This window comes from Klebsiella sp. HMSC09D12, from assembly GCF_001808475.1.
Classification (GTDB): Bacteria; Pseudomonadota; Gammaproteobacteria; order Enterobacterales; family Enterobacteriaceae; genus Klebsiella; species Klebsiella oxytoca.
On record NZ_KV793483.1, the window covers coordinates 230,928 to 288,598 of the forward strand.

At 55.2% G+C, this 57,671-nt stretch carries 54 protein-coding genes and 1 tRNA gene (1 of these 55 only partly in view); 43 read left to right on the forward strand and 12 right to left on the reverse strand.

Going from position 1 to position 57,671, the window contains the following annotated elements; all coding sequences use genetic code 11:
• Nucleotides 1-77: 77 nt before the first annotated feature.
• Nucleotides 78-152, forward strand: a tRNA-Gln gene (locus HMPREF3178_RS16140).
• Nucleotides 153-261: 109 nt separating this feature from the next.
• Here the strand turns inward: HMPREF3178_RS16140 and ubiF are convergent.
• A complete protein-coding gene (gene ubiF / locus HMPREF3178_RS16145; RefSeq protein WP_017146348.1) occupies nt 262-1,437 on the reverse strand; it encodes a 3-demethoxyubiquinol 3-hydroxylase in 1,176 nt (391 codons plus the stop codon).
• Between the two features lie 208 nt (nt 1,438-1,645).
• Here ubiF and miaB point away from each other — a divergent pair, with 208 nt between their 5' ends.
• The 11 genes from miaB to HMPREF3178_RS16200 all read left to right on the forward strand — a co-directional run bounded on the left by miaB (nt 1,646) and on the right by HMPREF3178_RS16200 (nt 14,653).
• Nucleotides 1,646-3,070, forward strand: coding sequence for a tRNA (N6-isopentenyl adenosine(37)-C2)-methylthiotransferase MiaB (gene miaB, locus HMPREF3178_RS16150; RefSeq protein ID WP_004111391.1), 1,425 nt, complete (start codon nt 1,646-1,648; stop codon nt 3,068-3,070).
• 143 nt (nt 3,071-3,213) lie between these two features.
• Nucleotides 3,214-4,260, forward strand: a complete 1,047-nt coding sequence (locus tag HMPREF3178_RS16155) for a PhoH family protein (RefSeq protein ID WP_004100205.1) — start codon at nt 3,214-3,216, stop codon at nt 4,258-4,260.
• Nucleotides 4,257-4,724 carry an rRNA maturation RNase YbeY gene (ybeY, locus tag HMPREF3178_RS16160; protein ID WP_004100202.1) on the forward strand — a complete coding sequence of 156 codons (468 nt, stop codon included), beginning with the start codon at nt 4,257-4,259 and terminating at the stop codon, nt 4,722-4,724. Before HMPREF3178_RS16155 ends, ybeY begins: the two co-directional genes overlap by 4 nt.
• A 98-nt stretch (nt 4,725-4,822) precedes the next feature.
• Nucleotides 4,823-5,701 (forward strand): CNNM family magnesium/cobalt transport protein CorC, encoded by an 879-nt coding sequence (gene corC / locus HMPREF3178_RS16165; RefSeq protein WP_017146349.1) that lies wholly within the window; start codon nt 4,823-4,825, stop codon nt 5,699-5,701.
• A 22-nt stretch (nt 5,702-5,723) separates the two neighbouring features.
• On the forward strand, nt 5,724-7,262 hold the full coding sequence (gene lnt / locus HMPREF3178_RS16170) for an apolipoprotein N-acyltransferase (protein WP_017146350.1): 1,539 nt from the start codon (nt 5,724-5,726) through the stop codon (nt 7,260-7,262).
• A 366-nt stretch (nt 7,263-7,628) separates the two neighbouring features.
• Entirely contained in the window at nt 7,629-8,540 is a 912-nt protein-coding gene (locus tag HMPREF3178_RS16175; RefSeq protein WP_004100196.1) for an amino acid ABC transporter substrate-binding protein, read from the forward strand.
• A 163-nt stretch (nt 8,541-8,703) separates the two neighbouring features.
• Nucleotides 8,704-9,444: an amino acid ABC transporter permease gene (locus HMPREF3178_RS16180; protein WP_004111387.1), complete on the forward strand. Its 741-nt coding sequence runs from the start codon at nt 8,704-8,706 to the stop codon at nt 9,442-9,444.
• A complete protein-coding gene (gene gltK / locus HMPREF3178_RS16185) occupies nt 9,444-10,118 on the forward strand; it encodes a glutamate/aspartate ABC transporter permease GltK (protein ID WP_004100190.1) in 675 nt (224 codons plus the stop codon). The genes HMPREF3178_RS16180 and gltK overlap by 1 nt, the downstream gene beginning before the upstream one ends.
• Complete coding sequence (locus HMPREF3178_RS16190; RefSeq protein WP_017146351.1) at nt 10,118-10,843, forward strand: amino acid ABC transporter ATP-binding protein; 726 nt, start codon at nt 10,118-10,120, stop codon at nt 10,841-10,843. Before gltK ends, HMPREF3178_RS16190 begins: the two co-directional genes overlap by 1 nt.
• 297 nt (nt 10,844-11,140) lie before the next feature.
• Nucleotides 11,141-12,811: a ShlB/FhaC/HecB family hemolysin secretion/activation protein gene (locus tag HMPREF3178_RS16195; protein WP_017146352.1), complete on the forward strand. Its 1,671-nt coding sequence runs from the start codon at nt 11,141-11,143 to the stop codon at nt 12,809-12,811.
• Nucleotides 12,812-12,874: 63 nt separating this feature from the next.
• The gene (locus HMPREF3178_RS16200; RefSeq protein WP_017146353.1) at nt 12,875-14,653 is read left to right on the forward strand and encodes a filamentous hemagglutinin N-terminal domain-containing protein; all 1,779 of its coding nucleotides are present in this window, start codon (nt 12,875-12,877) and stop codon (nt 14,651-14,653) included.
• Nucleotides 14,654-15,007: 354 nt separating this feature from the next.
• Here the strand turns inward: HMPREF3178_RS16200 and HMPREF3178_RS16205 are convergent, their stop codons facing one another.
• Nucleotides 15,008-15,490 (reverse strand): zinc ribbon-containing protein, encoded by a 483-nt coding sequence (locus HMPREF3178_RS16205; protein WP_017146354.1) that lies wholly within the window; start codon nt 15,488-15,490, stop codon nt 15,008-15,010.
• A 226-nt stretch (nt 15,491-15,716) separates the two neighbouring features.
• On the opposite strand from HMPREF3178_RS16205, the gene leuS reads away from it, so the two are divergent.
• The 15 genes from leuS to lipA all read left to right on the forward strand — a co-directional run bounded on the left by leuS (nt 15,717) and on the right by lipA (nt 31,107).
• The gene (gene leuS / locus HMPREF3178_RS16210; protein WP_017146355.1) at nt 15,717-18,299 is read left to right on the forward strand and encodes a leucine--tRNA ligase; all 2,583 of its coding nucleotides are present in this window, start codon (nt 15,717-15,719) and stop codon (nt 18,297-18,299) included.
• Between the two features lie 14 nt (nt 18,300-18,313).
• Nucleotides 18,314-18,895 carry an LPS assembly lipoprotein LptE gene (gene lptE, locus HMPREF3178_RS16215; RefSeq protein WP_004100169.1) on the forward strand — a complete coding sequence of 194 codons (582 nt, stop codon included), beginning with the start codon at nt 18,314-18,316 and terminating at the stop codon, nt 18,893-18,895.
• Entirely contained in the window at nt 18,895-19,926 is a 1,032-nt protein-coding gene (holA, locus tag HMPREF3178_RS16220; RefSeq protein ID WP_017146356.1) for a DNA polymerase III subunit delta, read from the forward strand. The genes lptE and holA overlap by 1 nt, the downstream gene beginning before the upstream one ends.
• Nucleotides 19,919-20,569 carry a nicotinate-nucleotide adenylyltransferase gene (gene nadD, locus HMPREF3178_RS16225; RefSeq protein WP_004111375.1) on the forward strand — a complete coding sequence of 217 codons (651 nt, stop codon included), beginning with the start codon at nt 19,919-19,921 and terminating at the stop codon, nt 20,567-20,569. The genes holA and nadD overlap by 8 nt, the downstream gene beginning before the upstream one ends.
• Before the next feature lie 46 nt (nt 20,570-20,615).
• Entirely contained in the window at nt 20,616-21,245 is a 630-nt protein-coding gene (locus HMPREF3178_RS16230; protein ID WP_017146357.1) for an adenosylcobalamin/alpha-ribazole phosphatase, read from the forward strand.
• A 222-nt stretch (nt 21,246-21,467) separates the two neighbouring features.
• Nucleotides 21,468-21,785, forward strand: a complete 318-nt coding sequence (gene rsfS, locus HMPREF3178_RS16235) for a ribosome silencing factor (RefSeq protein ID WP_004100162.1) — start codon at nt 21,468-21,470, stop codon at nt 21,783-21,785.
• Between the two features lie 3 nt (nt 21,786-21,788).
• Complete coding sequence (rlmH, locus tag HMPREF3178_RS16240) at nt 21,789-22,256, forward strand: 23S rRNA (pseudouridine(1915)-N(3))-methyltransferase RlmH (RefSeq protein ID WP_004100160.1); 468 nt, start codon at nt 21,789-21,791, stop codon at nt 22,254-22,256.
• A gap of 27 nt (nt 22,257-22,283) precedes the next feature.
• Entirely contained in the window at nt 22,284-24,185 is a 1,902-nt protein-coding gene (mrdA, locus tag HMPREF3178_RS16245; RefSeq protein ID WP_004100158.1) for a peptidoglycan DD-transpeptidase MrdA, read from the forward strand.
• Nucleotides 24,185-25,297: a peptidoglycan glycosyltransferase MrdB gene (gene mrdB, locus HMPREF3178_RS16250; RefSeq protein ID WP_004100156.1), complete on the forward strand. Its 1,113-nt coding sequence runs from the start codon at nt 24,185-24,187 to the stop codon at nt 25,295-25,297. Before mrdA ends, mrdB begins: the two co-directional genes overlap by 1 nt.
• 10 nt (nt 25,298-25,307) lie before the next feature.
• Entirely contained in the window at nt 25,308-26,408 is a 1,101-nt protein-coding gene (rlpA, locus tag HMPREF3178_RS16255) for an endolytic peptidoglycan transglycosylase RlpA (protein ID WP_004100155.1), read from the forward strand.
• A 142-nt stretch (nt 26,409-26,550) separates the two neighbouring features.
• Nucleotides 26,551-27,750, forward strand: coding sequence for a D-alanyl-D-alanine carboxypeptidase DacA (gene dacA / locus HMPREF3178_RS16260; protein ID WP_004100154.1), 1,200 nt, complete (start codon nt 26,551-26,553; stop codon nt 27,748-27,750).
• A 106-nt stretch (nt 27,751-27,856) separates the two neighbouring features.
• Nucleotides 27,857-28,120 (forward strand): DUF493 family protein YbeD, encoded by a 264-nt coding sequence (ybeD, locus tag HMPREF3178_RS16265; RefSeq protein WP_004100153.1) that lies wholly within the window; start codon nt 27,857-27,859, stop codon nt 28,118-28,120.
• Between the two features lie 100 nt (nt 28,121-28,220).
• Nucleotides 28,221-28,865, forward strand: a complete 645-nt coding sequence (gene lipB / locus HMPREF3178_RS16270) for a lipoyl(octanoyl) transferase LipB (RefSeq protein WP_016809088.1) — start codon at nt 28,221-28,223, stop codon at nt 28,863-28,865.
• Between the two features lie 135 nt (nt 28,866-29,000).
• A complete protein-coding gene (locus HMPREF3178_RS16275) occupies nt 29,001-29,954 on the forward strand; it encodes a YbeF family transcriptional regulator (protein WP_017146358.1) in 954 nt (317 codons plus the stop codon).
• A 187-nt stretch (nt 29,955-30,141) separates the two neighbouring features.
• Complete coding sequence (lipA, locus tag HMPREF3178_RS16280; RefSeq protein WP_004100150.1) at nt 30,142-31,107, forward strand: lipoyl synthase; 966 nt, start codon at nt 30,142-30,144, stop codon at nt 31,105-31,107.
• 224 nt (nt 31,108-31,331) lie between these two features.
• Here lipA and tatE read toward each other — a convergent pair whose 3' ends face one another.
• Together tatE and HMPREF3178_RS16290 are read right to left on the reverse strand one after the other, a co-directional pair.
• Nucleotides 31,332-31,535, reverse strand: coding sequence for a twin-arginine translocase subunit TatE (tatE, locus tag HMPREF3178_RS16285; protein WP_004100149.1), 204 nt, complete (start codon nt 31,533-31,535; stop codon nt 31,332-31,334).
• A 127-nt stretch (nt 31,536-31,662) separates the two neighbouring features.
• Nucleotides 31,663-32,451 (reverse strand): deaminated glutathione amidase, encoded by a 789-nt coding sequence (locus tag HMPREF3178_RS16290; protein ID WP_004100148.1) that lies wholly within the window; start codon nt 32,449-32,451, stop codon nt 31,663-31,665.
• A 91-nt stretch (nt 32,452-32,542) separates the two neighbouring features.
• Here HMPREF3178_RS16290 and crcB point away from each other — a divergent pair, with 91 nt between their 5' ends.
• Nucleotides 32,543-32,926, forward strand: coding sequence for a fluoride efflux transporter CrcB (crcB, locus tag HMPREF3178_RS16295; RefSeq protein ID WP_004100147.1), 384 nt, complete (start codon nt 32,543-32,545; stop codon nt 32,924-32,926).
• A 57-nt stretch (nt 32,927-32,983) separates the two neighbouring features.
• Here the strand turns inward: crcB and cspE are convergent, their stop codons facing one another.
• Both cspE and pagP read right to left on the reverse strand, forming a co-directional pair.
• A complete protein-coding gene (gene cspE, locus HMPREF3178_RS16300; RefSeq protein WP_004100146.1) occupies nt 32,984-33,193 on the reverse strand; it encodes a transcription antiterminator/RNA stability regulator CspE in 210 nt (69 codons plus the stop codon).
• Between the two features lie 195 nt (nt 33,194-33,388).
• Nucleotides 33,389-33,964, reverse strand: coding sequence for a lipid IV(A) palmitoyltransferase PagP (pagP, locus tag HMPREF3178_RS16305; protein WP_160887563.1), 576 nt, complete (start codon nt 33,962-33,964; stop codon nt 33,389-33,391).
• A gap of 292 nt (nt 33,965-34,256) precedes the next feature.
• Between pagP and dcuC the strand changes: the two genes are divergently transcribed.
• From dcuC to uspG, 4 genes are all read left to right on the forward strand, one after another.
• Complete coding sequence (gene dcuC / locus HMPREF3178_RS16315; RefSeq protein ID WP_004100144.1) at nt 34,257-35,630, forward strand: anaerobic C4-dicarboxylate transporter DcuC; 1,374 nt, start codon at nt 34,257-34,259, stop codon at nt 35,628-35,630.
• A gap of 92 nt (nt 35,631-35,722) precedes the next feature.
• Nucleotides 35,723-36,517, forward strand: a complete 795-nt coding sequence (gene rna, locus HMPREF3178_RS16320) for a ribonuclease I (RefSeq protein WP_017146359.1) — start codon at nt 35,723-35,725, stop codon at nt 36,515-36,517.
• 155 nt (nt 36,518-36,672) lie between these two features.
• Nucleotides 36,673-37,083 (forward strand): nucleoside diphosphate kinase regulator, encoded by a 411-nt coding sequence (rnk, locus tag HMPREF3178_RS16325; RefSeq protein WP_004100142.1) that lies wholly within the window; start codon nt 36,673-36,675, stop codon nt 37,081-37,083.
• A gap of 199 nt (nt 37,084-37,282) precedes the next feature.
• Entirely contained in the window at nt 37,283-37,711 is a 429-nt protein-coding gene (uspG, locus tag HMPREF3178_RS16330; RefSeq protein ID WP_004100140.1) for a universal stress protein UspG, read from the forward strand.
• A 77-nt stretch (nt 37,712-37,788) separates the two neighbouring features.
• Here the strand turns inward: uspG and ahpF are convergent, their stop codons facing one another.
• Complete coding sequence (gene ahpF / locus HMPREF3178_RS16335; protein ID WP_004100138.1) at nt 37,789-39,354, reverse strand: alkyl hydroperoxide reductase subunit F; 1,566 nt, start codon at nt 39,352-39,354, stop codon at nt 37,789-37,791.
• A gap of 244 nt (nt 39,355-39,598) precedes the next feature.
• On the reverse strand, nt 39,599-40,162 hold the full coding sequence (ahpC, locus tag HMPREF3178_RS16340) for an alkyl hydroperoxide reductase subunit C (RefSeq protein ID WP_002894394.1): 564 nt from the start codon (nt 40,160-40,162) through the stop codon (nt 39,599-39,601).
• 403 nt (nt 40,163-40,565) lie between these two features.
• On the opposite strand from ahpC, the gene dsbG reads away from it, so the two are divergent.
• From dsbG to HMPREF3178_RS16360, 4 genes are all read left to right on the forward strand, one after another.
• On the forward strand, nt 40,566-41,312 hold the full coding sequence (gene dsbG, locus HMPREF3178_RS16345; protein ID WP_017146361.1) for a thiol:disulfide interchange protein DsbG: 747 nt from the start codon (nt 40,566-40,568) through the stop codon (nt 41,310-41,312).
• Nucleotides 41,313-41,510: 198 nt separating this feature from the next.
• Nucleotides 41,511-42,422 carry a DNA-binding transcriptional repressor CitR gene (citR, locus tag HMPREF3178_RS16350; RefSeq protein ID WP_004100136.1) on the forward strand — a complete coding sequence of 304 codons (912 nt, stop codon included), beginning with the start codon at nt 41,511-41,513 and terminating at the stop codon, nt 42,420-42,422.
• A gap of 103 nt (nt 42,423-42,525) precedes the next feature.
• Entirely contained in the window at nt 42,526-43,749 is a 1,224-nt protein-coding gene (locus HMPREF3178_RS16355; protein ID WP_024273911.1) for a phosphoadenosine phosphosulfate reductase, read from the forward strand.
• Entirely contained in the window at nt 43,734-44,363 is a 630-nt protein-coding gene (locus HMPREF3178_RS16360; protein WP_004100133.1) for an IbrB-like domain-containing protein, read from the forward strand. The genes HMPREF3178_RS16355 and HMPREF3178_RS16360 overlap by 16 nt, the downstream gene beginning before the upstream one ends.
• Here the strand turns inward: HMPREF3178_RS16360 and HMPREF3178_RS16365 are convergent, their stop codons facing one another.
• A complete protein-coding gene (locus tag HMPREF3178_RS16365; protein WP_162098350.1) occupies nt 44,364-45,509 on the reverse strand; it encodes a pyridoxal phosphate-dependent aminotransferase in 1,146 nt (381 codons plus the stop codon).
• Nucleotides 45,510-45,697: 188 nt separating this feature from the next.
• Here HMPREF3178_RS16365 and mtnC point away from each other — a divergent pair, with 188 nt between their 5' ends.
• Both mtnC and HMPREF3178_RS16375 read left to right on the forward strand, forming a co-directional pair.
• The gene (gene mtnC / locus HMPREF3178_RS16370; protein ID WP_004100131.1) at nt 45,698-46,387 is read left to right on the forward strand and encodes an acireductone synthase; all 690 of its coding nucleotides are present in this window, start codon (nt 45,698-45,700) and stop codon (nt 46,385-46,387) included.
• Complete coding sequence (locus HMPREF3178_RS16375; protein WP_004111302.1) at nt 46,384-46,926, forward strand: 1,2-dihydroxy-3-keto-5-methylthiopentene dioxygenase; 543 nt, start codon at nt 46,384-46,386, stop codon at nt 46,924-46,926. Before mtnC ends, HMPREF3178_RS16375 begins: the two co-directional genes overlap by 4 nt.
• Before the next feature lie 183 nt (nt 46,927-47,109).
• On the opposite strand, the gene HMPREF3178_RS16385 is transcribed toward HMPREF3178_RS16375, so the two are convergent.
• Nucleotides 47,110-49,419: a molybdopterin-dependent oxidoreductase gene (locus tag HMPREF3178_RS16385; protein WP_017146364.1), complete on the reverse strand. Its 2,310-nt coding sequence runs from the start codon at nt 49,417-49,419 to the stop codon at nt 47,110-47,112.
• A gap of 404 nt (nt 49,420-49,823) precedes the next feature.
• Between HMPREF3178_RS16385 and HMPREF3178_RS16390 the strand changes: the two genes are divergently transcribed.
• The 5 genes from HMPREF3178_RS16390 to HMPREF3178_RS16410 are packed head-to-tail and all read left to right on the forward strand — an operon-like array spanning nt 49,824 to nt 55,300.
• The gene (locus HMPREF3178_RS16390; RefSeq protein ID WP_032757255.1) at nt 49,824-50,810 is read left to right on the forward strand and encodes a sugar ABC transporter substrate-binding protein; all 987 of its coding nucleotides are present in this window, start codon (nt 49,824-49,826) and stop codon (nt 50,808-50,810) included.
• Nucleotides 50,811-50,854: 44 nt separating this feature from the next.
• Nucleotides 50,855-52,360, forward strand: coding sequence for a sugar ABC transporter ATP-binding protein (locus HMPREF3178_RS16395; protein WP_029496855.1), 1,506 nt, complete (start codon nt 50,855-50,857; stop codon nt 52,358-52,360).
• Nucleotides 52,357-53,343: an ABC transporter permease gene (locus HMPREF3178_RS16400; protein ID WP_004100123.1), complete on the forward strand. Its 987-nt coding sequence runs from the start codon at nt 52,357-52,359 to the stop codon at nt 53,341-53,343. Before HMPREF3178_RS16395 ends, HMPREF3178_RS16400 begins: the two co-directional genes overlap by 4 nt.
• Nucleotides 53,343-54,344: an ABC transporter permease gene (locus HMPREF3178_RS16405; protein ID WP_017146367.1), complete on the forward strand. Its 1,002-nt coding sequence runs from the start codon at nt 53,343-53,345 to the stop codon at nt 54,342-54,344. The genes HMPREF3178_RS16400 and HMPREF3178_RS16405 overlap by 1 nt, the downstream gene beginning before the upstream one ends.
• Nucleotides 54,345-54,355: 11 nt before the next feature.
• The gene (locus tag HMPREF3178_RS16410; RefSeq protein WP_017146368.1) at nt 54,356-55,300 is read left to right on the forward strand and encodes a carbohydrate kinase family protein; all 945 of its coding nucleotides are present in this window, start codon (nt 54,356-54,358) and stop codon (nt 55,298-55,300) included.
• A 38-nt stretch (nt 55,301-55,338) separates the two neighbouring features.
• Here the strand turns inward: HMPREF3178_RS16410 and HMPREF3178_RS16415 are convergent, their stop codons facing one another.
• Together HMPREF3178_RS16415 and HMPREF3178_RS16420 are read right to left on the reverse strand one after the other, a co-directional pair.
• Nucleotides 55,339-56,367 carry a 2-hydroxyacid dehydrogenase gene (locus tag HMPREF3178_RS16415; RefSeq protein ID WP_004100117.1) on the reverse strand — a complete coding sequence of 343 codons (1,029 nt, stop codon included), beginning with the start codon at nt 56,365-56,367 and terminating at the stop codon, nt 55,339-55,341.
• On the reverse strand, nt 56,364-57,671 hold the 3' portion of the coding sequence (locus HMPREF3178_RS16420) for an FGGY-family carbohydrate kinase (protein ID WP_017146369.1). Its footprint extends 189 nt past the window's final position; only the last 1,308 of its 1,497 coding nucleotides appear in the window; its start codon lies beyond the right edge, outside the window; it ends in the stop codon at nt 56,364-56,366. The genes HMPREF3178_RS16415 and HMPREF3178_RS16420 overlap by 4 nt, the downstream gene beginning before the upstream one ends.

Here is a 57,671-nt window from a genome sequence, read left to right on the forward strand (position 1 = left end):
GGGTCACAGGTTCGAATCCCGTCGTAGCCACCATATCAAGGAATTATTGATTCAGTTCGATAAATCCAGAAAGAAATTGGGGTATCGCCAAGCGGTAAGGCACCGGATTCTGATTCCGGCATTCCGAGGTTCGAATCCTCGTACCCCAGCCAATAAATAGCAAAAAGCTCGCTTCGGCGAGCTTTTTGCGTTCTGGTATTTCGGCGATACCGGCGGAACTTCCCGACCCGGCCGCATCTACGGCAGCCGGGCCGCTTAACGTTACAACCCCAACGCGTATTTCAACGCCTGACGCTTCAGTCCGCCAGCGCGCTCGGCCGCCATCAGCCCAATATTTCTCAGTATCCGCACCGGTGGCAAATCGTTGCTAAATCCGGCGTAAAACAGATCCATCCCCGACTGCATAATAAAGTTGTCCGCCTGACGGCGCGTCTGGTAGCGCTTGAGCACCGGTAGGCTGGCCCACTCTTCGCCGTGGGCTTTTGCCCTGGCCAGGACATCCAGCAGCGCATCGACATCGCGATAGCCCAGATTGACCCCCTGCCCCGCCAGCGGATGAATGGTGTGCGCAGCATCGCCCACCAGCGCCAGCCCAGGTTTGACATACTGCAATGCATGGCGACGGGTCAACGGAAACGCGCCCGCGCTTAGCGGCGTCATCTCTCCCAGCCGCGCCGGGAAGTGGTGATTAATTTCCTGCTGTAGCTGAGCCATGCTCATGCCCTGCAGCTGGCGAATCCTCGCCGGCGTGTCGTACCACACCAGCGAAGCCCAATGATCGAACAGCGGTAAAAACGCCCGTGGCCCCGCAGGGGTAAACTGCTGCCAGGTACTATCGCCGGGATCCTCCGCGCACTGCACGCTGATCAACATACAGGATTGTTGGTACTGCCAGGCATGGATACCGATTCCTGCTAGCTGCCGCACCTGTGAACTGGCGCCGTCCGCGCCCACCAACAGCCGCGCATCAAGCTGGCTGCCATCGGTCAGCGTGACCGAAGCGTGCGTCTCTGCGCGACGCATCTCCTGAAGCGATGTGCCCACCCGCAGGGTGATGTTCTCGTGGGTCTCCAGCGCCTGCCATAGGGCACGCTGCAGGACGTTATTCTCTACCATATAGCCCAGTTCCGGCAGCTTCAGCTCCGCGGCGTTAAACACCACATGCGCGCTTTCCCACTCCCAGGTCTCGAGCTGGCGATAGGCATGGGCGCGCATGGACCGCACGCTATCCCAGACCCCCAGGCCTCTCAGCAGCCCTACCGATGAGGCGCCGATCGCCGAAATACGCACGTCAGGCGTGGAAGAAGCGTCAAAAGCCGGCGGCGCGTTTTTTTCAATGACCGTCACCGTAAAGCCCTGCTGCGCCAGGCCTAGCGCCAGGGCGCCGCCGACCATCCCGCCGCCAACGATAACGACATCTGTTGCATGAATTGTCATGGCTATTATCCTTAAACCCGAATCTCCTCAGTTTACCGGATTTTTATTCGGCTTGCGGTGATTACGGTCGTACTGGTCAGGGCGCGGTCAAAGCATTACAATACGCGCCCTGCAATCCTGGCTTTATATCCGTCACCCTTCACATTGCAGAGCAACATCCGGTGAAGACGCTGACTTTGGGTATACCTAATTAAGCATGAGCAAGTCGATGACAAAAAAACTCCATATTAAAACCTGGGGCTGTCAGATGAACGAATACGATTCATCAAAGATGGCCGATCTGCTGGATGCCACCCACGGGTATCAACTCACCGAAGTGGCGGAAGAAGCGGATGTGCTGCTGCTCAATACCTGCTCAATCCGTGAGAAGGCTCAGGAAAAAGTTTTCCATCAGCTAGGACGCTGGAAGCTGTTAAAAGAGAAGAACCCCAACCTGATCATTGGCGTTGGCGGCTGCGTGGCTTCTCAGGAAGGCGATCATATTCGCCAGCGCGCCCACTATGTCGATATTATTTTTGGGCCGCAGACCCTGCACCGTCTGCCGGAAATGATCAACTCGGTACGAGGCAACCGCAGCCCGGTCGTCGATATCAGCTTCCCGGAAATCGAAAAGTTCGACCGCCTGCCGGAACCGCGCGCCGAAGGCCCAAGCGCCTTTGTTTCCATCATGGAAGGCTGCAATAAGTACTGCACCTACTGCGTGGTGCCTTACACCCGCGGTGAGGAAGTGAGCCGCCCAAGCGACGATATCCTGTTTGAAATCGCCCAGCTTGCGGCTCAGGGCGTACGTGAAGTCAACCTGCTCGGGCAGAACGTGAACGCCTGGCGCGGGGAAAACTACGACGGCACCACCGGTAGCTTTGCCGATCTCCTGCGTCTGGTTGCGGCGATCGACGGTATCGACCGGATCCGCTTTACCACCAGCCACCCCATCGAGTTCACCGACGATATCATCGAGGTTTACCGCGATACGCCGGAGCTGGTCAGCTTCCTGCACCTGCCGGTACAGAGCGGTTCCGACCGCGTGCTGAACCTGATGGGCAGAACCCACACGGCGCTGGAATATAAAGCGATTATCCGTAAACTGCGCGCGGCGCGTCCGGATATTCAGATCAGCTCCGACTTCATCGTCGGCTTCCCTGGCGAAACCACCCAGGATTTCGAGCAGACCATGAAGCTGATTGCCGATGTGAATTTCGACATGAGCTACAGCTTCATCTTCTCCGCGCGTCCGGGAACGCCGGCGGCCGATATGGTCGACGATGTACCGGAAGAGGATAAGAAGCAGCGTCTGTATATTCTGCAGGAGCGCATCAACCAGCAGGCGATGGCCTGGAGCCGCCGTATGCTCGGCACCGTGCAGCGCATTCTGGTGGAAGGCACCTCACGCAAGAGCATCATGGAGCTGTCTGGCCGCACCGAGAATAACCGCGTGGTGAACTTCGAAGGCTCGCCTGAGATGATCGGTAAGTTTGTTGATGTCGAGATCACCGACGTCTGGACAAACTCCCTGCGCGGTAAAGTGGTGCGCACCGAGGACGAAATGGGTCTGCGTATCGCGGAAACCCCGGAGTCGGTGATTGCCCGTACCCGTAAAGAAAACGATTTGGGCGTCGGCATCTACCAGCCATAATCCGTTCAGGCCTGCCGCTCCGGCAGGCCTTGTATTTCCTCTCCTGAACCCAATATCTACAGCGATGCTTGCGCCATATTCCGATGACGTGAATAATTTCCTGACCGGCTACCCTCCGGCTATCAATGTATAAGAGGAACAGTTTGAATACAGACACTCGCGAAATCACCCTTGAGCCCGCGGACAACGCCCGTCTGCTGAGCCTGTGCGGCCCGTTTGATGACAACATTAAACAGCTGGAACGCCGTCTCGGCATCGAGATTAACCGTCGTGACAACCACTTTAAACTGACCGGCCGGCCGATTTGCGTCACCGCAGCGGCGGATATCCTGCGCAGTCTGTACGTTGATACCGCACCGATGCGCGGCGAAATTCAGGATATTGAACCGGAACAAATTCATCTGGCGATCAAAGAAGCCCGCGTGCTGGAGCAGAGCGCCGAAAGCGTGCCGGATTACGGCAAGGCCGTGAATATCAAAACCAAGCGTGGCGTGATTAAGCCGCGTACGCCGAATCAGGCGCAGTACATCGCCAATATTCTTGACCATGATATTACCTTCGGCGTCGGCCCTGCCGGGACCGGGAAAACCTACCTGGCGGTCGCCGCAGCGGTAGACGCGCTGGAGCGCCAGGAGATCCGCCGTATTCTTCTGACCCGTCCGGCGGTTGAGGCCGGCGAAAAACTGGGCTTCCTGCCCGGCGATCTGAGCCAGAAAGTGGACCCGTACCTGCGGCCGCTGTACGACGCGCTGTTTGAGATGCTCGGCTTCGAGAAAGTTGAAAAGCTGATTGAGCGCAACGTGATTGAAGTCGCGCCGCTGGCCTATATGCGCGGCCGTACGCTGAACGATGCGTTCATCATTCTTGATGAAAGCCAGAACACCACCATCGAACAGATGAAAATGTTCCTGACTCGTATCGGCTTTAACTCTAAGGCGGTCATTACCGGCGACGTCACACAGATTGACCTGCCGCGCAGCACCAAATCGGGCCTGCGCCACGCAATTGAAGTGCTGGCAGAAGTCGATGAGATTAGCTTCAACTTCTTCCATAGCGAAGACGTGGTGCGCCATCCGGTGGTTGCCCGTATCGTTAACGCCTATGAAGCCTGGGAAGAAGCAGACCAGAAACGTAAAGCAGAGCTGGCCGCCGAGCGCAAACGCGAAGCCCAGGAACAGGAGCATAAATGAGTCAGGTCATTCTCGATTTACAGCTGGCTTGCGAAGATAACAGCGGAATGCCGGATGAAGCCTTGTTTCAGCGCTGGGTCGATAGCGTTATTCCGCAGTTCCAGGAGGAGTCGGAACTCACGATTCGGCTGGTTGATGAAGCGGAAAGCCACGAGCTGAACCTGACCTATCGTGGGAAAGATAAACCGACTAACGTGCTCTCTTTCCCCTTCGAAGCGCCGCCCGGCATCGAAATGCCGCTGCTTGGCGATCTGGTCATCTGTCGTCAGGTGGTCGAGCAGGAAGCGCAAGAGCAAGGTAAACCGCTGGAGGCGCACTGGGCGCATATGGTCGTCCACGGTAGCCTGCATCTTTTGGGCTATGACCATATTATTGATGAAGAAGCGGAAGAGATGGAATCCCTCGAAACGGAGATAATGCTTGCTCTGGGCTATGAGGATCCGTACATTGCCGAGAAGGAATAACCTGTTGCCGGCTTTGCCGGCGACTGGCCGCTATGCCGGGCGCTGAGTATACGCGTGACGAGCGACTATTTAACCAACATGAGAACCCATACGACGCCATGAGCGACGACAATTCACACAGTAGCGACACAGTAAACAGCAAAAAGGGATTCTTCTCCCTGTTACTCAGCCAGCTTTTTCACGGGGAACCGAAAAACCGTGATGAACTGCTGGCGCTGATCCGTGATTCCGGGCAAAACGACCTTATCGACGAAGATACGCGCGATATGCTCGAAGGGGTAATGGATATCGCCGACCAGCGCGTCCGCGACATCATGATCCCCCGCTCGCAGATGATTACCCTGAAACGCAACCAGACGCTGGACGAGTGCCTCGATGTGATCATCGAATCCGCCCACTCGCGTTTCCCGGTGATCAGCGAAGACAAAGATCACATCGAAGGGATTCTGATGGCCAAAGATCTGCTGCCGTTTATGCGCAGCGATGCTGAAGCCTTCAGCATGGAAAAAGTGTTGCGCCCGGCGGTTGTCGTGCCCGAAAGCAAGCGGGTTGACCGCATGCTGAAGGAGTTCCGCTCCCAGCGTTATCATATGGCTATCGTTATCGATGAGTTTGGCGGCGTCTCGGGTCTGGTGACCATTGAAGATATCCTTGAGCTGATCGTCGGTGAGATAGAAGACGAATATGACGAAGAAGAAGATATCGATTTCCGTCAGTTGAGCCGCCATACGTGGACGGTACGCGCGCTGGCCTCAATCGAAGACTTCAACGAAGCCTTCAGCACCCACTTCAGCGATGAAGAGGTTGATACCATCGGTGGTCTGGTGATGCAGGCCTTTGGTCATCTGCCTGCCCGCGGCGAGTCTATCGACATTGATGGTTACCAATTCAAGGTCGCAATGGCCGACAGTCGACGTATTATTCAGGTACACGTAAAGCTTCCTGATGATGCCCCGCAGCCGAAGCTGGAAGACTAATCCAACGGGACGATTAACCTAAATGGTATTTGCCTCTCTCATTGAACGCCAGCGCGTACGCCTGCTGCTGGCGCTTTTATTCGGAGCCAGCGGAACGCTGGCTTTTTCACCTTATGACATCTGGCCGGCGGCGATTATTTCATTAATCGGCCTGCAGGGCTTAACCCTCAACCGCCGTCCTGTGCAAAGCGCCGCGATCGGCTATTTCTGGGGCTTAGGGCTGTTCGGCTCCGGTATTAACTGGGTCTACGTGAGTATCGCGCAGTTCGGCGGTATGCCCGGGCCGGTCAACGTTTTCCTGGTCGTTCTGCTTGCCGCCTATCTCTCTCTGTACACCGGATTATTTGCCGGTATTCTTTCGCGCCTGTGGCCAAAAACCAGCTGGGTACGCGTTGCCATCGCCGCCCCGGTGATATGGCAGGTTACCGAGTTTCTGCGCGGCTGGGTGCTGACCGGCTTTCCGTGGTTACAGTTTGGCTACAGCCAGATCGACGGTCCGTTCAAAGGGCTGGCGCCCGTTATGGGCGTCGAGGCGATTAACTTCCTGCTGATGATCGTCAGCGGTTTGCTGATACTGGCTATCGTGCAGCGCAGCTGGAAGCCGCTGGTCGCTGCCGTCGTGCTGTTCGCCCTGCCCTTCCCGCTGCGCTATATTCAGTGGTATCAGCTGCTGCCGGAGCGCGCGACCACGGTTTCGCTGGTACAGGGAGATATCCCCCAGGCGATGAAATGGGACCAGGATCAGCTACTCAATACCCTGAAAACCTATCTGGATCTCACCCAGCCGCATATGGGCAAATCGCAGCTGATCGTCTGGCCGGAGTCGGCGATACCGGATCTGGAAATTAATCAGCAGCGCTTCCTCAGTATGATGGATGACCTGATGCGGTCGAAAAACAGCTCGCTGATTACCGGCATCGTCGACGCGCGCCTGAACGCGCGTAATCGCTACGATACTTACAACACCATTATTACGCTGGGCAAAGATAACCCGTACAGCTACGACTCAAAGAATCGCTACAACAAGAACCATCTGGTGCCGTTTGGCGAGTTTGTGCCGCTGGAATCGATTCTGCGTCCGCTGGCGCCATTCTTTGATCTGCCAATGTCCTCTTTCAGCCGCGGTCCGTACGTACAGCCGCAGCTGGTGGCGCATAACATGCGACTGACGGCGGCTATCTGCTACGAGATCATCCTTGGCGAGCAGGTGCGGGATAACTTCCGCCCGGACACGGATTTTCTGCTAACCATCTCTAACGACGCGTGGTTCGGCAAATCTATCGGCCCGTGGCAGCATTTCCAGATGGCGCGTATGCGCGCGCTGGAGCTGGCCCGTCCGCTACTGCGTAGCACCAATAACGGCATAACCGCGGTCATCGGCCCGCGCGGTGAAATTCAGGCAATGATCCCGCAGTTCACCCGCGCCGTGTTAACCAGCAAAGTGACCCCAACGACAGGACTGACGCCGTACGCTCGTACGGGAAACTGGCCGCTGTGGGCGTTAACCATCCTGTTCGGTTTTGGCGCCCTGCTGATGAGTCTGCGCCAGCGCCGTCAATAATTCCTCCTTTCTCTTCTACCGCGGCGGCTTTCGTCGCCGCGATCATCTCTTCCTTTCGTTGCATATTGGCACGGCCATTGCTTAATAAATTCCTGTAGCAACGCGATCCTGAGGGGTACAACCCGGTTGCACCACCACAGATCATCAGGCAGCGCTATTTTGGTGCAATGGGGGATTTTTGCCTTTAAATGGTGCGGTGCGCCTCGCAAAAACCAACAATATAGCAGCAAAATCTTTACATTAAGCCAAACTAAATGCTAACAAACACATACAAATGCTGCACGCAAAGACGGCAGCCATAAAAAGCACACACATTCACAATGGGTATCAATAGCGTTTAACGACGCTGAGGATAAGGAGTCGGATATGCAATTACGTAAACTGGCCGCAGCGATGCTGGTCATGGGACTGACCGCCGGCGCGGCGCAGGCAGAAGACGCAGCAGCAACCACCGGCCAGAGCACTCTGGATAAAATTGCCAAAAACGGCGTCATCGTCGTTGGTCACCGTGAATCATCCGTTCCATTTTCTTACTATGACAACAAGCAGCAGGTCGTAGGCTACTCCCAGGACTACTCAAATGCGATCGTTGATGCCATCAAGAAAAAGCTGAACAAACCGGATCTGCAGGTGAAGCTGATCCCGGTTACGTCTCAAAACCGTATCCCGCTGCTGCAAAACGGTACCTATGATTTCGAATGCGGTTCCACCACCAACAACCTTGAACGTCAGAAACAGGCGGCCTTCTCCGACACCATTTTCGTTGTCGGTACCCGTCTGCTGGTGAAAAAAGGCGGCGCGATTAAGGACTTTCCGGACCTGAAGGATAAAGCCGTCGTCGTCACCTCCGGAACTACCTCCGAAATTCTGCTGCATAAGCTGAATGACGAGAAAAAAATGAACATGCGCATTATCAGTGCTAAAGATCACGGCGACTCTTTCCGTACCCTGGAAAGCGGACGCGCGGTGGCCTTTATGATGGATGACGCGCTGCTGGCGGGCGAACGGGCGAAGGCGAAGAAGCCGGATAATTGGGAGATCGTCGGCACGGCGCAATCTCAGGAAGCTTACGGCTGTATGCTGCGTAAAGACGATCCGCAGTTCAAAACGCTGGTTGATGAGACGGTAGCCCAGGCGCAGACCTCCGGTGAAGCCGAAAAATGGTTCGACAAGTGGTTTAAAAATCCTATTCCGCCAAAAAACCTGAATATGAATTTTGAACTTTCTGACGAAATGAAAGCGCTGTTCAAATCACCTAACGACAAAGCTCTTAACTAATTAAAAAAACAAGGGGCAGGAACTCCTGCCCTCCCGATTGTTGCTACGGCGCGGACAGACTATACGGCGGCTGGTCGTTCCCCAGCGGCCGCGAATACCGAAACAGGCTGAGCAACAATCTTCGAGGGTAGCGCTGCTACCCTTTTTTTTCCAGGAGTCATGTATGTCAATAGACTGGAACTGGGGGATATTCCTGCAACAGGCCCCGTTCGGCAATACTACCTATTTAGGCTGGCTATGGAGTGGTTTTCAGGTCACCGTTACGCTGTCGGTCACGGCCTGGATTATCGCCTTCTTCGTAGGCTCGCTATTCGGTATTCTCCGTACCGTCCCTAATCGTCTACTCTCGACTATCGGTACCTGTTACGTTGAGCTGTTCCGTAACGTTCCGCTTATCGTGCAGTTTTTCACCTGGTATCTGGTGGTGCCTGAACTGCTGCCGGAAAATATCGGCATGTGGTTTAAGTCCGAGCTGGACCCTAATATTCAGTTTTTCGTTTCTTCGATGCTGTGTCTGGGATTATTTACCGCCGCTCGCGTCTGCGAACAGGTTCGTTCCGGCATCCAGTCCCTGCCGCGCGGCCAGAAAAATGCCGGGCTGGCGATGGGGCTGACGCTCCCGCAAACCTATCGTTACGTGCTGCTGCCCAACGCCTATCGCGTTATCGTGCCGCCAATGACCTCTGAAATGATGAACCTGGTGAAAAACTCGGCCATCGCTTCCACCATTGGACTTGCCGATATGGCCGCGCAGGCGGGTAAGCTGCTGGACTACTCGGCCCATGCCTGGGAATCGTTTACCGCCATCACCCTCGCCTACGTCTTTATCAACGCCGTCATCATGCTGATCATGTACGTGGTCGAACGTAAGGTCCGCCTGCCGGGCAATATGGGGGGTAAATAATGTACGATTTTGACTGGAGTTCTATTATCCCTTCCATGCCATACCTGCTGGCTGGACTGGTCATCACGTTAAAAATCACCGTGACCGCGATTGTTATCGGGATTGTCTGGGGGACGATTCTGGCCGTGATGCGCCTGTCGAGTTTCCTGCCGCTGGCGTGGTTTGCCAAAACTTACGTTAACGTCTTCCGTTCTATTCCGCTGGTAATGGTACTGCTGTGGTTTTATCTGATTGTCCCGGGCTTCCTGCAGAACGTGCTTGGCCTGTCGCCGAAAACCGATATCCGGCTGATTTCGGCGATGATCGCCTTTTCCATGTTTGAAGCGGCTTACTACTCGGAAATCATTCGTGCCGGTATTCAGAGTATCTCCCGCGGCCAGTCCAGCGCTGCGCTGGCGCTGGGCATGACCCACTGGCAATCTATGAAGCTGGTGATCCTGCCGCAGGCGTTTCGCGCCATGGTACCGCTGCTGCTGACTCAGGGCATCGTCCTGTTCCAGGATACCTCGCTGGTTTATGTCCTGAGCCTGGCCGACTTTTTCCGCACCGCCTCGACGATTGGCGAACGTGACGGAACCCAGGTGGAGATGGTGCTGTTCGCAGGCGCCGTATATTTTGTTATTAGCCTCAGCGCATCGCTGTTGGTCAGCTGGTTGAAGAAAAGGACTGTGTAATGATTACCCTGAAAAATGTTTCAAAATGGTATGGTCACTTTCAGGTGCTGACCGATTGCTCCACGGAAGTGAAAAAAGGCGAAGTGGTGGTGGTCTGCGGGCCTTCGGGTTCGGGTAAATCAACGCTGATTAAAACCGTCAACGGCCTGGAGCCCATCCAGCAAGGTCAAATCATCGTCGACGGCACCACCGTCAACGATAAAAAGACCAATCTCGCCAAACTGCGCTCGCGGGTCGGGATGGTATTCCAGCATTTCGAGCTGTTCCCGCACTTATCGATTATTGATAACCTCACCCTGGCGCAGGTTAAGGTGCTCAATCGCGATAAAGCAGCTTCTCGAGCAAAAGGGCTAAAGCTGCTGGAACGCGTGGGGCTTTCCGCCCATGCTGAAAAATTCCCCGCTCAGCTCTCGGGCGGCCAACAGCAGCGCGTGGCCATCGCTCGCGCGCTGTGCATGGACCCCATCGCCATGCTGTTTGATGAACCCACTTCCGCGCTTGACCCTGAGATGATTAACGAAGTGCTGGACGTTATGGTTGAACTGGCGAATGAAGGGATGACCATGATGGTGGTTACCCATGAAATGGGCTTTGCTCGTAAGGTCGCCAACCGGGTCATCTTTATGGATGAAGGTAAAATAGTCGAAGACGCCGATAAAGACGCGTTTTTTGCTAACCCGCAATCAGAACGCGCCAAGGACTTCCTCGCCAAAATTCTGCACTAACTTCTGCGGCGCGCACGATATCACCGTGCGCGCCCGCAGCTCTTCCCCTTTCAATCACTTCATCTCAAGGCGTCAGCTTCACAACGTGAAGTAAATATTTCACAAAGAATTCAGGGGCCGGTGAATGGATAAACCGCCACGGCATCGTTAGCATACAGCCTCTCGTAATAATCCCCCCGGAGTATGAATTATTTAAAAATAATATTTCAATCGACTTGCTATACGTCGCTGGCTATTTCCGACCGCGCATAGCTATTAATAATAATCTCACTCAATGAAACAAACGGATATTGCTTCATGTGGACTAATACCAACAGCCTGGCCATTATTTTGTGTTTAAATCTGCTCACCTGTTTTACTGCCCGCGCGGGTATTGAGGCCGCAACGGTAAACCAGGTTGAACAGGATAAAGCCCGTGAAAGCGCATTAATGCCCCATCAGCAGCAATACCAATCCTCTCGTAGCCATGTAAAAACGCAAACTTTAATATTTCCCGAAGAAGCGACCTGCAGATATATCACGCAAGTTGATATTGCCTCCGAGGACAAAGCTAAAACCACCACCCTCCTCGGAAAGATCGCCTCCCAGGCGATTGGCCATTGTTTAGGTGTGGAAGGAATTCGTCTGCTGACGACCGCTTTGCAAAATGAGCTGATAACGCAAGGGTATATCACTTCCCTGATCGATGTTCCTTCCCAGTCATTAGAAGGCGGCATTCTGAAGATAACGCTTGTTTATGGCAAAACGGGGCATATTGCTTTTGCGCCGAATAGCGCCACAACGAACCTGTGGACCTCGATGCCCACGCATACCGGTAAGATCCTGCGCCTTAGCGATCTTGAACAAGGGATGGCTAACCTGCAACGCCAGCCTGGCGCCAGCGCCCATATGAAACTGCGGCCGGGGGAACATATCGGCGAGAGCGATATCGAAATCGCCCGCGTAACGGATAAACAGTGGCAGGTTGGCGCCTGGCTTGATGATGCCGGTAGCCGCGCCAGCGGGCGCTATCAGGGCGGCGGCGCGCTGTACCTGTACGATTTATCCTCATTGAACGATATTCTGTCCATCTCGGCAGGCGGCGACGTTGAATTCAACCAGCACAACGACGGCAACCATAACGGCAACCTTTACTACTCCGTACCTTTTGGTTACTGGTCATTGAGCATGTACGGCTCCTACAGCCAGTACCGCCAGCTGTTTAAAGGAAGATGGTCAAGCATCGACTATAAAAGTAAAAACCGTTATTACAGCGCGACCCTTAGCCGCCTGCTTTCACACACCCGACAGCAAAAAACGACCGCCGATCTGCGCATAGCGAAAAGCAGTTCACACTACTTTTTTGGCGGCGATGAGCTTTACGTCATGCGCAAACAGAATCCGGTCTGGGAATTTACCCTGCGCCACCAGCGCTATTTTAACAATAAAATTGTCGACGCCAGCGTGGGTATTCAGCGCAGCCTGCCGTGGCTCAGCTCCGTGCCTACGCCAGAGGAAAAAGCCGGTTTATACAGCCGCCATTCGCGCGTCGTGCATGCCGATATTCAGGCATTAATGCAGTTTGCCGCAACCGGCGATAAATTTAGCTGGATGCCGCGTTTCCATGCCCAGTTCAGCCCGGATATATTATCTTCGGACAACCAGTTTAATATCGGCAATCGCTGGACGATTCGCGGTTTTGACGGCGAAAATACGCTATCGGCCAATCAGGGCTGGTACTGGCGTAACGATTTTAGCTGGAATATGCCTACTGCCGACCGGCAGTTATATCTTGGACTCGATTTCGGCAGAATCATCGGCAACGAGCGCGCGCAGCAAGGGAAAAGCCTTTCTGGCGCAGTCGGCGGGATCCGTGGAGAAATAGTATCAACGCAATATGACTTTTTTATCGGCACGCCTATCAGTAAACCTGATGACTTTCATAGCGATGCCATGAATATGGGCTTTTCATTACAGTGGAGGTATTAGTTTTCATCCGCGCATTACTGCTATTTACTGATTCATCTTTTTATATTTAAAGGAATAAATTACATGTTTAAATTCAAGGTTTCCTATGTTGCGCTGGCGGCAGCGCTAAGCTCATCCGTTGTTTATGCCGACCCGTCAAGCTATACGCATAGGTCAGGGGCAAATGTTATTGATATTGAAGCGCCTAATGCCGCAGGCGTCTCGCATAACTTATATCGCGAATTCAACGTCGGCCCTAACGGCACTATTTTAAACAACAGCGCCAGCGACGTGAACCACAGCACTCACGGTAGTATCGCTAAGAATAATAATCTGACCAACGGCAGCGCTTCCGTTATTTTGAATGAAGTCACCTCCAATAAAATGAGTAACCTGCAGGGCTTTATCGAAGTTAACGGGCAAAAAGCCGATGTCGTGATCGCCAACCCCAACGGCATCACCTGCTCCGGGTGCAGTTTTATCAACACCAACAACGCAATACTTACCACAGGCCAGGTCAACCTGAGCGATACCGGCGCAATTGAGAGCTATACGGTCACGCAAGGGAAAATCACCATCGGTGATAAAGGTATGAACGCATCCACTAACTATGCCGCCCTGCTTGCGGATGCTATTGCGATTAACGGCACTGTGACCGCCGCCAATGCAGCCGTCGGCGCGGGCAATTTTACGTATAATAACCAGACCGGGGAAATGAACTCCCTGGGTAAAACAGCAACTGTTATGCAGATGATCTTTCCAGAATACAGCATTGATATCAGCAACCTGGGCGGTATCAAGGCCAATAGTATTAGCATGGTGGGTAATACCTTAGGTCTTGGCGTGCGTAATAAAGGCACTATTACCGCAAATGCCGCGCTCGCCATGACCAGCTATGGTTCTCTGGTTAATGAAGGTTCCATCAACACGAACGGCCTTATGGCTAAAATGGCATCTTTAGGCGATATGAAAAATACAGGTACAATTAATAGTACTGCTTACGTTACGCAGCTCAGTAGTGTGGGCACCCTGACCAATGAAGGCACAATTGCCAGTAGTAAACAGATTGCCATCAGCGCGACCGGCGATCTTGTTAACGCCGGCACGATGAAGGGAACGCAATTGTTATCCGTAGCCAGCGGGGGCAATCTCACCACCCGTAAGGGCTCAAATACCGTTTCCGATGGTCAGTTAGCGGTTTCCGCCAACAATATTGACAACGCGGGTTCAATGCGCGGCAATATAACCAACGTCGCATTCAGCGGCGATAAACTCAAAGTCACCGGTGAGCTCCGGGGTCATTCCACTCTGACCGTGCAATCTAAAAAGGATGACAAAGTCAATTCGGGGTTAATTTATAACACAGGAAGTATTTCCGGTAATGATGTAACGATTATCACTAACGGAAATTTGGATCAGGAGGGTAATATTATTGGTCAAAACTCGTTATCGATTAAAAGTAATGTTTTAGACAATGTTTATTATATTTATGGGAAGTCACTAAATATTGAAAGTAATTATGTTCGCAACAGAGCAACAATCGATGGCTATAGTAACACTATTAGCGCGGCCAACGGCATTCTTAATGAAGGGCAAATCTCTGCGAGCGGAGATTTGACTCTGAGGACGCTAAATCACGCTAATATCACCAACTACAACACCATCAAAGCCAATGGTTCTCTCACCATGACCACAGGGACTGTTAAAAATGGCGGCTACCGCTGCGGCTTTTTAAATCTGGCAACCTGCGGTAAAGGCTCTATTTCCGCTAACAAGCTGGTCCTTAACTCTTATCATAACTATGCCTCTGAAATGGGCGGGCAACAGCAGTATAAATATGCTGAAATAAATACTATTCGTTAAAAAATAAGCGATGCGCTGGTAACGGCGCATCGCCAATAATTAACCACAACAGGCCACGCCTTGCATCAGGCAAAGCCCATCCATCTTTAGCACGCGATCGCCATCATCACCTCGTGCATCGAGCATCTTATTGCAAACTAATTGGGTCAATAGAATATGCGGTGATACCTGCGATGGGCTGCACGATAATCCGTAGCTGAGTGAAAAAATGTGTAGCAAACCAGTTGAGATAAAAAAGATGCACGACGTATTCTTAAAACGGAAGCCAATATATAACTTATATTGGCTAAAAAACTTACAATTAATCATTTTTAATCGGGCCCGATGCAATAATTATCCACCAGACCCGATCGATCAGGGCTCGAACGGGCGACGCTGGAACTGATCGTGCCCGCATTTTGGACAACGCGGCAGCACGTCCGGCGTATAAACCGGCAGATGATAATGACACTTCTCACAAACCAGATTGCCGAGTCCAACCACTTCGCCGCTGTGATAAACGCCGTGGTGGCTGAGATCCTGGAAGACTTCGCGCCACTCAAGCTGGGTTTTGTCAGTGATATCCGCCAGCTCCTGCCACAGACTCTCCTTAATCACGCGCATAAAGACGCTATCGGTGAGCTCCTCCTGGCTCTCTTCATAGCTGAGCGCAAACTCTTCCAGATCGCGTCTGACGGCGCGAATGACGTTGTCGATTTCACTCTGCGTTAACTCGCCGGACTGGCTAATCCTTCCCCTGGCCTGCTCCACCAGCGCATCGATATCGCGTTCTCCATTGCGTAACCGCTCGCTGAGCGTCGACACCAGCTCTCGGTAAAACTGAGCTACCTTGTTCATCTTTTCGCCTCCGGTGTGGTTAACTTCTTCTAATGATAGACGTTATCTGCGCATAGCTCTGCCCGTCATGCCACAGAGTCGTGAAATATTCTCTGGCGCTTTCCTCGCGGTAAGTGTGTGAAAGGCTGTTTTGACGTTGGCGTTTGGGCTATGCTATGCCGATCTGAAATAACACATCCATTGGCTACATTTTGTAGCTGTATTGAAAACAGGACCACTGGCTGCCATGCAAGAGCAATACCGCCCGGAAGAGATAGAATCAAAAGTCCAGCAACACTGGGACGAGAAGCGTACCTTTGAAGTTACCGAAGACGAGAGTAAAGAGAAGTATTACTGCCTGTCGATGCTTCCCTATCCTTCTGGTCGACTACACATGGGCCACGTGCGCAACTACACCATTGGCGACGTGATTTCCCGTTACCAGCGCATGTTAGGCAAGAACGTGCTGCAGCCTATCGGCTGGGATGCGTTTGGCCTGCCTGCGGAAGGCGCGGCGGTGAAAAACAACACAGCTCCGGCACCGTGGACCTACGACAATATCGCCTACATGAAGAATCAGCTGAAAAAGCTGGGCTTTGGCTATGACTGGAGCCGCGAAGTGGCGACCTGCACCCCGGAATATTACCGCTGGGAGCAGAAGTTCTTCACCGAGCTGTATAAAAAAGGCCTGGTCTACAAAAAAACCTCCGCGGTGAACTGGTGCCCGAACGACCAGACCGTTCTGGCGAACGAGCAGGTTATCGACGGCTGCTGCTGGCGCTGCGATACCAAAGTTGAGCGTAAAGAGATCCCGCAGTGGTTTATTAAAATTACCGCCTACGCTGACGAGCTGCTGAACGATCTGGACAACCTGGATCACTGGCCGGATACCGTGAAGACCATGCAGCGTAACTGGATTGGCCGCTCCGAAGGCGTCGAAATCTCCTTCGATGTTAACGACTACGCCGACAAGCTGACCGTCTACACCACCCGCCCGGACACCTTTATGGGCTGTACCTATCTGGCCGTGGCGGCGGGTCACCCGCTGGCGCAGCAGGCAGCAGCCAATAACCCCGCGCTGGCGACGTTTATCGACGAATGCCGCAATACCAAAGTTGCCGAAGCCGAAATGGCAACTATGGAGAAAAAAGGCGTCGATACCGGTTATAAAGCGATTCATCCACTGACCGGTGAAGCGATCCCGGTCTGGGCGGCAAACTTTGTCCTGATGGAGTATGGCACCGGCGCGGTAATGGCCGTTCCGGGTCACGATCAGCGCGACTACGAGTTTGCCAGTAAATACGGTCTGGAGATCAAGCCGGTCATTCTGGCCGCCGACGGTTCCGAACCGGATCTCTCCGAACAGGCGCTGACCGAAAAAGGCGTGCTGTTCAACTCTGGCGAATTCGATGGTCTGGATCACGAAGCTGGCTTTAACGCCATCGCCGATAAGCTGGCTTCACTTGGCGTCGGCGAACGTAAAGTGAACTACCGCCTGCGCGACTGGGGCGTTTCCCGTCAGCGCTACTGGGGTGCGCCGATTCCAATGGTGACGCTGGAAGACGGTACCGTAATGCCGACTCCGGAAGATCAGCTGCCGGTAATTCTGCCGGAAGATGTGGTCATGGACGGCATCACCAGCCCCATTAAAGCCGATCCTGAGTGGGCGAAAACCACCGTAAACGGCCAGCCGGCGCTGCGTGAAACCGATACCTTTGATACCTTCATGGAATCCTCCTGGTACTACGCGCGCTATACCTGCCCGCAGTACGACCAGGGCATGCTGGACCCGGAAGCGGCGAACTACTGGCTGCCGGTGGATATTTATATCGGCGGTATCGAACACGCCATCATGCACCTGCTGTACTTCCGCTTCTTCCACAAGCTGATGCGCGACGCGGGCATGGTTAACTCTGACGAACCGGCAAAACAGCTGCTTTGCCAGGGCATGGTGCTGGCGGATGCCTTCTACTACGTTGGCGCGAACGGCGAGCGTAACTGGGTCTCTCCGGTTGATGCGATCGTTGAGCGCGATGAGAAAGGCCGCATTGCGAAGGCGAGAGATGCTGAAGGCCATGAGCTGGTCTATACCGGCATGAGCAAGATGTCCAAGTCGAAAAACAACGGCATCGACCCGCAGGTCATGGTTCAACGTTACGGCGCCGACACCGTGCGTCTGTTTATGATGTTCGCCTCGCCGGCTGACATGACGCTGGAGTGGCAGGAGTCCGGCGTGGAAGGGGCCAACCGCTTCCTGAAACGCGTCTGGAAACTGGTTTACGAGCATACCACACAGGGTGAAGTTGCCGCGCTGGACGTTGACAGCCTCAGCGAAGATCAAAAAGCGCTGCGCCGCGACGTACACAAAACGATCGCTAAAGTGACCGATGATATCGGCCGCCGTCAGACCTTCAATACCGCGATCGCGGCGATTATGGAGCTGATGAACAAGCTGGCGAAAGCGCCGCAGGAAAGCGAACAGGATCGCGCGCTGATGCGTGAGGCTCTGCTGGCGGTCGTTCGCATGCTCAACCCGTTCACCCCGCACGCGAGCTTTACCCTGTGGCAGGAGCTGGGCGGCGAAGGCGATATTGACAACACGCCGTGGCCGGTTGCGGACGAAAGCGCTATGGTTGAAGACACCACGCTGGTTGTCGTCCAGGTAAATGGTAAAGTTCGTGGTAAAATTACCGTTGCGGTAGATGCAACCGAAGAGCAGGTGCGCGAGCGTGCGGCTCAGGAGCATCTGGTCGCGAAATATCTCGACGGTGTGACCGTGCGTAAAGTGATCTACGTTCCGGGTAAACTGCTCAATCTGGTCGTTGGCTAAGCGCGGGAGGAAGCGTGCGATATCTGGCAACATTGTTGTTAACTCTGGCGGTGTTAATCACCGCCGGTTGTGGCTGGCACCTGCGTAGCACTACGCAGGTTCCGACCGCAATGAAAACCATGATCTTCCAGTCGGGCGATCCAAATGGTCCATTAAGTCGCGCTGTCCGTAATCAGCTGCGCCTGAACGGCGTCGAGCTGGTTGATGCCAGTACGCTGCGCAAGGATATCCCTTCCCTGCGTCTGGAGTCATCGTCCATTCAGAAAGACACGGCATCTATTTTCCAGGATGGCCGTACTGCTGAATATCAGATGGTGATGACGGTGAATGCCAGCGTCCTGATCCCTGGTCATGATATCTATCCCATCACGACCAAAGTCTACCGTTCGTTCTTCGATAACCCGCAGGCGGCGTTAGCGAAAGATGCCGAGCAGGACATGATCATTCAGGAAATGTACGACAAAGCAGCCGAACAGCTGATCCGTAAGCTGCCGAGCGTACACGTTGCGGATGTCGAAGCCACCAAAGAGGATGAGAAGCCGGTGAACGCCGCTTCCACCTCCGGCAATCGCGTCTCCACCACGCTGGGTAACTGATGATTCGGTTGTACCCGGAACAGCTCCGCGCGCAGCTCACTGAAGGGCTGCGCGCGGCCTATCTGCTGCTTGGCAACGACCCGCTGCTGTTGCAGGAAAGCCAGGACGCCATCCGCGAAGCCGCTGCCGCCCAGGGCTTTATCGAACACCATACCGCCAGCATTGATGCCAGCACCGACTGGTCTGCCCTTTTCTCCCTCAGTCAGGCGATGAGCCTGTTTGCCAGCCGCCAGACGCTGCTGCTGATCCTGCCGGAGAACGGCCCCAATGTGGCAATCAACGAACAGCTCGCCACGCTTGTCAGCATGCTGCATGACGATCTTCTGCTGATCGTGCGCGGCAATAAGCTGACGAAAGCCCAGGATAACGCCGCGTGGATCGCCGCTCTTGCCAGCCGTGCCGTTCAGGTTAGCTGTCAGACGCCGGAATATGCCCAGCTGCCGCGCTGGCTTGCCGCGCGCGCAAAGCAGCATCATCTGCAGCTTGATGACGCAGCCAGCCAGCTACTGTGCTACTGCTATGAAGGCAATCTGCTGGCGCTGGCGCAGGCTCTGGAGCGCCTGGCGCTACTGTGGCCGGACGGCAAACTGACCCTGCCGCGCGTTGAGCAGGCAGTCAACGACGCCGCGCATTTCACGCCTTATCATTGGGTTGATGCGCTGCTGGCGGGTAAAAGCAAACGCGTCCTGCACGTTTTGCAACAGCTGCGGCTGGAAGGCAGTGAACCGGCTATCCTGCTGCGCACCCTACAGCGTGAACTGCTGCTGCTGGTCAACCTGAAGCGGCAATCAGCCCATACGCCGCTGCGTACCCTGTTTGACAAGCATCGGGTGTGGCAAAACCGACGCCAGCTGGTCAGCGACGCGCTGGCCCGCCTGAGCGCCGACCAGCTGCGCCAGGCCGTCACGTTGTTGACCCGCGCCGAGCTCACCTTTAAGCAGGATTACGGGCACTCCGTCTGGTCCGAGCTGGAAAGTCTCTCTTTGTTGCTCTGCCATAAAGCGCTGGCAGACGTTTTTATTGATGGTTGATATGACTCAGTTACAGGCGATGTACGGCGGCACCTTCGATCCGGTGCATTACGGTCACCTCAAACCGGTGGAAATTCTGGCCAACCAAATCGGCCTCAATCGCGTCACCATTGTGCCTAACAACGTGCCGCCGCATCGCCCGCAGCCCGAAGCGACCAGCGACCAGCGACGGCATATGCTGGAACTGGCTATCGCCGATAAGCCGCTGTTTATCCTCGACGATCGTGAACTTAGGCGCGATACGCCGTCCTATTCTGCGCAGACCCTGCGCGAGTGGCGCCAGGAGCAGGGGCCGGGACGGCCGCTGGCGTTTATCATAGGCCAGGATTCGCTGCTGACTTTTACCTCCTGGCACGACTATGCCAGCATCCTTGATAACGTTCATTTGATCGTCTGCCGACGCCCCGGCTACCCGCTGACGATGGCGTGCGAGCAGGATCAGCAGTGGCTGGACAAGCATCTCACCCATGACGTCGAGCGGCTGCATAGCGCCCCGGCAGGCGTTATCTACCTGGCCGAAACGCCGTGGTTTGATATCTCAGCAACCCTTATTCGCCAGCGTCTGGAAGCAGGCGAGTCCTGCGCGGACATGATGCCGGAAAGCGTGCTTGAGTATATCCACCAGCAAAAGCTTTACTGCTAGCCTGGCAGCCAGGACGGTCTCAGAGACGCCTTTCGAGAGGGTCATCATGAAATTATGGTTAGTTCGGCATGGCGAAACCGAGGCCAACGTCGCAGGCCTCTACAGCGGGCATGCCCCCACTGCGTTAACGGAACGTGGAATCAGACAGGCCCAAACGCTCGGACAGCGTCTGCATGCCGTTCCGTTTGAGCGCGTGTTTTGTAGTGAGCTTGAGCGCACCCAGCGCACGGCCAGCCTGCTGCTGGGGGAACGGAGCATCCCCCGTCATACCTTCGCTGAGCTCAATGAAATGTTCTTCGGCGACTGGGAAATGCGCCACCATCGCGATTTGCAGCAGGAAGATGCTGAAAACTACGCCGCCTGGTGCGCCGACTGGCAGCATGCGGCGCCTACCAACGGAGAGGGCTTTCAGGCCTTTTCCGAGCGCGTTTGCCGCTTTACTGCCACCCTCTCTCAGTATCAGGAACTTAATCATCTGCTGATCGTCGGTCACCAGGGGGTTCTGAGCGTGTTAATCGCTCATCTTCTGCACATGCCGGCTTCGGCGATGTGGCACTTTCCCATCGAGCATGGCGCGTGGAGCCTGATCGATCTCCAGCCTGAATTCACCACGCTGCGGGTGCTAAATAGCCGGGCCGTTTGGCTGGCGGAAGAAGAATTGCGCGCAGACCATTGACAGTGCAAAGCAGGCTGCTATTCTCCGCAGCCAGGCTGTATCCGCTATTTGAACTTTGCAGAAATTGTTTTACAAAAATGGCGATGCAATCATCGGCGATGGATGGGATGATAGCCGCCTTCACCGCCCGTTTATCGACATTTATCCCGACTTTGCCAACAGTTCGGGTATACTGTCAGGCTGTTTATTGTTTTTCACTCTTCACACACCCAGGGGGAACTCTTGCAGGGTAAAGCACTCCAGGATTTTGTTATCGACAAAATTGATGACCTGAAAGGTCAGGACATCGTTGCCATTGACGTTCATGGCAAATCCAGCATTACAGATTGCATGGTCATCTGCACAGGCACTTCCACGCGCCATGTTATGTCCATCGCTGACCACGTCGTGCAGGAGTCTCGCGCCGCCGGGATGCTGCCGCTGGGCGTTGAAGGCGAAGCCGCCGCGGACTGGATCGTGGTCGATCTCGGCGACGTTATGGTTCACGTCATGCAGGAAGAGAGCCGTCGTCTGTACGAGCTGGAAAAACTCTGGAGTTAACGCGTGAAGCTGCACCTGGTAGCCGTTGGCACCAAAATGCCGGACTGGGTTCAGACCGGCTTTAGTGAATATCTGCGCCGTTTTCCAAAGGATATGCCGTTCGAACTGGTGGAAATCCCCGCCGGTAAACGCGGCAAAAACGCCGACATCAAACGCATTCTTGAAAAAGAGGGCGAAATGATGCTGGCGGCAGCAGGCAAAAACCGCATCGTCACCCTGGATATTCCGGGGAAACCGTGGGATACGCCGCAGCTGGCGCGCGAACTGGAACGCTGGAAACAGGATGGCCGCGACGTCAGCCTGCTTATCGGCGGTCCGGAAGGCCTTTCACCCGCCTGCAAAGCGGCGGCGGAACAAAGTTGGTCGCTCTCAACGCTCACCCTACCTCACCCGCTGGTTCGCGTACTGGTGGCCGAGAGTCTGTATCGGGCGTGGAGCATTACCACCAACCACCCTTACCACCGTGAGTAATGATGACCAGGGTAGACTAAGCAGCGAATGAAATTACAGAATTCTTTCCGCGACTATTCGGCTGAATCCTCGCTGTTCGTGCGCCGGGCGCTGGTCGCTTTTTTGGGGATTTTGCTGCTTACCGGCGTACTGATCGCCAACCTTTATAACGTGCAGATTGTGCGTTATACCGACTATCAAACGCGTTCAAACGAAAACCGCATTAAACTGGTCCCGATTCCGCCGAGCCGCGGCATTATCTACGATCGCAACGGCACGCCGCTGGCGCTTAACCGCACGATTTACCAGCTGGAGATGATGCCGGAGAAGGTCGACAACGTTCAGCAAACGCTGGATGCGCTGCGCGACGTTATCGATCTCACCGATGACGATGTGGCGAACTTTAAAAAAGAGCGCGCCCGCTCGCATCGTTTTACCTCCATTCCGGTCAAAGTTAACCTCAGCGAAGTGCAGGTTGCCCGTTTCGCGGTCAACCAGTACCGCTTTCCCGGGGTGGAAGTTAAAGGCTATAAGCGCCGCTACTATCCCTATAACTCCGCTCTGACCCACGTTATCGGCTACGTCTCTAAAATTAACGATAAAGACGTCGATCGCCTGGATAAAGAGGGCAAGCTGGCAAATTACGCCTCCACGCACGATATCGGCAAGCTGGGGATCGAGCGCTACTACGAAGATGTCCTGCACGGGCAAACCGGCTATGAAGAGGTTGAAGTGAACAACCGCGGCCGCGTGATTCGTCAGCTCAAAGAGGTGCCCCCGCAGGCCGGGCGCGATATCTATTTAACGCTCGACCTTAAGCTCCAGCAGTATATTGAAACCCTGCTCGCCGGCAGCCGCGCGGCGGTCGTCGTCACTGACCCGCGAACCGGCGCTATCCTCGCGCTGGTTTCGACGCCAAGCTACGACCCTAATCTGTTCGTTGACGGTATTTCCAGCAAGGATTACTCCGGACTCCTCAACGATCCTAATACGCCGCTGGTCAACCGCGCGACCCAGGGCGTTTACCCGCCGGCTTCGACGGTTAAGCCATACGTTGCGGTCTCAGCGCTCAGCGCCGGGGTCATAACCCGCAACACCAGCCTGTTTGACCCCGGCTGGTGGCAGCTTCCCGGCTCGGAAAAACGCTACCGTGACTGGAAAAAGTGGGGCCACGGCCATCTGAATGTCACCAAAGCGCTGGAAGAGTCCGCCGATACCTACTTCTATCAGGTTGCCTATGATATGGGCATCGACCGCCTGTCTGAGTGGATGGGTAAATTCGGCTACGGCCACTATACCGGCGTTGACCTGGCGGAAGAGCGCTCCGGTAATATGCCGACTCGCGAATGGAAGCTCAAGCGCTTCAAGAAACCGTGGTACCAGGGCGATACCATCCCGGTCGGGATCGGACAGGGCTACTGGACCGCAACGCCTATTCAGATGAACAAGGCGCTGATGATCCTGATTAACGACGGAGTAGTTAAAGTACCGCATCTGCTGCAAAGCACGGTGGAAGACGGTAAACCGGTGCCCTGGGTTCAGCCGCATGAACCGCCGGTCGGAGACATTCACTCTGGCTTTTGGGAAATCGCTAAAGACGGGATGTATGGCGTAGCCAACCGAGGCAACGGTACCGCGCATAAATACTTTGCCAGCGCACCTTATAAAATCGCGGCCAAGTCGGGTACCGCCCAGGTCTTTGGCCTGAAAGCCAATGAGACCTATAACGCACACAGAATCGCCGAACGCCTGCGTGACCATAAACTGATGACGGCGTTTGCCCCTTACAACAACCCCCAGGTTGCCGTAGCCATTATTCTTGAGAACGGCGGCGCAGGTCCGGCAGTCGGTACCATTATGCGTCAGATTCTCGATCATATAATGCTGGGCGATAACAACACCAATCTGCCGACTGAAAATCCGGCGGTAACGGCTGGGGAGGATCAATAATGACTGATAATCCGAACAAAAAATCGCTATGGGATAAAATCCACCTCGATCCCACCATGCTGCTTATCCTGCTGGCGCTGCTGACCTACAGCGCGCTGGTTATCTGGAGCGCCAGCGGTCAGGATATGGGCATGATGGAGCGTAAAATCGGCCAGATCGCTATGGGGATTGTTATTATGATCGTCATGGCGCAAATCCCGCCGCGGGTCTATGAAGGCTGGGCGCCCTATCTCTATATTTTCTGTATTATTCTGCTGGTGGCGGTTGATGCCTTCGGCGCCATTTCCAAAGGGGCGCAGCGCTGGCTGGATCTCGGCATCGTTCGCTTCCAGCCGTCGGAAATCGCTAAAATAGCCGTACCGCTGATGGTGGCGCGCTTTATCAACCGCGACGTGTGTCCGCCATCGCTGAAAAATACCGCCATTGCGCTGGTGCTGATTTTCCTGCCCACGCTGCTGGTCGCCGCGCAGCCTGACCTCGGAACCTCGATTCTGGTCGCCCTGTCCGGTCTGTTTGTCCTGTTTCTCTCTGGCCTGAGCTGGCGTCTGATTGGTATTGCGGTGGTGCTGGTCGCCGCCTTTATTCCAATCCTCTGGTTCTTCCTGATGCATGACTATCAGCGCCAGCGCGTAATGATGCTGCTCGACCCGGAAACCGATCCGCTCGGCGCGGGTTACCACATTATTCAATCAAAGATCGCTATCGGCTCCGGCGGGTTGCGCGGTAAAGGCTGGCTGCACGGTACCCAGTCGCAGCTGGAGTTTCTGCCAGAACGCCATACCGACTTTATCTTTGCGGTACTGGCGGAAGAACTGGGGCTGATTGGCGTACTGATCCTGCTGGCGCTGTATATACTGCTTATCATGCGCGGACTCTGGATCGCCGCCCAGGCGCAAACCACCTTTGGCCGAGTGATGGCCGGTGGTTTAATGTTGATTTTATTCGTTTATGTCTTCGTAAATATTGGTATGGTAAGTGGTATTTTACCGGTGGTGGGGGTACCTTTGCCGCTGGTCAGCTACGGGGGCTCTGCCCTAATCGTATTGATGGCCGGGTTTGGTATCGTCATGTCGATCCATACTCACAGAAAAATGTTGTCGAAAAGCGTGTAAGGGGTTCGCGATGCGTAAGCAATGGCTGGGGATCTGCATAGCAGCAGGGCTGCTGGCGGCATGTTCGGGTGAAGACGTTCAACAGAAAACGGTCAGCACTCCACAGCCGGCCGTTTGCAATGGCCCAACGGTGGAGATTAGCGGCGCCGATCCGCAGTACGAAACGCCTAACGCCACGGCGAATCAGGATTATGAACGCGACGGCAAAAGCTACAAAATCGTTCAGGATCCGTCCAACTTTACCCAGGCCGGTTTCGCCGCTATCTACGACGCCGAGCCCAACAGCAATCTGACCGCATCGGGAGAAGCGTTCGATCCTACGCAGCTCACCGCTGCCCATCCTACGCTGCCGATCCCAAGCTACGCGCGGATCACCAACCTGGCGAACGGCCGCATGATCGTCGTGCGCATCAACGATCGCGGGCCTTACGGTAACGATCGCGTGATCTCACTGTCGCGCGCCTCAGCCGATCGTCTGAATACATCAAATAATACCAAAGTACGTATCGACCCTATCATCGTCGCACCGGACGGCTCGCTTTCCGGGCCGGGCATGGCCTGTACGACGGTAGCCAAACAGACCTACGCCCTGCCGGCGCGCCCGAATCTTGACGGCGACGGCAGCGCGGCGATGGGGCAACCCGCGCCAACTGACGTGCACGCCATCAGCAACGCAACGCTGAAGCCGGAAGATAGCACCGGCGCACCGGTCAACAGCGGCGGTTTTCTCGGCGCGCCGACGCCGCTGAATAACGGTGTGCTGGAAGGCAGCGAGCCCGTGGTGCAAACCGCGCCGGTTACCGCGCCGGGTTCTGTTCAGGGAAGCGTAGCGCCCGCCGCCGTCGCGACCGCAGCAGTGACGCCAGCCGCAGCGGCAAGCGCCAACGGCGATTTCGTCGTACAGGTCGGCGCCGTCAGCGACCAGTCCCGTGCGCAACAGTACCAGCAGCGTCTGAGTCAGCAATTTTCCGTTCCGGGCCGCGTCATGCAAAACGGCGCGGTATGGCGTATTCAGCTTGGCCCATTCAGCAGCAAAGCGGAGGCCAGCACGATCCAACAGCGCCTGCAAAGCGAAGCTCAGCTGCAATCATTTATAACTCGCGCCAACTAAAGGCATTGGTCCAGCCGCCCGGTTCATTGCGTATGACAAAGTCATTAACAAAGTCGTACGCAATGTCGGATGCTGGTTCGTAGTGCATTTGTTATAGTAAGGCACTTTTTTTAACTCCATCACGGATGCCGTTGTTCAGACCATGAAGACCTCTTTTACCGCTCGTTTACTCGTTACGGCGCTCTCCGTGGCAGCGCTGTCCTCCGCTGCCCGCGCCGATGACCTGAATATCAAAACTATGATCCCAGGCGCCCCGCAGATTGACGCCGAATCCTGGATTCTTATCGATTACAACTCAGGCAAAGTGCTGGCGGAAAACAACGCTGACTCCCGTCGCGACCCGGCAAGCCTGACTAAAATGATGACCAGCTATGTCATTGGTCAGGCCATGAAAGCGGGCAAATTTAAAGAGTCCGACCTGGTCACCGTAGGCAACGACGCGTGGGCAACCGGTAATCCGGTGTTCAAAGGTTCTTCGCTGATGTTCCTCAAACCGGGTATGCAGGTGCCGGTATCCCAGCTGATCCGCGGTATCAACCTGCAGTCGGGCAACGATGCCTGCGTGGCGATGGCCGACTACGTCGCCGGTAGCCAGGACGCCTTCGTCAGCCTGATGAACAACTACGTTAACGCGCTGGGCCTGAAGAACACCCATTTCCAGACCGTTCACGGCCTGGATGCCGATGGTCAGTTCAGCTCAGCGCGCGACATGGCGCTGATTGGCCAGGCGCTGATTCGCGATGTTCCAAACGAATACACCATCTACAAAGAGAAAGAGTTTACCTTCAACGGTATTCGTCAGCTCAACCGCAACGGCCTGCTGTGGGATAACAGCCTCAACGTCGACGGCATTAAAACCGGCCACACGGATAAAGCGGGCTACAACCTCGTGGCATCGGCAACTGAAGGCCAGATGCGCCTCATCTCCGCCGTGATGGGCGGTCGTACCTATAAAGGACGCGAGTCCGAAAGCAAAAAGCTGCTGACCTGGGGCTTTCGCTTCTTTGAAACCGTTAACCCGATTAAAGCCGGTAAAGAATTCGCCTCTGAACCTGCCTGGTTCGGCGATAGCGATCGCGCCTCTCTCGGCGTGGATAAAGACGTTTATCTGACGATTCCTCGCGGTCGGATGAAAGATCTGAAAGCCAGCTACGTGCTGAATAATGCCGAGCTGCACGCGCCGCTGCAGAAAAACCAGGTTGTGGGCACCATTAACTTCCAGCTTGATGGCAAAACCATCGATCAGCGTCCGCTGGTGGTCCTGCAGGAAATCCCGGAAGGCAATTTCTTCGGTAAAATCATTGATTACATTAAATTAATGTTCCATCACTGGTTTGGTTAAAAACCGAACGCTTGAAAGTGTGATTTACATCCCCATATACTAGATATCCTGATAACTCCCACACGTCGTGGGAGTTATTATTTTTTGTTGTAACACCGGAGCTGACATGAAAACCAAACTTAACGAACTGCTTGAATTCCCTACCCCATTTACTTACAAAGTAATGGGACAGGCGTTGCCGGAGCTGGTTGACCAGGTGGTTGAAGTGGTACAGCGCCATGCACCAGGTGATTACTCTCCGACGGTAAAACCCAGCAGCAAAGGCAACTACCACTCTGTCTCTATTACCATCAATGCAACCCATATTGAGCAGGTAGAAACTCTCTACGAAGAGCTGGGCAATATTGAAATCGTTCGGATGGTGCTGTAAATCTCTTCCCCTGACCCGGCGTCCACGCCGGGTCATTCTCGCTTTCTTGCTGTGATATACTTTCCCACTCAAATCATTCTCTCTCTGCGGAGACGTTGTTTTGCAGCACAATAAAATTCTCATCCGCCAGCTCGGCCTGCAACCTTACGAACCTGTCTCGCAGGCAATGCACGAGTTTACCGACACCCGCGACGAGACTACGCTGGATGAAATCTGGCTGGTAGAGCACCATCCCGTATTCACTCAGGGGCAGGCAGGCAAAGCCGAACATGTTCTCGTTCCCGGCGAAATCCCGGTAATTCAGAGCGATCGCGGGGGGCAGGTCACCTATCACGGTCCCGGCCAGCAGGTGATGTACGTTCTGCTGAACCTGAAACGCCGTAAGCTGGGGGTGCGCGAGCTGGTCACGCTTCTGGAGCAAACCGTCGTGAACACCCTGGCGGAATATGACATCGAATCACACCCGCGCGCCGATGCTCCCGGCGTCTACGTGGGCGATCGGAAAATCTGCTCTCTGGGTCTGCGCATTCGTAGAGGTTGCTCATTCCACGGCCTGGCGCTAAATATCAACATGGATCTGTCGCCGTTCCTGAGAATTAACCCCTGCGGCTATGCCGGAATGGAGATGACGCAGATGCGTCAGTGGCAGCCAGATGCCCAGCCGGAAAACGTATCGCCACATTTGGTCGCTCATCTGCTGGCGCTCCTGAACGATCCGCCCTCGGAATACATTTTATCCCGCTAGCCATCACGTCCCGTTGCCGCGGGACGTCTCGTTTTTCCTCGGGCCGGATTAAGCCTTTTATTTGCAATCTATCATCACTAATAAAATAAATGTGACCGCTATAATGGTGCTAATTATCACTAGCGGAAATAAAGAGTGGACGACAATAACTCTCAGGCAGAATCAGGCGATCGGCTTGACGATCGCCACGGTCGGCAGATGTTTCGCATTCTGCGTACGATAGACCTCAATTTACTCACTATTTTTGAAGCGGTTTACGTCCATAAAGGCATCGTTAACGCGGCAAAGGTACTCAATATCACGCCGTCGGCGATAAGCCAGTCAATCAACAAGCTGCGCGCGCTCTTCCCTGACCCGCTATTTATTCGTAAGGGACAGGGCGTGACCCCCACGGCCTACGCTACGCATCTGCATAAGCATATTAGTCAGGGGATGGAGGCGTTTCTCAACGCGCTGGATCTCACCGGCAATACGCAGCGGGAGCGGGTGATAACGATTGCCACTTCCCCGGCTATTGGCGCGTTAATCATGCCGGTTATCACCCAAAAACTGCGGGCCGTCTTTCCCCAGATACTGCTGCACAATATCGCTATCAACGACGCAGTCAGTCAGCTAAACCAGCGTCAGGTGGACCTGCTTATCGACAGCTATCCCCACAGCGGGCAGACGATTACGCACCATGTGCTTTACCAGGACAGCGTGCACATCTTCTGCCGGGCAGGACATCCGGCTCTCGCCTTGCCTGCAACCGCAGATAATCTTAGTCAATATGAATTCGCTCTGCTGCAGCCAGAGGGGCAGCGCTACACCACCATCCTGCGTCGCCTGCAGGAACACCTCGGCGAACGCCGCTGCGGTTTTAGTAGCTACAATCTGTTAACTCAGGCGGCGCTGGTCAGCGAAAGCGATATGCTGGGGCTGATAACTTCCGGGATGTTTTCTCTGGTTGACAGAATATGGCCTTTGAAAATGATCGACTTCGCCCCTCTGCGCGAAGAAAAAATTGATATTGCGTTGCACTATAACAAGCTCAGCGCGCAGGAACCCTTGTTGAAAGAGATCGTCGGGACAATTCGTCAGACTTTCTAGTCGATAAGGCACGTGTGGGAAAAGCATAAAACAACAACTATTTTACAATTTGCCCGGCAAGCAGGCTGCTTTATGCCCCGTATCAATGATATACTGCCTGCGTTTAATTCAAAAATAGTTGATAAATGCAACATTTACTTGAATTGATTCGCTTTCCTTCGTCACTCGCAACTGGAACACGCACGCTATGAGTAAACCCATTGTGATGGAACGCGGTGTTAAATACCGCGATGCCGATAAAATGGCCCTTATCCCGGTGAAAAACGTGGCAACTGAGCGTGAAGCTCTGCTCAGAAAACCGGAATGGATGAAAATCAAACTTCCGGCTGACTCGTCCCGTATCCAGGGGATCAAGGCAGCGATGCGTAAGAACGGCCTGCACTCCGTGTGCGAAGAAGCCTCTTGCCCTAACCTCGCGGAATGTTTTAACCACGGAACGGCGACCTTTATGATCCTGGGCGCCATCTGCACCCGCCGTTGCCCGTTCTGCGATGTTGCCCACGGACGCCCGATAACGCCGGACGCCAATGAGCCGCAAAAGCTGGCGCAAACCATCGCCGATATGGCGCTGCGCTATGTGGTTGTAACCTCCGTGGACCGCGACGATCTGCGCGATGGCGGCGCTCAGCATTTTGCCGACTGCATCAGCGCGATTCGTGAAAAAAGCCCGACGATCAAAATTGAAACTCTGGTGCCGGACTTCCGCGGCCGTATGGATCGTGCGCTGGAGATCCTCCAGGCCACGCCGCCGGACGTGTTTAACCATAACCTGGAAAACGTTCCGCGCCTCTATCGTCAGGTTCGCCCTGGCGCCGACTACAACTGGTCCCTGAAGCTGCTGGAGCGCTTTAAAGAAGCGCACCCGGAGATCCCGACGAAATCGGGACTGATGGTGGGTTTAGGCGAAACGAATGCTGAAATCATTGAAGTCATGCGCGATCTGCGCCGCCACGGCGTGACGATGCTGACTTTAGGCCAGTATCTGCAGCCGAGCCGCCACCACCTGCCGGTACAGCGCTACGTGAGCCCGGATGAATTCGAAGAGATGAAAGCCGAAGCGATGGCGATGGGCTTTACCCACGCCGCCTGCGGACCCTTTGTTCGTTCGTCCTATCATGCCGACCTGCAGGCCAAAGGTATGGAAGTGAAGTAATTCCTGTTGCGACCGCGGCGTTATATTTGTAGCGCAGCGGTCTTTCCTGCCACTCATTTTGCTCGCCAATAATAAAACCCAACGCGGTAACAGTTAGTTGCATCTTTTTAAGCAAAATCCGTGCAGATGACAAAAAGAGGCCGCAGCGCTATCGCTGCGGCCTCTTTGCCGACGCGGTTTCCCCGTCGGTAGCGAGCCTCCTTCAGCGGGAAACTCGTCGCGAATTACTCTTTATGAGAGAGCTTCTGCGCCGGAGCCTCTTCGGCACTGGTCTTTTTCGCACTATCATCGTCATCGCTCATGGCTTTTTTGAAGCCTTTGATAGCCGAGCCCAGGTCTCCACCCAGCGTGCGTAACTTTTTGGTACCAAACACCAGGATAATCAGCGCTGCGACTACCAGCAGTTTGGTAATACTAATCTCACCCATAGCTAACCTTCTTCTCTAATACAAGCTGCGAATACGCCATCATACACGCATACAATTAACGGCTATTTGACGCGCGGACACAATAGCAATCTGTAACAAGGTGAATCAAGCCTTGTTTAAAAAAACGTCATAATAATTGCGGTGGCGCAAAGCGACGATTCTGCAGCACCGGCAGGCGCTCTCTTACCTGCTGAATATAATCGGTTGAAAGCTCCGCGAAAATCAGCTGCGGCTGCTCCCCTGCCCCGGCAATCGTCGTTCCTAAAGGATCGACAATTCGACTCTGACCAATATTACGCGTTCCGCACTCCCCCGCAGCGACAATATAGCAGGTGGTATCCAGCGCCCGTGCCGCCAGCAGAGTCGCCCAGTGATGCTCTTTCAGCGGCCCTTTTACCCACGCGGCGGGCAGGACAATAAGCTGCGCGCCGCTGAGCGCTAAGGATAGCGCCAGCTCAGGAAAGCGTAAATCGTAACAGGTCATTAACCCGACTCGCATCCCGTCGACCTCAATGAGCGGCGGAATTTGCTGACCGGCATCGACCAGCCGGGATTCCTGAATATTGAAAGCATCATACAAATGCAGTTTCTGATATTGCGCAATAATTTTCCCGTGACGTAACGCCACCAGCGTATTCGTTGCCCGCCCTTCTGCAGAAGGCACGTGCAGGGTCAGCACCGTCGTCAAGGGACTGTTTTCGCTTTCCGCCAGCAGAAGCTGTAAAAAACCGCCGTCCAGCTGCTGGGCGGACTTGACTGATAAATCCGCATCGGCGTCGTTTCGCGCCAGCAACGCCTCGGGTAGCACCAGAAGCGTTGCTCCGCGCTCCCCGGCCTGACGCATCATGCTCACGCAGGTCTGAGCATTGACCGTCCAGTCCGGCGTTACGGCAAATTGTCCGGCAGCAACAAGCATCTTTTCTCTCCCGTCAGGTAATTCATAGCCAGCAAGGTATTTCGCGCGCTACACTCGAAGTTTAGTCGCAATCAATAAGCAGAGAACAATCGTGTTGCAACTCCTTTTGGCTGTATTTCTTGGCGGCGGCACCGGCAGCGTTTTGCGCTGGTGGCTGGGTATGAAGTTTAACCCCATGCACCATGCTATCCCCATTGGTACTCTCACCGCTAACCTGCTAGGGGCATTTATTATCGGGGCCGGTCTGGCCTGGTTTAATCGCCTGACGGACGTCGATCCGATGTGGAAGCTACTCATCACTACCGGCTTTTGCGGCGGGTTGACCACCTTCTCCACATTTTCCGCTGAAGTGGTGTTTTTGCTGCAGCAGGGGCGCGTTAGCTGGGCGCTGCTGAACGTTTTCGTCAATCTGTTAGGTTCATTTGCCATGACGGCCGCTGCGTTCTGGCTGTTTTCGCAAGCCGCCAGCCGCTAGACGCAGGCAAAAAAAAACCCGCTGAGAGCGGGTTTTTATATTCTGCTGACGCGTTGCTTAGATAGGCATTACGTTTGCAGCAGAAGGGCCTTTGGCACCGTTAGTGATTTCGAACTCTACGCGCTGACCTTCAGCCAGAGTTTTGAAACCGTTGGACTGGATTGCAGAGAAATGTACGAATACATCTTTGCTGCCATCTTCCGGAGTAATGAAACCGAATCCTTTGGACTCATTAAACCACTTAACGTTACCTTTAATCTTAGACATCAAAATTACCTTTATATGAAAAAATCGACACTAATACTGTGTCGGGTATCAGTACACCAATTGTGGTACCTTTTGTCCAGCGCAACTTTGCTAAAAAGTGATAAAAGTCTCTATCTTTTTGGGCAGGGTTCACTTTAGTCTTTGTTTTTCCTCAAGACAGCCTGCTTATCTCTTTTATTGCTATGGAAAATCGCCTCAAAACTGAATGCGTGCCCATGCGAAGTAAACGTTTCCGTTGTTATAGGTGCCGGGAATATAGGTCATCTGGAAGGTGGCCGGGCCGTAGCCGATGGAAGCCAAAGGCAGCACTACCGGGATCGGGATATATTTCCAGTTGTCACGCGCCGTGACGCCGAGCGTATAGCCTAAGCCAAGATGGAAATTATCATCTGCCAAAGGACGCCAGGTCTTCTCCCAGCCATAGCCGCCGATGGGCTCCCACTTATTATAAGAATCCTTAAAAGCCATCAGATAGATGCCATGCCAGTTCCCTTTATCATCCCAGCGTGAAACGCCAAAACCGGCACCCCAGGGGCGCTCGTTGTACCTGTCGGTTTTCTCCTTGTCATAGGCAAAACGCGCATGCCAGGTCACCGCAGGGATATAAAGATCGTAGTGCTCAGGCTCATTCCAGGTCTGCGCAACGTTATCAGTCAGCGTGTTGTAACCATCGCGAAGCGTCGAGCTGAACGAAGCGTTAGCAGAAGTAGACGACAGCAGCAGCCCCAGGCACCCAAGAAAAAAACCTATAAATCGACGATGCATTAACACTTTTCTCTTACCAGTATCATTTTTTGAGCGGGTTAAAATAGCAAGGATAAGCTTAATACTTCCTTAACGAAATTAGGCAAACTCTTGATTTGCCCGCTACAAAAAATCTGAAAAACTCTCCGCGCGGTTTTGCCGGTTACGCCAGTAAAGCCCAACCATCCAGGGATTCTCATCGATTTATTGATTTGCATCAGCGAGTTTTGCCCGTTTTTTAGGCACATTCCCTCACTAAATTTTTCCTTCGCTTTATTTATCAGTAGATTCTTTGGGTTAATGGTTTAGGGGTTTAAGAATGCTTACGCTAGTAGAGATCCTGATTGGGATTGTGGTCATTGTGGGCGTCGCCCGCTATATCATTAAAGGTTATTCCGCCACCGGAGTGCTGTTCGTCGGTGGCTTAGTATTACTCATCGCCAGCGCGCTAATGGGGCATAAGATTTTACCTGGCGACGCAAAGAGCACCGGCTACTCTGCTACCGATATCGTTGAGTATATTAAGATACTGCTCATGAGCCGCGGCGGCGACCTCGGCATGATGATCATGATGCTCTGCGGTTTCGCCACCTATATGACGCATATTGGCGCCAACGATATGGTCGTCAAACTGGCCTCAAAACCGCTGCGCTATATTAACTCCCCTTATCTACTTATGATCGCTGCTTATTTCGTGGCCTGCCTGATGTCGCTGGCTGTTTCCTCAGCCACCGGCTTGGGCGTCCTGCTGATGGCCACGCTGTTCCCGGTCATGGTCAACGTTGGTATCAGCCGCGGCGCCGCCGCCGCAATCTGCGCCTCCCCGGCGGCGATTATTCTCTCACCGACTTCCGGCGACGTCGTGCTGGCCGCCAAAGCCGCCGAAATGCCGCTGATTGACTTTGCCTTTAAAACCACGCTGCCTATCTCTATCGTGGCGATTATCAGCATGGCGATTGCTCACTTCTTCTGGCAGCGCTATCTGGATAAGAAGGAAAACGTCGCGCATGAAATGCTTGATGTGAACGAGATCACCACCACCGCCCCTTCTTTCTACGCCATCCTGCCGTTTACGCCGATAATCGGGGTGCTGATTTTTGATGGCAAATGGGGTCCGGAGCTGCACATCATTACCATCCTCGTACTCTGCATGCTGCTGGCGGCAGTTCTGGAATTCTGCCGCGGCTTTAATACTAAAAATGTGTTTAATGGGCTGGAAGCGGCATATCGCGGGATGGCCGACGCCTTTGCCGGTGTGGTGATGCTGCTGGTCGCCGCTGGCGTCTTTGCGCAGGGGCTGAGCACCATTGGCTTTATTAACGGCCTGATCTCCATTGCAACTTCTTTCGGCTCCGCCAGTATTATTCTGATGCTGGTACTGGTCATTCTGACCATGCTGGCGGCGATGACCACAGGCTCTGGTAATGCCCCCTTCTATGCTTTCGTTGAGATGATCCCGAAGCTGGCGCACTCGTCCGGCATTAACCCGGCTTATCTTTCGATCCCGATGCTGCAGGCGTCTAACCTTGGCCGAACCATTTCTCCGGTCTCCGGCGTCGTGGTCGCCGTGGCCGGTATGGCAAAAATTTCGCCGTTCGAAGTGGTGAAACGCACCTCTGTCCCGGTACTGGTTGGTTTATTAGTGGTTATTATCGCCACCGAAGTCCTCGTTCCCGGTAGCGCAATCCGCTAACGCTGAAACCGTGTGAAAAGGCGCCTGCTGGCGCCTTTTTTATGCTTTAATAACTCAAAGTTATTAATGACCATTCGTCATCAGGAATAAAAATGTTCAGGAAGGATTTCGTCGCTCTCGCTCTTTTGCTAAGCGCTCCTCAGGTCAGCGCCGATCCGCTGATCGCAACGCAATACGGCGATTTCGATCGCTACGTGCTGGCCCTCTCCTGGCAAACGGGGTTTTGCCAGAGTATGCAGGACCGAAACCGCAGCGAGCCGGAAGAGTGCCGCCTGCAGCAGGAACCAGACAACAAAGCCGATTTTCTCACCGTTCACGGCTTGTGGCCAGGCCTGCCCAAATCTATCGCCGCGCGCGGAGTGGACGAACGCCGCTGGATGCGTTTTGGCTGCGCGACCCGCCCTGTTCCCAATATGCCTGAAGCGAAAGCCGGGCAAAAATGTCGGGCGGCTGAAACCGGCCTTTCGCTGGAAATGGCGAATAAGCTTAACGGCGTGATGCCGGGATCCGGCGGCAATTCATGTCTTGAGCGTTATGAATACGCCAAGCACGGGGTTTGTTTTGGTTTCGATCCTGACAGTTATTTCGGCACCATGGTGCGCCTGAACGGCGAGATTAAACAAAGCCCCCTTGGTCATTTCCTGGCCAGTCACTATGGGCAGACCGTTAGCCGGGATGATTTCAACGCCGCGGTCGCAGAGGCCTATGGAAATCAGAACGTTAAGGCTTTCAAGTTAACCTGTAACGGCAATCCCGCCTATCTGACCGAGATGCAAATTTCCATCAAAGCGGCGGCCATCAACGCGCCTCTCGCGGTAAATTCATTCTTACCTCAGCCTCATCCCGGGAACTGCGGTAAACAATTTCTGCTGGATAAAGCCGGCTAAGTTTCATACGGTTTAACTATTGTTCGTTGATGAATGTGCGTTTAATCACTTCAAACCATCCGCAAGTCTCAGTATGATGAGAGAACATTAACCCTTGCCATTTTCGGTGAGGGTTTTCTTTTAAGGACAGGTTCCTGGATAACATGGAGTATGAGATGACCAGACCCGCAATCATCATTAATGAACTGGATGCAGAACGCATCGACAGGCTGCTGGAACAACCGGCATTCGCTAACTCGCCGGTAGCGGGCGCACTGAACGACGAGCTTGACCGCGCGCAGATGCTGGCTCCGGAAGCCATGCCGCATGATGTTGTCAGCATGAATAGCCAGGTGAGATTCCGCGATTTAACCACCGGCGAAGAGCGCATCCGCACGCTGGTTTTCCCGGCTCAGGTGACCGATAGCGCCACCCAGCTCTCGGTTATGGCGCCGGTTGGCGCAGCGTTGCTGGGGCTCAAGGTCGGCAGCGCCATTCACTGGGAGTTGCCCGGCGGCACCTCAACGCATCTTGAAGTGCTGGAACTGCTATACCAGCCGGAGGCCGCAGGCGATTTTCACCGTTAATCTCCCCGCTGCCTGAAGCGTTTCGCGCTTTATCCAGAGGATGTCGCTACATCCTCTTTCTGCACCTTCTCCTCCACGCCTCTCTTTTGACAAACTTTTACGCCGCCCTCTAACCGATCTGACAATTTTGCGACCTGAATGGCACAATATTTTCCTATAATGTGTTGATATAAAAGCAGACGAACAAGGAGGAATGCATATGTATAAAACAATCATTATGCCCGTTGATGTCTTTGAAATGGAGTTAAGCGATAAAGCCGTTCGCCATGCGGAGTTTTTAGCCCAGCAGGACGGGGTTATCCATCTTCTCCACGTACTGCCCGGTTCATCAAGCTTTACCATGAGCCGGTTTACCGCCGATCTGCGCCGCTTTGAAGAGCATTTGCAGCATGAAGCAGAAACGCGCCTGAAAACAATGGCCGGGCATTTCAGCATTGACCCGTCGCGAATCAAAATGCACGTTCGCTTTGGCAACGTGCGCGATATGGTCAATGAACTGGCCAATGAAATTAAAGCCGACGTAGTGGTGATAGGCTCGCGTAATCCGTCTATCAGCACGCATCTGCTCGGCTCCAATGCCTCAAGCGTGATCCGCCATGCGCATATTCCGGTGATGGTGGTGAGATAGCGTCAGAGAGCTAAAAAAAAGAGGCTACCCAGGGGTAGCCTCTTTGCTGTGCAGGTTCGGTCTTACTTTATTATGAATTATGCCGTTTTAGTGCGGATCAGATAATCAAACGCGCTCAGAGACGCTTTTGCACCTTCGCCGGTGGCGATAATAATCTGCTTGTACGGTACGGTTGTGCAGTCCCCCGCCGCGAAGACGCCCTTCACGTTAGTTTCACATTTCGCATCAATGATGATTTCACCCATGCGGTTGCGCTCAATCGCCCCTTCCAGCCAGTTGGTATTCGGCAACAGGCCAATCTGTACAAAGATCCCCGCCAGCGCGACGTGATGCTCATCGCCGCTCACGCGGTCACGATACTGCAGGCCGGTCACTTTACTGCCGTCGCCCACCACTTCTGTGGTCTGGGCATTGAGGATAATATCGACGTTCTTCAGGCTGCGGACTTTATCCTGCAGAACCTGGTCGGCCTTCATTTCCGGCGCGAATTCAAGCAGCGTTACATGTTCAACAACGCCTGCCAGGTCGATGGCCGCTTCCACACCGGAGTTACCGCCGCCGATAACCGCCACGCGCTTACCTTTAAACAGCGGGCCGTCGCAGTGCGGACAGTAGGTTACGCCCTTCGTGCGATACTGATCTTCACCTGGAACGTTCATGTTACGCCATTTCGCACCGGTGGCAATGATAACGCTACGCGCTTTCAGCACCGCGCCGGAGGCGGTTTCAATCTGGTGCAATCCGCCTTCAACCGTCGCAGGAATCAGCCTGGAAGCGCTTTGAGAATCAATAACATCAACATCGTATTCGCTGACGTGCGCTTTTAATGCGCCAGCCAGTTTCTGACCTTCGGTCTTCGGTACCGAAATATAGTTTTCGATATCAACAGTATCCAGCACCTGGCCGCCGAAGCGTTCACCCATCAGACCGGTACGAATGCCTTTACGCGCTGAGTAAACGGCAGCCGCTGCGCCTGACGGGCCTGAGCCGACGATTAAGACATCATAGGATTCACGTTTATTCAGCTCTTCCGCCGCACGTTTTTCCGCACCGGTATCCACTTTGGCCACAATTTCAGTCAGCGTCATGCGACCCTGGCCAAACTCTTTACCGTTCATGAATACCGCCGGTACGCCCATCACGTTGCGTTCGGTGATTTCATTCTGATAAGTGCCGCCGTCAATCGCCGTGTGCTTGATACGCGGGTTCAGTACCGCCATCAGGTTCAACGCCTGAACCACATCCGGGCAGTTATGACATGAAAGTGAATAGTAGGTTTCAAATTCAAAATCACCGTCGATATTGCGGATCTGCTCCAGCAGGCTCTGGGCTTCTTTTGACGGATGGCCGCCGGTCCACAGCAGAGCCAGAACTAAAGAGGTGAATTCATGTCCCAGCGGAGAGCCGGCAAAGCGCGGCCCCTGGCTGGAGCCTGGGTTGGTAATGAGGAATGACGGCTTACGCACCGCCAGGCCGTTATCTTCTTTGAAGGTGACTTTATCTGACAGTTCAGCAATTTCAGCCAGCAGTTCCCTGATTTCTGCCGATTTAGCGCCGTCATCCAGCGTGGCAATCAGCTCAACAGGTTTGGTCAGCTTCTCAAGATAGGCCTTGAGCTGGGTTTTCATGTTGGTGTCGAGCATTTTTATCTCCTGGGCTTAAAACATCATCATGCAAGCGGCCTCGTTCAGGCAGCCTGAATGCGCTTGCATCATGGTGTTGGAATAAAACGGGCGCAGATGCGCCCAGATATTACTACGCAATTTCCTCAGCATTTCACGCAAGAGCAAGGCGGCTAGCCTGAGAATCCCCGGAAGCTTACCTCAGTAAGTGACCGGGGTGAGCAGGCGACGCCAACGCAGCAATTGCGTGAAAGGAGACGGAAATTTAGATTTTGCCGACCAGGTCCAGAGACGGAGCCAGAGTCGCTTCACCTTCTTTCCATTTAGCCGGGCAAACTTCGCCTGGGTGAGAAGCTACGTACTGAGCTGCTTTGATTTTACGCAGCAGGTCAGACGCGTCGCGGCCGATACCTTCAGCGGTAACTTCGATAGCCTGGATGATACCCTGCGGGTCAACAACGAAGGTTGCACGATCTGCCAGACCTTCATCTTCACGCATGTTGTCGAAGTTACGGGTCAGGGCGCCAGTCGGGTCGCCAATCATCGCATATTTGATTTTAGCGATGGTTTCAGAGCTGCTGTGCCACGCTTTGTGGGTGAAGTGGGTGTCGGTAGAGACGGAGTAAACGTCTACGCCCAGCTTCTGCAGTTCTTCATAATGATCTGCCACGTCGCCCAGTTCAGTCGGGCAAACGAAGGTGAAGTCAGCCGGGTAGAAGAAGAAGACGCTCCAGCGGCCTTCAGTATCTTTCTCGGTTACTTCGATGAATTCACCGTTTTTGAATGCCTGGTTTTTAAAAGGTTTGATTTTGGTATTAATTAAGGACATCTATACTTCCTCCGTGTTTTCGTTGAGGTCTAAGTTAACGAATTTTTCCTGACTCGACCAATGCGTTTGCATTATCGAATCAATAAGCGTTATCTAACAACCGGAACAAGACAACTTTGTGAACCTGTCAACGCGATGGCAAACTTCTGTCGCGTTTCGCATTATATGCGCTAAAAAGTAAAAAGGCCGCCCTCGCAGGCGGCCCCGTTACCTGAAACACCCGCAGGTAGGTTCAGCGCCAGTAGCTGGCAATGTGTTGCGCTCTACACCTTAATGTAACAGCTCAGGGATTACATCACCCACAGAACGAAAGGGCAATCCGCCCGGCCGCAGGTCTTACCTATGGCTGTAATAGGTTTTACCGCTACACTTACTCTTCTCTTTGATTTTACAAGGCATAATTATGTTAAAACGACTGTTCTTTCTGAGCTTATTACCTTTTTACTGCTCTGCAGAGGAGCTTCCCGCCCCCGTAAAAGCGATAGAAAAACAGGGAATTACCATTATTAAACCCTTCGAGGCGCCCGGAGGGATGAAAGGCTGGTTAGGGAAGTATCAGGATATGGGCGTCGCCATCTACCTCACGCCGGACGGCAAACACGCCATCTCGGGCTATATGTACGACGAAAGCGGTACTAATCTTAGTGAACAACTCTTCCAGCAAGAGCTCTATACCCCCGCGGGCCAGGAGATGTGGAAAAAGCTGGAAAGCGCTCGCTGGCTGCTTGACGGTAACGAAAACGCGCCGACGATTCTGTACGTTTTTGCCGATCCCTTCTGCCCCTACTGCCAACAGTTCTGGCAACAGGCTCGTCCGTGGGTAGAATCAGGGAAAGTTCAGCTGCGCACCCTGCTGGTTGGCGTCATAAAACCGGAAAGTCCCTCAGCCGCGGCGGCCATCCTGGCCAGCAAAGACCCGGCGAAAACCTGGCATCACTATGAGCAGTCTGGTGGCAAAACAGCGCTAAATATTCCCACCAGTATTCAGCCAGAGCAAATGAAGATACTTAATTTCAACCAACAGCTGATGGACGAACTCGGCGCCAGCGTCACCCCTGCTATTTATTACATGAATAAAGAAAATATGCTGCAACAAGCGATCGGGCTTCCAGATAAAGAAAAACTACAGATTATGATGGGGGCAAGATAAGCATTTATAAACTAACTCCTCCGCCGGGTTTAGCAGTACACAAAAGGATCTGGCGGAATGCGCCGCTGTAGTATATATTTAGATAAACTTAATAAGGCATTAGCAATTAATAATAAAAAATGAATAATCACGTAATGTATATAATGCAGACATATAATAACCTCTTTTTCTACTCGCCAGCTTAACAGGACGTTGAAAATGGCTAATCTTTACGATCTCAAGAAGTTCGATCTGAACCTACTCGTTATTTTCGAATGTATTTACCAGCATTTAAGTATCAGTAAGGCTGCAGAAACGCTATTTATTACGCCGTCTGCGGTAAGCCAGTCGCTTCAGCGGCTACGCAACCAGCTCAACGATCCGCTATTCGTGCGTTCAGGTAAAGGGATTACCCCAACTACCGTCGGCGTTAATTTGCATCACCACCTGGAAAATAACCTTAATCAGTTAGAACAAACCATCAATCTCACCAATCGTTCTGAATTAAGGAAACGCCTCGTTGTCTATGCGCCGCAGCTTTTTATAACGCCCAAAACCACCAGCCTGATTCATATGTTATTAGATGATTCAAATCTGCAGGTTGAACATCATGATCTGCTCGCTTCAGGTGAATCGATAGAAAGTTTGTTATCCTACCGGAAGGCCGATCTGATATTTAGCACCACGGCGCTGTCATCACGAGCGACCGTCTGTAAACGCATCCAGGAGCTGGACATTTCATTAGTGTGTAATGAAAACCATCCGCGACTGGCGTCGCTAACGACGACAAAAGCCATAATGCAGGAGCGTTTCACCTATTATATTTGTAACGATCAGGGTACAAAATCCTTTCAGAGTCAAACTGCAGGTATGCTTTCTGACAGAAAAATCTCTTTCAGCAGCGATTCATACATAGCCATTCTTAATGTTATTCAACAAACGGATATAATTGGTTTCGTTCCGACATGTATTTTAGAACACATTAGCTTTCAGAATAAATTCAGGATCATTGAGACTCCCTTCAAAATTCCATCTATCAATATTTATATGATTTACAACCGGGTGAATCTTGACGACCCCAACTTCGCAAATTTTATCGAAGAGTGTGAAAGAAATAATATTATTGAATAGTTAAAGTGATTTCATTGAATTGGTGAATGATAACTAATCTCTTGATTAAGAAACGAATATGATATAAGTACACAGTCTCTTTGGCATTAAAGGAATAATGGCTGTGTCTTTTATTAAAATTCCATTACCAGAATCTGTTCTGCAAGCCAGTCAGCAAAGAATAGAGTGGGTTATGGAAAACTTCTCCCGCGTTTGCGTCTCTTTTTCTGGCGGTAAAGATTCAACAACCATGCTGCATCTCACGGCGCAGCATGCCCGCCAGGCCGGTAAAAAGATTTGCGTCCTGTTTATTGACTGGGAAGCGCAGTTCTCCTGCACCATTGCTCATTGCGAAAAGATGCGCGAGGAGTATCGCGACGTTATTGAGCAATTTTTCTGGGTGGCGCTACCTCTCACCACCCAGAACTCGCTAACCCAGTTCACGCCGGAGTGGCAGTGCTGGGAACCCGGCGCGCCCTGGGTGCGCCAGCCGCCGGAGGATGCCATCACCGATCCCGACTATTTCTCGTTTTATCAACCCGGAATGAGTTTTGAAACCTTCGTCCGCGAATTCGCCGATTGGTTCTCGCAAAATCGTCCGGCCGCGGTAATGGTCGGCATCCGCGCCGATGAATCGCTTAACCGGTTTATCACCATCTCCTCGCAGCGCAAACTGCGCTTTGCCGACGACAAACCCTGGACCACGTCGGCGCCGGGCGGACACGCCTGGTATATCTATCCCATCTATGACTGGAAAACCGCCGATATCTGGACCTGGTTCGGCAAAAGCGGTCTTTCCTATAACCCGCTCTATAACCTGATGTATCAGGCGGGGGTACCGCTGCGTTATATGCGCATCTGCGAACCCTTTGGCCCGGAGCAGCGCCAGGGTCTGTGGCTCTACCACGTCCTGGAGCCTGAACGCTGGGCCGCCATGTGCCAGCGCGTCAGCGGCGTTCACTGCGGCGGGGTTTACGCCGGTCACGACAATCAGTTCTACGGCCATCGAAAGCTGGATAAACCCGAACATCATACGTGGAAAAGCTACGCCCTGTTTTTACTCGACAGCATGCCGGAGAAAACGGCGGAGCATTACCGCAATAAAATCGCCGTCTATCTCCACTGGTATCAAAAAAAGGGCATGCTGGATATTCCGGACACCCAGCCGGCGGATATTGGCTCCAAAGACGTCCCGTCCTGGCGGCGCATCTGTAAAGTGCTGTTAAACAATGATTACTGGTGCCGCCAGCTCTCTTTCAGCCCAACCAAAGCGACTCAATATAAACGCTATCGCGAGCGGATGAATAAAAAGCGCCAGCAATGGGGAATACTATGCAACGACAATTAATCCAGGAAATAGAACGCTATCTGCAATCGCTGGAAAATGAAGAAGAAAAAATTACTGCGCTTAACGCCTTTCGCCAGATTCTGCATGAATATAGCCCCTTCAAATCCCAACCGGTTGATTGCGTACTGTGGGTAAAACAGGAAGCCGTTTCGCCTAATGATTACAACCCAAATAACCTTGCGCCACCGGAAAAACGCCTGTTGTTCACCTCGCTGGAGACGGATGGCTTCACCCAGCCTATCGTGGTGCTGAAACAGGGGCGGGAGCGCTATTCGATTGTCGATGGTTTTCATCGTCATGAACTGGCCAACGGCAAGGCGGCGCTGAAAAAACGGCTGAAAGGCTATCTCCCCGTCACCTGTCTGGAAAGGAGCAGCGCCAGGCGTGATTCACTGATGGCCGCCACCATCCGCCATAACCGGGCGCGCGGGCGTCACCAGATTCATGCGATGTCGGAAATCGTTCAGGAACTGGCGCGTCTCGGCTGGACCGATGAGAAAATCGGCAAAGAGTTAGGGATGGACGCCGACGAAGTATTACGCCTGAAGCAAATCAACGGTCTGGTGGAGATGTTCGGCGACCGTCAATTTTCTCAGGCGTGGACCGTTAAATAACTACAGACGACACAGGCGTTCCGCAGCAGCCAGCAGCGTGGCTGGCTGTTTGGCGAAGCACAGGCGTATCAGCTTATGCGAGAACGGATCGGCACAAAACACCGACAGCGGGATCGCCGCGACGCCGATCTCGGTGGTGAGCCAGCGGCAGAAGTTGACATCATCCAGATCGGAGACTGCGCTGTAGTCCGCCAGCAGGAAGTAAGTCCCTTCGCAGGGCAAAATTTCCAGACGGCTGGAACGCAGCGCATCAATAAACAGGTCCCGACGCTCGCGGTAAAACGTCGGCAGCTGGCGATAATGCTCCGGCTCGCTGCGCAGCATATCGGCGATCGCCAGCTGAGCGGGGGTGTTGACGGCGAAGGTCAGATACTGATGCACTTTACGCAGCTCGGCGCTGATAGCGGCAGGCGCCACGCAGTAGCCCACCTTCCAGCCGGTCATATGAAACGTTTTACCGAATGAAGAGACCGCCACCGCGCGCTCGCGCAGCTGCGGATGCGCCAGCACGCTGGCATGCCCTTCGGCAGCAAAGCAGATATGTTCATAAACTTCATCACTAAGTACGTAGATTTCGCGATCGGCAATCGCCTGCCACAGCGCGGCAAAATCTTCACGCTGCCACACCGTCGCTGACGGGTTGTGCGGCGTATTGAGAATAACCAGACGAGTTTTGTCGCTGAGGGTAGCGGCGAACTGCTGCCAGTCAACGCGAAAATAAGGCGGCTGTAGAGCAATGCGCTTCAGCACGCCGCCCGACAGCTCAACCGCCGGGGCGTAGCTATCGTAGCTGGGGTCAAAGCAAATGACTTCGTCGCCGGAACGGACCAGCGCGGTAATCGCCGCATACAGCGCTTCCGTCGCCCCGGCGGTGACGGTTACGTCGCTATTGGCATCGGGGCGATAGCCGTACAGCTCTTCGGTTTTATTGACAATCGCTTCGCGTAGCGCGGCGACGCCGGTCATCGGCGCGTACTGATTGGCCCCCTGCGCGACGTGATACGCCAGACGCTCCTGCAGATAGCGCGGGCCATCGAAATCCGGAAAACCCTGCGACAGATTAATCGCCTGATGCTGCTGGGCCAGGGCGCTCATCTGGCTAAAGATAGTGGTGCCCAGTGAAGGGAGTTTACTCTCAGGAATCAGTGGCTTATTGCTCATTCTTTTTGTACCGTCTGTGATGCTGTTGTTGAAGCCACTATAACACGATGTTAATATTTGGCAATCAAGACGCTTAGACGTCTAAATGATAATGTTATTTCGCTTAGGCTTTAATAACAGCTCTCAACACAACGCCACCGTCAGCACGACCCACCGCTCACTCTGGAGAACTCATGATCCGCGCTATCGTGACCGATATTGAAGGCACCACCAGCGACATACGCTTCGTCCACAACGTCCTGTTCCCGTACGCCCGCGAACGTCTGGCTGGTTTTGTGACCGCTCAGCAGTTTGGCGAGCCGGTCAAGACCATTCTCGATAACCTGCGCCAGGAGATCGCCCAGCCGGCGGCTGGCGCCGAACAGCTTATTGCTACCCTGTTCACGTTTATGGATGAAGACCGCAAATCCACCGCCCTCAAGGCGCTCCAGGGGATTATCTGGCGCGAAGGCTACGTCAACGGCGACTTCACCGGCCATCTCTATCCGGACGTTTTGCCGGCACTGGAAAAATGGAAGTCACAGGGTATTGATTTATATGTATATTCCTCAGGCTCTGTCGCTGCGCAGAAATTGTTATTTGGCTACAGCGATGAAGGTGATATTACTCATCTGTTCAACGGCTATTTTGACACCCTGGTAGGGGCCAAGCGTGAAGTACAGTCCTACCGCAATATTGCTGAACAACTGGGACAGCCTCCTGCCGCCATCCTGTTTTTGTCCGATATCCATCAGGAGCTGGATGCCGCTGAAGAGGCCGGTTTCCGTACCCTGCAGCTGGTTCGCGGCGACCGCGACCCGGCCAGCCATCATCCGCAGGTTCAGCGTTTCGACGATATTCACCCGGAGCAGATCCCAGCATGAGCGCATTAACCATATTTTCCGTAAACGACCCGCAAAACTCTCTCTGGCACAGTACTAACGCCGAAGAGATCCAGCAGCAGCTCAACGCTAAAGGCGTGCGTTTTGAGCGCTGGCAGGCCGACCGCGATTTAGGCGCGGCGCCAACGTCTGAAGCGGTCATTGCCGCCTATCAGCACGCGATTGATAAGCTGGTTGCAGAAAAGGGCTATCAGAGCTGGGATGTGATTAGCCTGCGCGCCGATAATCCGCAGAAAGAGGCGCTGCGGGAGAAGTTTCTCAATGAGCATACCCACGGAGAAGACGAAGTGCGTTTCTTCGTCGAGGGCGCCGGTCTGTTTTGCCTGCATATTGGCGACGAGGTGTTCCAGGTTCTGTGTGAAAAGAACGACCTGATTTCGGTCCCGGCGCACACGCCGCACTGGTTTGATATGGGCTCGGAACCCAACTTCACCGCCATCCGTATCTTCGATAATCCGGAAGGCTGGATTGCCCGGTTTACCGGCGACGATATTGCCAGCGCCTACCCGCGGCTGGCGTAACGCGCCCTATCCGGGCTACCGATCTGCAGACAACTGTGAACATGTAGCCCGGGCAGGCGCCCTGCGCCGCCCCCGGGAGCAGAACGCAGCGTGGCTGATTTTCCCGGAGGCGATGCTGCGCATCTGTTCGGGCTATCCGCCCGCGGAGGGCTTTGATTCCGTAAGCCGGGTATTACCGGGCGCCTAACCCTCAATAAACCTCGGCGGATCGAAAGCGGTTACCGGCGGCAGCGCGTCCCGCCACGGTTCGATCTCCACCCAGCAGCTTTGAGCGCTACAGCCCTGCCCCAGGCGCGAGCTGCCGCGATCCTCGGTTAACACGTTGGGATTGCCGTGCTTATCCAGCGAGCCTTTTTCATTCGGGTCCAGCGGATCGTACCAGGCCCCGGTCGACATCTGCACCACTCCCGGCAAAATCTGCTCGCTGAGATGGACGCCGGCGAGAATCGCTCCGCGCGCGTTAAAGACCTTGACCACGCTGCCTTCGCTGATGTCCCGCGCCTGTGCATCCTGCGGATGCATCCACAGCGGCTCGCGTCCCTGAATTTTCGTCGCCCGGCTGACGCTTCCGTGATCGTACTGGCTGTGCAGGCGGGTACGCGGCTGGCTGGAGAGCAGATGCAGCGGCCAGCGCGCAGCTTCCTGCCGCCGCCAGGCCGCTTCCTGCTCATCCCACCACGGATGGCCCGGGCACTCGCGATAGCCAAAGCCGGCAATGGTTTCTGAAAAGAGCTCAATCTTGCCGGAAGGCGTAGAGAGCGGATAGCGCTGCGGGTCGGCGCGAAAATCCGCCAGAAAAACCTGCGGCTGCTCAGGCGCGCTGTACTCCAGCACTCCCTGCTGCCAGAACGCCTCAAATGACGGCAGCGTAATCCCCTCTTCCTGCGCGCGCGGTCGCGAGGCTTCGTAAATCTCCCTCAGCCACTGCCCGGCATCGCGCCCCTCGCTAAAACGTTCGCCGCAGCCCAGCCGTTCGGCAAGATCGCAAAAGATGGCGTAATCATCACGCGCGTCGCCCACCGGCGGGATCTGTGCGCTCATGGCGATCATAAAACCATCGTGACCGCCGCTGCCAATATCTTCCCGCTCCAGCGACGTGGTGACCGGCAGGACGATATCGGAAAATTTAGCCTGCGCGGTCCAGTACTGTTCGTGCACCACCACCGTTTCTGGTCGCCGCCAGGCTTCGCACAGGCGGTTAATATCCTGATGATGATGAAACGCGTTGCCGCCGGCCCAGTAGACGAGGCGGATGTAGGGATAGCGCAGATGCTGGCCGTCAAACTCGTATGCTTCGCCCGGATGCAGCAGCATATCGGAGAAGCGCGCCACCGGAATCACCTGGTTCACCGCGTTCTCCCCGGCGGGAAGGCGCGGCCCGGAAAAGGCCTTACGCCCCGCCCCCGCCAGATTGGTGCAGGCATAGCCAAATCCCAGCCCGCCGCCCGGCGTACCGATTTGCCCCAGCAGCGCGGTGAGCGCCACCGTCGCCCAGTAGGCCTGCTCGCCCTGGCGCGTCCGCTGAATCGACCAGGAGATATTGACCATCGTACGCTGGCTGGCCATCTCACGCGCCAGCGCGACAATCCGCTGCGCGTCAATACCGGTTATCGCCGCCGCCCACTCCGGCGTTTTTGCGACGCCATCGCTCTCCCCCATCAGGTAGGCGCGATAAGGTGCGAAACCCACGGTATGGCTGGCGATAAAACCGCTGTCGTAGAGGGATTCATTAATCAGTACGTAGCACAGCGCCAGCAGCAGCGCGGTATCGGTTCCGGGACGGACGGCGAGCCACTCGGCGCTCTCCACGGCGCTCAGATCGTTGCGCACCGGACTAATATTGATAAAGCGTGTCCCCTGCGCCTGCATCTTTTCCAGCCAGTATTTCAGCATATGGTCGTTGGCGCCGCCGCCGTTGACCTGCGCATTACGCAGCGGCAGGCCGCCGAATGCGACGAACAGTTGGCACTCCCGCGCCAGCTCGGAAAAATGGGTATGCTGACGGTGCAGCGGGCTCAGCGGCCCGAGAATATGCGGCAGGATACGCTCCCCCGCCGCGCTGCTGTAGGTATTAGTGCTGGCGGTATAACCGCCAAAGCATTTGAGGAAACGGTGCAGCTGGCTTTGCGCGTGGTGAAAACGGCCGGCGCTGGCCCAGCCATAGGAACCGCCGAAAATCGCCTCATTGCCGCAGCGCGCTTTAACCGACTGCAGCTCGCGGGCCAGCAGATCGAGCGCCACTTCCCAGCTCACCTCAACAAACGGCTCTTTACCGCGCCCGTCGCGGGAAGCCGGGCCATTTTGCAGGTAGCCGGCGCGTACCGCCGGACGCCGAATGCGCGTCTTGCTGGTGACCGCATCAGGGAGCGACTGACCAATGCGCGAGGGATTTTTATCCCAGGGCACCGGCGTCACCGCCTCAATTTTGCCGTCACCGGCCTGTACCCGCCAGGTTCCCCAGTGCATTACGGTCAGATTATGTTGTTTTCTCATGCGGTTTTTTCTCACCTGCTAACGGCCGCTATAATAAAGCGTGCGAATCCTGGGAATAAAATACGTATCACCATACAATCTGCTGCTGAGAAAGGATTTTCCACGCAGAATAGTTCTACGCTATTCCGGGATGCGATATATTACAGCGACAGAATAATTTTAATTAAGCAGCAATCTTTATTTGAATAAATAAGAGTTGCAAGCAAATTAAGCCCACAAAATAAAAAGGGATTAAACTGCATCATGAAATATTTTCAGGTTGCAGATGACAAATTTACGTTTTCCTCAGGCAAATCTGCGATATAACATTGTTGATATAACTTAGACATATTTTGTATTTGAGGTTGTGTAGTTGTTGTTGTCATGCTACTGCTCCGCACAACCACCTCCATTACAGGACCATAATAAGAACGTCGCAGAAAAAGAAATTATTGCCCATCGCGCTGGGCCTGCTCTCGCTTGCCTCCGTTAACGCTCTGGCAGCAGAGGCTTTATCGCTTCAGGGAAAAACCATCGGTATTGCCGTCGTCGGCACGCAGCACTTCTGGGATCGCGAAGCCTATAAAGGCGCCAGCGAAGAGGTTGAGAAACTGGGCGGTAAAGCGATCGGCGTCGACGGCGGACGCGATAACCAGGTTCATGCTAATAACCACGATATTTTACTGTCGCGTAAAGTTGATGCGGTAATTAGCATTCTGGGCGACAGTTCCGTTGAGCCTAAATTTAAAGCGCTGCGCGATGCTGGCATCCCGGTATTTACCGTTGACCATGTCTCAAAATACTCGGTCAATAACACCACCTCCGATAACTACACGCTGGGGTCAACCATTGGTCGCTATATGGCCGATGAACTGGGCGGCAAAGGCAACGTGGCGGTATTTAACGCATTCTCCAGTTCCCTGCGTATTTGCGGGATTCGTTACGACCAGTGGAAATATGTCCTTAAGGATTACCCGGATATTCATATTATTCAGCCAGAGCTGGCCGAACAGTTCGCCAACTCGCCGGAAGATGCGCGGAAGAAAACCCTCGAACTGCTGAGCCAGTATCCGAAAGGCAAACTCGATGCGATTCACGTTGCCTGCTGGGATCAGCCGGCTATCGGTATTGTCCAGGCGCTGGAAGAGACCGGCCGCGATAAAGACGTCAAGGTTACCGCTATTGATGCTGGCCCGGAGACGCTGGAGATCATGGCCGAGCCGGGTAGCCCGCTTGTCGCCAACGTCGCCCAGCAGCCGCACCTGATCGGCCAGACTTCAGCCGATAACGTCGCTCGCTACTTCGAAAAACAGAAGCTGCCGCTGCAAACCTTTATCCCGGTGGTCCCGGTGAAAGGCCCGCAGGAGGCGAAAGCGGTCTACAAACAGCTGGGATATGGCGAACTGCAGTGATCACTCAATCCTCCGGCGGGGCGAATCCCGCCGCTGGTCTGGCGATGAACCAGATCGGCAAAAGCTTTGCCAACGTGACTGCATTAAATGCGGTCACGCTGCTTCTGAATCCCGGTGAAATTCACGGTCTGATTGGCGAAAACGGCGCGGGAAAATCGACGCTGATAAAAATCCTCGCCGGGGTCTACCAGGCCGATAGCGGCAGCGCCACCCTTGACGGCGCGCCGCTGCCGCTTGGCAATCCAGCGGCGATTGAAGCGCTGGGTATCCGCGTCATTCACCAGGAGCTCAATCTGATCCCCCACTTTACGGTGGCGGAATCGGTGTTTCTCGGCCAGGAGTACCGCACCCGCTGGGGCGCGCTGGACCGGCGGCGGATGAATGCCGCCGCCGAAGCGTTTTTCCGCGACAGCTGGCAGCTGGACATCAATCCCCGCCGCCTGATTCGCGACCTCAGCCTCGCCGAACGCAAGCTGGTGCAGATCGCCAGGGCGCTGATTGACGGCGCGGCAAAGCTGGTGGTCTTTGATGAACCCACCGCGCCGCTGGAAGCGCAGGAGGCCAGCCTGGTTTCCTCAGCGATTTTGCGCCTGCGGGAGCAGGGGATCGGCATTCTCTATATTTCCCACTACCTCAACGAGATCGCCGCCCTCTGCGATCGCGGCACGGTACTGCGTAACGGCGAGGTCGTTGGCTATCCCGACCGGGCGCTGCTGCAGGACACCGACGCGCTGATTAAAATGATGGTCGGTCGCGACATCGAACAGCTCTATACCCCGCGCCAGAGCAGCGCTCAACAGGTAGATGCCGCCGCGCCGGTTCTTTCGGTTCGCCATCTCAGCGACGGCGTCCATCTGAATGATATTACCTTTGATATTCAGCCGGGCGAGATCGTCGGCGTCGCCGGCCTGCTGGGCGCCGGGCGCGACGTACTGGTCGATCTGCTTTATGGGCTGCGCCGCGCGCGCAGCGGCACAATAAGCATCGACGGCCAGCCGAAGCGGCTGCGCACGCCGTATCAGGCCACCCGAGCGGGGATGGCGCTGGTGCCGCGCGACCGCCGCCATCAGGGGCTGATTCTCCCCTTCTCCACCGCCGACAATATCAATCTGGCCTCGCTAGCGGAGACCGCCACTTTCGGCTGGGAGCATCGCGGCCGGGCGCTGGCAAAAGCGCGCAGCTGGATTGAGCAGCTCTCCATCCGCCCTGGCCGTCCGGAGCTGCCGGTGCGCTTTATGAGCGGCGGCAACCAGCAAAAGGCGATACTTGCCCGCTGGCTCGGCACCGATGCGCGGCTTTTTATTCTTGATGAACCCACTCTCGGGGTGGATATCGGCGCGCGCAGCGATATTTATCAGCGCACCCGCGAGCTGGCGGATCGCGGTCGCGGCGTGCTGGTCTCATCCAGCGATGCGCCGGAGCTGCTCGGCCTTTGCGACCGCATCCTGGTGATGTGGCGCGGCGAGCTGGTGGCCAATCTCCCGACCCGGGGGCTGACGCTTGACGCGCTGCTGGTGACGATTAACGGTGGACAGGAACAACAGGTATGAGTGCAGATATTCAGCGCCGCCCCCTTCCGGGCATCACGACGCTTATCGAAAAATTCCCCCTGATTCTCTTTTTTGCGCTGCTGGTCTGGCTCAGCCTGCAGTCGCCTTTCTTTTTAAGCTGGCAGAATATCAGCATGATGCTGGTGCAGAGCGTGCCGCTGGCGATCCTCTGTTTCGGCCTGGTCTGCGTGATTGCCGTCGGCGGCGATGACGTGGTTTCCGGCGGTATCGATCTGTCGCTGCCCGCCATCGCGGTGCTCGGCGTCGCGTTACTCAGCCTCGGTATGGCGGAGTGGAACACCCCTTACCTGGCGCTGATTCTGCTGCTGGTCGCCGTGAGCCTGGCCTGCGGCGCGGTCAACGCCGTGCTGGTGCTGGCGGCAGGCCTGCCGCCGCTGCTGGCGACCCTGTCGACCTCGGTAGCCTTCACCGGCCTGACCGACCTGCTGACCGGCCAGCGACGCATCGCGGTAAGCGATCCGCTGATGGTGGCCTTTCGCGATAACGCTCTCTTTGGCATTCCCTGGCCGCTTCTCTATCTGCTGGCGGTCTTCGCGCTGTTTCAGCTTTTGCTCCACCACTCCCGCTTCGGCCAGCATTTACAGGCGGTGGGCGGTAACCGCGATATGGCGCAGATGAGCGGGCTCAACGTTCGCCGTTTAACCCTTCTCGTCTGGCTGCTGGCGGGCCTCGCCGCCGGTCTGGCGATTTTACCGCTGCTCAGCCAGGGCTCAGGCAGCTCGAGCGGCACGGCGACGCCGCTGCTGCTGGAAACCGTCCTTGCCACTTTTATCGGCGCGGCGTTCTCGCGGCGTCGCGTGGTCACCATCTGGGGAGCGCTGCTCGGCGCGGTGCTGGTCAACGCGCTCTCTAACGGGCTCGGCCTGCTGGGAGTAAATATTTTCTGGATGGGCGCGATCAAAGGCGGCCTGATCCTCGTGGTGCTGGCGGCGTCAGCGGTCAGACATAAAGGAGGCAACTGATGAGCCAGATGACGCTCAAGACCCCCTCTACGGGACAAACCGGCAGCAGCCCGCTGGCGTGGCTATCACGGGCAGGGTTCGGCATCATTACCCTGCTGGCGATTGCCCTGTTCGGCTGGGCGAACCCGGTATTTCTGACCTTCGACAACTGGGCCAATTTGCTGCAGGGCAGCGCGATTCTGCTGATCGTGGCGATGGCGATGACCCTTATCGTTAGCGCCGGAGCGATTGACCTCTCCGTCGGCGTGGCGCTGGATTTCGGCGCCGCCTTTGCGCTGGTGGCGCTGAAAACCTGGCACCTGCCGTGGCAGGCGGCGGTGGGCTGCGCGCTGCTCGGCGGGGTGATTATCGGCCTGCTGAACGCCTTCCTGATCCTTGTCTGCCAGATTCGCCCGTTCCTCGCCACCCTCGGCACCTGGTTTATCGCCAGCAGCGCCGAGCGCATCTATACCGACGGCGGCGGCTCTATCTCCTACCGCCGGATGGCGCCGGAGTATCACGATCTGGCCGTCGGCACCGTCGCCGGAATTCCGACGCCGGTGGTGATAGTTCTGGCGCTGTGGTTGGCGGCCTGGCTGCTGACCGAACGCACGCTGTTCGGCAAGTACGTGCGCGCTATCGGTCAGAACGGCGAAGCGGCGCGTATCGCCGGGATCCGCGACCGCCGGACCATGCTGTGGGTGCTGGTAGCGGCCTCCGCGCTGTGCGCCGTCGGCGGCGTCATTCTCTCCGCCAACCTGCGCCAGTTTACGCCGCTGGCCGGCCAGGCCTACCTGATGGATGCCATCGCTGCGGTCTTTATCGGCACCGCCTTTAACCGGCTGGGCCGGGTCAGCATTGCCGGTACCCTCGGCGGCGTGCTGTTCCTCGCCATTATTGATAACGGCCTGAACCTGATGGGGCTGAACTACCTGGTGAAAGATGCGCTGGTTGGCGTAATCCTGGTGGTGGCGCTGGCCCTCTCCTTCTGGCAGGCGCGTTTGCGCCAGACCCACCGTTAAGCGGAGCACCTATGGCAGCTTTTGACGCCGTCTTTGTCGGCCTGACTATTCTGGATATCGCCGGTCGCCCGGTGATCGACATCCCGCCGCGTGGCGGGGTGGCCTTTATCGAACAAATTCGTCTGAACCCCGCCGGAACCGCCGCCGGAGCCAATATTAATGCCGCTAAGCTGGGCATTCGTACCGCCGCGGTGGCCTGCCTCGGCGAAGATGAAAAGGCCGATTTTATACTCGCCAGCTATGCGCGGCTGGGAATCGACTGTTCGCTGGTCCAGCGTACCGCGCAGCAGGAAACGTCGGCGACGATCCTCCCTATCCGCCTCAACGGCGAGCGCCCGGCGCTACACTGCCGGGGCGCTTCCGATACGCTTTTTATCCGCGAAGAGGAGTTTGCTGCCGTCCTCGACTGCCGCTTCCTGCACCACGGCGGCACCGGCCTGCTGGCGGCGATGGATCGCGGGCAGAGCGCCCTTCTGCTGCAAGCGGCGAAGGCTCGCGGCGTCACCACCAGCTTCGATTTGATTGCCCCCAATGAACATACCCTGGAACTGCTGCGCCCGCTGCTGCCGTCAGTGGACTACTTTATGCCCTCCCTGGAAGAAGCGGCGTATCTCTCCGGGGAGACCCAGCCGGAAGCGATCGCCCGCTTCTTTTTTGCCCTTGGCGTCGGGACCTGTATTTTGAAGGACGGCGAGAACGGTTCCTGGCTGCTGACCCGCAACGGCGCCGTTGAACATATCCCGGCGTACCGGGTCGATGCCGTGGATACCACCGGCTGCGGCGACAGCTACTGCGGCGGCTTTATTGCCGCGCTGGCCCGCGGGCTAAGCGTCAGAAAGGCATGCGAGGTGGCTTCCGCCGTCGCCGCGCTGGTGGCGACCGGGATGGGGTCGGATGCCGGGGTGGTGGACTGGCCGCATACCCGGCAGTTTATGGCGGCAAACCGGCGCGGATAACAAGCTTTGCCGCCGCATCGCGCGGCGGCAAAAGCCGGTTAACGCCACTGATAGAGCAGCGGCTCGCCGGCGACATAGCGCTGAAGGTCGGCGGCAATCATCGCCGTATGCTTAGCGATGCTCTCCCGCGTCGCCCCGGCAATATGCGGGGTGATAATGACGTTATTCAACTCGGTGACAAACGGATGATCGCGCCACAGCGGCTCGCGATGGTAGACATCCAGCGCCGCGCCGCCCAGCGGGCCGTGGCGCAGCGCGTGAATCAGCGCCTCTTCATCCACGACCGCCGCGCGCGAGGTATTAATCAGCAGCGCGCCCGGCTTCATGCTATTCAACAACGCCGCGTTCACCAGGCCATCGCTGTGCGGGCCGCTGCTCAGATGCAGACTTACGATATCCGCCTCGCGGAACAGTCCCTCAAGGGTCGTTTTTTGCAGCCCCGGCTCGTTAATCTCTTCGGCGGCGACAAACGGGTCCACCACCAGCACCGCCATGCCAAAGGCGCGAGCGATGCGCGCCACGCGGCGGCCAATATTACCGTAGCCAATCAGCCCCAGGGTTTTGTTACGCAGCTCGCTGCCTTTAAACACTTCGTAAGGGCTTTGCGGACTGACGTCCCACACCACATCGCGGCGCAGTCCGCTCTGGGTGGCCTGCGCCGCGTTTTCGGCGTGGGTGAATTCGCCGCGCTTCAGCGCCGCGTGCGATTGCGGAATATGCCGCGCCAGGCTCAGCATCAGCCCCAGCGTCAGCTCGGCGGCGGCGTCCGCGTTACGCCCCGGCGTATAGAGCACGCGGATACCGCGCGCCAGGGCGGCTTTGGTATCGATGTTCACCGGATTGGCGCGCGTGCAGGCGATCACCTGCAGACGCGGACAGGCGGCGATCACCGCTTCCGTCACCTCATCGTAGCTGGTCACCAGCACCTCGGCGTCGTGGGCCAGCTCGATCAATTGGTCTGCGCTCAGCTTTGGCTTGCCCAGCGCCCAGCCTTCCACCCGCAGTTCGCCCAGTTGCTGAAAAGCACTGAGGTCGCCGGCGTGTTCGGCGGTAAAAACAATTTTCATATGCGTTGTTCCTGAGAAATACGTTGAAGCGCCTCGCGGCGGGCGTGCCACACCGGCAGCATCTGCTCGCGTAGCAGGCGATAAACCGGATAGAGCGCGACGTAGCGGCTGTGCGCCTGTGGATTGGGCCGATAGCGGGTCTGCTCCAGCGCCGGATAGCGGCTGAGGGCATCAACGCTGCGCGCCGCCAGAATCGCCGCACCGCGCGCGCTAAGCTCGTTGAAAGTACTGGAAACCACCGTTCTGCCGGTACAGTCGGCAATAATTTGCAACCAGGTCGCTGAAGCCGCGCCGCCGCCGGTCAGGTACAGTTCGCCGCCCTGCGGGTAGCCCTGAAGCGAGTCGACGATAGCGTAAGCCAGACCTTCAAATACCGCCCGCTGCAGTTCTGCGCGGGTTGTGTGCTGGCTAATGCCGAAATAGCCTGCCCGCGCCTCGGGGCTGAAGAACGGCGCGCGTTCGCCGTTGAGATAAGGCTGCCAGAAGACGCCGCCGCTGCCCGGTTCAACGCTGGCGATATGCTGTTCCAGCTGCTGTAAATCCGGATCCAGCGAAATCTGCTGCTGGAGCCAGTCGATGTTCGGCGTCCCGGCCTGCATCGGAAAAAGGTTAATAAAGCTGCCCGCTTCGGTGTGGGTAACGTAGCGCGTCCCCTCATTGACCGTCTGGCGACCGTGACAGACGATGCCGGTGCAGCAGGTGGTGCCGAGAATAGTATAAATGTCGCCATCATTGACCGCGCCGCAGCCCAGCGCCGCGCTGCAGACATCCAGCGCGCCGGCCGCTACCGGTGTGGCAGCGGGAAGCCCGGTCAGCGCCGCGACCTCTTCACGCAGCGCGCCAGCCTGCGCGTCCGGCGCCAGCAGCGGCGGAAACAGAGGTTGTAAATCTGCCAGCCCCATCTCGTTGAGCACCACCGCGGATAGCTTCCCGCTCTGCTGATTCAGCAAAGAGGTGCTGGCATCGGTGAGATCCAGCGCCGCGACGCCGGTGAGGCGAAAGCGGATCCAATCCTTGGCGAAGAACAGATAGCGGGCCGCCGCCAGCCGCTCCGGCTGATGATGCTTGAGCCAGCACAGCTGCATGCTGGTGTTGCAGGGCTGAAGATGGGTACCGGTATCGTCAAAGAAACGGCGGTCAAAACCGGGGCGGCTGAGGAGTTCGTTCATCAGTTCCCGGCTGCGGGTGTCGCTCCACAGGATACCCGGCCCGACCGGTTCGCCCTCGGCGTCGCAGAGCCAGACGCCCTCCCCCTGCCCGGCGAGGCCAATGGCGCGTAAACGCCCGTTTTGCAGCGCCGGATT

Excerpts from the sequence above, each read along its gene's own strand:
- ubiF (WP_017146348.1), bottom strand. The coding sequence starts at position 1,437 with ATGACAATTCATGCAACAGATGTCGTTATCGTTGGCGGCGGGATGGTC.
- miaB (WP_004111391.1), top strand. The coding sequence starts at position 1,646 with ATGACAAAAAAACTCCATATTAAAACCTGGGGCTGTCAGATGAACGAA.
- ybeY (WP_004100202.1), top strand. The coding sequence starts at position 4,257 with ATGAGTCAGGTCATTCTCGATTTACAGCTGGCTTGCGAAGATAACAGC.
- corC (WP_017146349.1), top strand. The coding sequence starts at position 4,823 with ATGAGCGACGACAATTCACACAGTAGCGACACAGTAAACAGCAAAAAG.
- lnt (WP_017146350.1), top strand. The coding sequence starts at position 5,724 with ATGGTATTTGCCTCTCTCATTGAACGCCAGCGCGTACGCCTGCTGCTG.
- HMPREF3178_RS16175 (WP_004100196.1), top strand. The coding sequence starts at position 7,629 with ATGCAATTACGTAAACTGGCCGCAGCGATGCTGGTCATGGGACTGACC.
- HMPREF3178_RS16180 (WP_004111387.1), top strand. The coding sequence starts at position 8,704 with ATGTCAATAGACTGGAACTGGGGGATATTCCTGCAACAGGCCCCGTTC.
- gltK (WP_004100190.1), top strand. The coding sequence starts at position 9,444 with ATGTACGATTTTGACTGGAGTTCTATTATCCCTTCCATGCCATACCTG.
- HMPREF3178_RS16190 (WP_017146351.1), top strand. The coding sequence starts at position 10,118 with ATGATTACCCTGAAAAATGTTTCAAAATGGTATGGTCACTTTCAGGTG.
- HMPREF3178_RS16195 (WP_017146352.1), top strand. The coding sequence starts at position 11,141 with ATGTGGACTAATACCAACAGCCTGGCCATTATTTTGTGTTTAAATCTG.
- HMPREF3178_RS16200 (WP_017146353.1), top strand. The coding sequence starts at position 12,875 with ATGTTTAAATTCAAGGTTTCCTATGTTGCGCTGGCGGCAGCGCTAAGC.
- HMPREF3178_RS16205 (WP_017146354.1), bottom strand. The coding sequence starts at position 15,490 with ATGAACAAGGTAGCTCAGTTTTACCGAGAGCTGGTGTCGACGCTCAGC.
- leuS (WP_017146355.1), top strand. The coding sequence starts at position 15,717 with ATGCAAGAGCAATACCGCCCGGAAGAGATAGAATCAAAAGTCCAGCAA.
- holA (WP_017146356.1), top strand. The coding sequence starts at position 18,895 with ATGATTCGGTTGTACCCGGAACAGCTCCGCGCGCAGCTCACTGAAGGG.
- nadD (WP_004111375.1), top strand. The coding sequence starts at position 19,919 with ATGGTTGATATGACTCAGTTACAGGCGATGTACGGCGGCACCTTCGAT.
- HMPREF3178_RS16230 (WP_017146357.1), top strand. The coding sequence starts at position 20,616 with ATGAAATTATGGTTAGTTCGGCATGGCGAAACCGAGGCCAACGTCGCA.
- mrdA (WP_004100158.1), top strand. The coding sequence starts at position 22,284 with ATGAAATTACAGAATTCTTTCCGCGACTATTCGGCTGAATCCTCGCTG.
- mrdB (WP_004100156.1), top strand. The coding sequence starts at position 24,185 with ATGACTGATAATCCGAACAAAAAATCGCTATGGGATAAAATCCACCTC.
- rlpA (WP_004100155.1), top strand. The coding sequence starts at position 25,308 with ATGCGTAAGCAATGGCTGGGGATCTGCATAGCAGCAGGGCTGCTGGCG.
- dacA (WP_004100154.1), top strand. The coding sequence starts at position 26,551 with ATGAAGACCTCTTTTACCGCTCGTTTACTCGTTACGGCGCTCTCCGTG.
- ybeD (WP_004100153.1), top strand. The coding sequence starts at position 27,857 with ATGAAAACCAAACTTAACGAACTGCTTGAATTCCCTACCCCATTTACT.
- lipA (WP_004100150.1), top strand. The coding sequence starts at position 30,142 with ATGAGTAAACCCATTGTGATGGAACGCGGTGTTAAATACCGCGATGCC.
- tatE (WP_004100149.1), bottom strand. The coding sequence starts at position 31,535 with ATGGGTGAGATTAGTATTACCAAACTGCTGGTAGTCGCAGCGCTGATT.
- HMPREF3178_RS16290 (WP_004100148.1), bottom strand. The coding sequence starts at position 32,451 with ATGCTTGTTGCTGCCGGACAATTTGCCGTAACGCCGGACTGGACGGTC.
- cspE (WP_004100146.1), bottom strand. The coding sequence starts at position 33,193 with ATGTCTAAGATTAAAGGTAACGTTAAGTGGTTTAATGAGTCCAAAGGA.
- dcuC (WP_004100144.1), top strand. The coding sequence starts at position 34,257 with ATGCTTACGCTAGTAGAGATCCTGATTGGGATTGTGGTCATTGTGGGC.
- rna (WP_017146359.1), top strand. The coding sequence starts at position 35,723 with ATGTTCAGGAAGGATTTCGTCGCTCTCGCTCTTTTGCTAAGCGCTCCT.
- rnk (WP_004100142.1), top strand. The coding sequence starts at position 36,673 with ATGACCAGACCCGCAATCATCATTAATGAACTGGATGCAGAACGCATC.
- uspG (WP_004100140.1), top strand. The coding sequence starts at position 37,283 with ATGTATAAAACAATCATTATGCCCGTTGATGTCTTTGAAATGGAGTTA.
- ahpF (WP_004100138.1), bottom strand. The coding sequence starts at position 39,354 with ATGCTCGACACCAACATGAAAACCCAGCTCAAGGCCTATCTTGAGAAG.
- ahpC (WP_002894394.1), bottom strand. The coding sequence starts at position 40,162 with ATGTCCTTAATTAATACCAAAATCAAACCTTTTAAAAACCAGGCATTC.
- dsbG (WP_017146361.1), top strand. The coding sequence starts at position 40,566 with ATGTTAAAACGACTGTTCTTTCTGAGCTTATTACCTTTTTACTGCTCT.
- citR (WP_004100136.1), top strand. The coding sequence starts at position 41,511 with ATGGCTAATCTTTACGATCTCAAGAAGTTCGATCTGAACCTACTCGTT.
- HMPREF3178_RS16360 (WP_004100133.1), top strand. The coding sequence starts at position 43,734 with ATGCAACGACAATTAATCCAGGAAATAGAACGCTATCTGCAATCGCTG.
- mtnC (WP_004100131.1), top strand. The coding sequence starts at position 45,698 with ATGATCCGCGCTATCGTGACCGATATTGAAGGCACCACCAGCGACATA.
- HMPREF3178_RS16375 (WP_004111302.1), top strand. The coding sequence starts at position 46,384 with ATGAGCGCATTAACCATATTTTCCGTAAACGACCCGCAAAACTCTCTC.
- HMPREF3178_RS16385 (WP_017146364.1), bottom strand. The coding sequence starts at position 49,419 with ATGAGAAAACAACATAATCTGACCGTAATGCACTGGGGAACCTGGCGG.
- HMPREF3178_RS16395 (WP_029496855.1), top strand. The coding sequence starts at position 50,855 with ATGAACCAGATCGGCAAAAGCTTTGCCAACGTGACTGCATTAAATGCG.
- HMPREF3178_RS16400 (WP_004100123.1), top strand. The coding sequence starts at position 52,357 with ATGAGTGCAGATATTCAGCGCCGCCCCCTTCCGGGCATCACGACGCTT.
- HMPREF3178_RS16405 (WP_017146367.1), top strand. The coding sequence starts at position 53,343 with ATGAGCCAGATGACGCTCAAGACCCCCTCTACGGGACAAACCGGCAGC.
- HMPREF3178_RS16410 (WP_017146368.1), top strand. The coding sequence starts at position 54,356 with ATGGCAGCTTTTGACGCCGTCTTTGTCGGCCTGACTATTCTGGATATC.
- HMPREF3178_RS16415 (WP_004100117.1), bottom strand. The coding sequence starts at position 56,367 with ATGAAAATTGTTTTTACCGCCGAACACGCCGGCGACCTCAGTGCTTTT.